General features: G+C 68.0%; 40 protein-coding genes and 1 pseudogene (2 of these 41 cut by a window edge). 9 read left to right on the top strand and 32 right to left on the bottom strand.

What is annotated here, in order from left to right; genetic code table 11:
- Window positions 1–156 carry the 3' portion of a PDR/VanB family oxidoreductase gene (locus ACMGG8_RS17305; RefSeq protein ID WP_060843880.1) on the top strand. The gene continues 795 nt to the left of window position 1, outside the view, so the window shows 156 of its 951 coding nt (coding positions 796–951); its start codon lies off the left edge, out of view; its stop codon occupies window positions 154–156.
- A 176-nt stretch (window positions 157–332) separates the two neighbouring features.
- On the opposite strand, the gene ACMGG8_RS17300 is transcribed toward ACMGG8_RS17305, so the two are convergent.
- The 6 genes from ACMGG8_RS17300 to mdlC all read right to left on the bottom strand — a co-directional run bounded on the left by ACMGG8_RS17300 (window position 333) and on the right by mdlC (window position 8,306).
- Window positions 333–1,046: a GntR family transcriptional regulator gene (locus tag ACMGG8_RS17300; RefSeq protein WP_060839774.1), complete on the bottom strand. Its 714-nt coding sequence runs from the start codon at window positions 1,044–1,046 to the stop codon at window positions 333–335.
- 232 nt (window positions 1,047–1,278) lie between these two features.
- Window positions 1,279–2,535: an OprD family porin gene (locus ACMGG8_RS17295; RefSeq protein ID WP_060839775.1), complete on the bottom strand. Its 1,257-nt coding sequence runs from the start codon at window positions 2,533–2,535 to the stop codon at window positions 1,279–1,281.
- A 119-nt stretch (window positions 2,536–2,654) separates the two neighbouring features.
- Window positions 2,655–4,130, bottom strand: coding sequence for an aldehyde dehydrogenase family protein (locus ACMGG8_RS17290; RefSeq protein ID WP_414158000.1), 1,476 nt, complete (start codon window positions 4,128–4,130; stop codon window positions 2,655–2,657).
- A 153-nt stretch (window positions 4,131–4,283) separates the two neighbouring features.
- The gene (locus ACMGG8_RS17285) at window positions 4,284–5,207 is read right to left on the bottom strand and encodes a ketopantoate reductase family protein (protein ID WP_414157999.1); all 924 of its coding nucleotides are present in this window, start codon (window positions 5,205–5,207) and stop codon (window positions 4,284–4,286) included.
- A gap of 38 nt (window positions 5,208–5,245) precedes the next feature.
- Window positions 5,246–6,637, bottom strand: a complete 1,392-nt coding sequence (locus ACMGG8_RS17280; protein ID WP_060843884.1) for an MFS transporter — start codon at window positions 6,635–6,637, stop codon at window positions 5,246–5,248.
- An 82-nt stretch (window positions 6,638–6,719) separates the two neighbouring features.
- Window positions 6,720–8,306: a benzoylformate decarboxylase gene (gene mdlC, locus ACMGG8_RS17275; protein ID WP_414157998.1), complete on the bottom strand. Its 1,587-nt coding sequence runs from the start codon at window positions 8,304–8,306 to the stop codon at window positions 6,720–6,722.
- Between the two features lie 116 nt (window positions 8,307–8,422).
- On the opposite strand from mdlC, the gene ACMGG8_RS17270 reads away from it, so the two are divergent.
- A complete protein-coding gene (locus ACMGG8_RS17270) occupies window positions 8,423–9,319 on the top strand; it encodes a LysR family transcriptional regulator (protein ID WP_060839780.1) in 897 nt (298 codons plus the stop codon).
- Window positions 9,320–9,372: 53 nt separating this feature from the next.
- Here ACMGG8_RS17270 and ACMGG8_RS17265 read toward each other — a convergent pair.
- The 6 genes and pseudogenes from ACMGG8_RS17265 to ACMGG8_RS17240 form a co-directional block, all read right to left on the bottom strand.
- Window positions 9,373–10,678: pseudogene (locus tag ACMGG8_RS17265) on the bottom strand (MFS transporter); the annotation flags it as partial.
- A 515-nt stretch (window positions 10,679–11,193) separates the two neighbouring features.
- A complete protein-coding gene (locus ACMGG8_RS17260) occupies window positions 11,194–12,948 on the bottom strand; it encodes an acyl-CoA dehydrogenase (RefSeq protein WP_414157997.1) in 1,755 nt (584 codons plus the stop codon).
- Between the two features lie 59 nt (window positions 12,949–13,007).
- The gene (locus ACMGG8_RS17255; protein WP_414157996.1) at window positions 13,008–14,249 is read right to left on the bottom strand and encodes a thiolase family protein; all 1,242 of its coding nucleotides are present in this window, start codon (window positions 14,247–14,249) and stop codon (window positions 13,008–13,010) included.
- Window positions 14,246–16,129 carry a feruloyl-CoA synthase gene (locus ACMGG8_RS17250; protein WP_414157995.1) on the bottom strand — a complete coding sequence of 628 codons (1,884 nt, stop codon included), beginning with the start codon at window positions 16,127–16,129 and terminating at the stop codon, window positions 14,246–14,248. The genes ACMGG8_RS17255 and ACMGG8_RS17250 overlap by 4 nt, the downstream gene beginning before the upstream one ends.
- Window positions 16,130–16,355: 226 nt before the next feature.
- Window positions 16,356–17,804: an aldehyde dehydrogenase gene (locus ACMGG8_RS17245; RefSeq protein ID WP_414157994.1), complete on the bottom strand. Its 1,449-nt coding sequence runs from the start codon at window positions 17,802–17,804 to the stop codon at window positions 16,356–16,358.
- Between the two features lie 105 nt (window positions 17,805–17,909).
- Window positions 17,910–18,740, bottom strand: a complete 831-nt coding sequence (locus ACMGG8_RS17240; protein ID WP_414157993.1) for a p-hydroxycinnamoyl CoA hydratase/lyase — start codon at window positions 18,738–18,740, stop codon at window positions 17,910–17,912.
- 207 nt (window positions 18,741–18,947) lie between these two features.
- Here ACMGG8_RS17240 and ACMGG8_RS17235 point away from each other — a divergent pair, with 207 nt between their 5' ends.
- Window positions 18,948–19,469 carry a MarR family winged helix-turn-helix transcriptional regulator gene (locus tag ACMGG8_RS17235; protein WP_060839786.1) on the top strand — a complete coding sequence of 174 codons (522 nt, stop codon included), beginning with the start codon at window positions 18,948–18,950 and terminating at the stop codon, window positions 19,467–19,469.
- Between the two features lie 21 nt (window positions 19,470–19,490).
- Here the strand turns inward: ACMGG8_RS17235 and ACMGG8_RS17230 are convergent, their stop codons facing one another.
- Window positions 19,491–20,810 carry an OprD family porin gene (locus ACMGG8_RS17230; protein WP_414157992.1) on the bottom strand — a complete coding sequence of 440 codons (1,320 nt, stop codon included), beginning with the start codon at window positions 20,808–20,810 and terminating at the stop codon, window positions 19,491–19,493.
- A 332-nt stretch (window positions 20,811–21,142) separates the two neighbouring features.
- Here ACMGG8_RS17230 and mhpT point away from each other — a divergent pair, with 332 nt between their 5' ends.
- Complete coding sequence (gene mhpT / locus ACMGG8_RS17225; protein ID WP_060839788.1) at window positions 21,143–22,354, top strand: 3-(3-hydroxy-phenyl)propionate transporter MhpT; 1,212 nt, start codon at window positions 21,143–21,145, stop codon at window positions 22,352–22,354.
- A gap of 82 nt (window positions 22,355–22,436) precedes the next feature.
- On the opposite strand, the gene ACMGG8_RS17220 is transcribed toward mhpT, so the two are convergent.
- The 10 genes from ACMGG8_RS17220 to ACMGG8_RS17175 form a co-directional block, all read right to left on the bottom strand.
- Entirely contained in the window at window positions 22,437–24,836 is a 2,400-nt protein-coding gene (locus ACMGG8_RS17220) for a TonB-dependent siderophore receptor (protein WP_414157991.1), read from the bottom strand.
- A gap of 66 nt (window positions 24,837–24,902) precedes the next feature.
- The gene (locus tag ACMGG8_RS17215) at window positions 24,903–25,850 is read right to left on the bottom strand and encodes a FecR domain-containing protein (protein ID WP_414157990.1); all 948 of its coding nucleotides are present in this window, start codon (window positions 25,848–25,850) and stop codon (window positions 24,903–24,905) included.
- Window positions 25,847–26,356 carry a sigma-70 family RNA polymerase sigma factor gene (locus ACMGG8_RS17210; protein ID WP_060843894.1) on the bottom strand — a complete coding sequence of 170 codons (510 nt, stop codon included), beginning with the start codon at window positions 26,354–26,356 and terminating at the stop codon, window positions 25,847–25,849. Before ACMGG8_RS17210 ends, ACMGG8_RS17215 begins: the two co-directional genes overlap by 4 nt.
- A gap of 186 nt (window positions 26,357–26,542) precedes the next feature.
- Window positions 26,543–28,153, bottom strand: a complete 1,611-nt coding sequence (locus ACMGG8_RS17205; protein ID WP_060839792.1) for a gamma-glutamyltransferase family protein — start codon at window positions 28,151–28,153, stop codon at window positions 26,543–26,545.
- A gap of 36 nt (window positions 28,154–28,189) precedes the next feature.
- A complete protein-coding gene (locus ACMGG8_RS17200; RefSeq protein ID WP_414157989.1) occupies window positions 28,190–28,969 on the bottom strand; it encodes an amino acid ABC transporter ATP-binding protein in 780 nt (259 codons plus the stop codon).
- A gap of 2 nt (window positions 28,970–28,971) precedes the next feature.
- The gene (locus ACMGG8_RS17195; RefSeq protein ID WP_060839794.1) at window positions 28,972–29,745 is read right to left on the bottom strand and encodes an amino acid ABC transporter permease; all 774 of its coding nucleotides are present in this window, start codon (window positions 29,743–29,745) and stop codon (window positions 28,972–28,974) included.
- A 12-nt stretch (window positions 29,746–29,757) separates the two neighbouring features.
- Complete coding sequence (locus ACMGG8_RS17190) at window positions 29,758–30,564, bottom strand: ABC transporter substrate-binding protein (protein WP_414157988.1); 807 nt, start codon at window positions 30,562–30,564, stop codon at window positions 29,758–29,760.
- Window positions 30,565–30,639: 75 nt separating this feature from the next.
- Entirely contained in the window at window positions 30,640–31,308 is a 669-nt protein-coding gene (locus tag ACMGG8_RS17185; protein WP_060839795.1) for a GntR family transcriptional regulator, read from the bottom strand.
- A 270-nt stretch (window positions 31,309–31,578) separates the two neighbouring features.
- A complete protein-coding gene (locus tag ACMGG8_RS17180; protein ID WP_102863114.1) occupies window positions 31,579–32,586 on the bottom strand; it encodes a zinc-dependent alcohol dehydrogenase family protein in 1,008 nt (335 codons plus the stop codon).
- A 203-nt stretch (window positions 32,587–32,789) separates the two neighbouring features.
- Window positions 32,790–33,761, bottom strand: a complete 972-nt coding sequence (locus ACMGG8_RS17175) for a GNAT family N-acetyltransferase (RefSeq protein ID WP_414157987.1) — start codon at window positions 33,759–33,761, stop codon at window positions 32,790–32,792.
- Between the two features lie 168 nt (window positions 33,762–33,929).
- Between ACMGG8_RS17175 and ACMGG8_RS17170 the strand changes: the two genes are divergently transcribed.
- The 4 genes from ACMGG8_RS17170 to ACMGG8_RS17155 all read left to right on the top strand — a co-directional run bounded on the left by ACMGG8_RS17170 (window position 33,930) and on the right by ACMGG8_RS17155 (window position 39,051).
- Entirely contained in the window at window positions 33,930–34,439 is a 510-nt protein-coding gene (locus ACMGG8_RS17170; RefSeq protein WP_414157986.1) for a sigma-70 family RNA polymerase sigma factor, read from the top strand.
- On the top strand, window positions 34,436–35,419 hold the full coding sequence (locus ACMGG8_RS17165; RefSeq protein ID WP_235760059.1) for a DUF4880 domain-containing protein: 984 nt from the start codon (window positions 34,436–34,438) through the stop codon (window positions 35,417–35,419). Before ACMGG8_RS17170 ends, ACMGG8_RS17165 begins: the two co-directional genes overlap by 4 nt.
- Before the next feature lie 116 nt (window positions 35,420–35,535).
- Window positions 35,536–37,941: a TonB-dependent siderophore receptor gene (locus ACMGG8_RS17160; protein WP_414157985.1), complete on the top strand. Its 2,406-nt coding sequence runs from the start codon at window positions 35,536–35,538 to the stop codon at window positions 37,939–37,941.
- A gap of 168 nt (window positions 37,942–38,109) precedes the next feature.
- Window positions 38,110–39,051, top strand: coding sequence for an alpha/beta hydrolase (locus tag ACMGG8_RS17155; protein ID WP_060843901.1), 942 nt, complete (start codon window positions 38,110–38,112; stop codon window positions 39,049–39,051).
- Window positions 39,052–39,243: 192 nt separating this feature from the next.
- Here ACMGG8_RS17155 and ACMGG8_RS17150 read toward each other — a convergent pair whose 3' ends face one another.
- Genes ACMGG8_RS17150 through ACMGG8_RS17110 form a run of 9 tightly spaced genes read right to left on the bottom strand, consistent with a single transcriptional unit; the run spans window position 39,244 to window position 56,953 of the window.
- Window positions 39,244–40,677, bottom strand: a complete 1,434-nt coding sequence (locus tag ACMGG8_RS17150; RefSeq protein ID WP_060839802.1) for an isochorismate synthase — start codon at window positions 40,675–40,677, stop codon at window positions 39,244–39,246.
- On the bottom strand, window positions 40,670–40,993 hold the full coding sequence (locus tag ACMGG8_RS17145) for an isochorismate lyase (RefSeq protein ID WP_181321599.1): 324 nt from the start codon (window positions 40,991–40,993) through the stop codon (window positions 40,670–40,672). Before ACMGG8_RS17145 ends, ACMGG8_RS17150 begins: the two co-directional genes overlap by 8 nt.
- A 23-nt stretch (window positions 40,994–41,016) precedes the next feature.
- Window positions 41,017–41,796: a thioesterase II family protein gene (locus tag ACMGG8_RS17140; RefSeq protein WP_060839804.1), complete on the bottom strand. Its 780-nt coding sequence runs from the start codon at window positions 41,794–41,796 to the stop codon at window positions 41,017–41,019.
- Window positions 41,793–42,908, bottom strand: a complete 1,116-nt coding sequence (locus ACMGG8_RS17135) for a saccharopine dehydrogenase NADP-binding domain-containing protein (RefSeq protein WP_414157984.1) — start codon at window positions 42,906–42,908, stop codon at window positions 41,793–41,795. The genes ACMGG8_RS17140 and ACMGG8_RS17135 overlap by 4 nt, the downstream gene beginning before the upstream one ends.
- Window positions 42,905–48,328: an amino acid adenylation domain-containing protein gene (locus ACMGG8_RS17130; RefSeq protein WP_414157983.1), complete on the bottom strand. Its 5,424-nt coding sequence runs from the start codon at window positions 48,326–48,328 to the stop codon at window positions 42,905–42,907. Before ACMGG8_RS17130 ends, ACMGG8_RS17135 begins: the two co-directional genes overlap by 4 nt.
- Window positions 48,325–51,795, bottom strand: a complete 3,471-nt coding sequence (locus ACMGG8_RS17125; RefSeq protein WP_414157982.1) for an amino acid adenylation domain-containing protein — start codon at window positions 51,793–51,795, stop codon at window positions 48,325–48,327. The genes ACMGG8_RS17130 and ACMGG8_RS17125 overlap by 4 nt, the downstream gene beginning before the upstream one ends.
- A complete protein-coding gene (locus ACMGG8_RS17120) occupies window positions 51,788–53,551 on the bottom strand; it encodes an ABC transporter ATP-binding protein (RefSeq protein WP_414157981.1) in 1,764 nt (587 codons plus the stop codon). Before ACMGG8_RS17120 ends, ACMGG8_RS17125 begins: the two co-directional genes overlap by 8 nt.
- Window positions 53,548–55,299 (bottom strand): ABC transporter ATP-binding protein, encoded by a 1,752-nt coding sequence (locus tag ACMGG8_RS17115; protein WP_414157980.1) that lies wholly within the window; start codon window positions 55,297–55,299, stop codon window positions 53,548–53,550. The genes ACMGG8_RS17120 and ACMGG8_RS17115 overlap by 4 nt, the downstream gene beginning before the upstream one ends.
- Window positions 55,286–56,953 carry a (2,3-dihydroxybenzoyl)adenylate synthase gene (locus ACMGG8_RS17110; protein ID WP_414157979.1) on the bottom strand — a complete coding sequence of 556 codons (1,668 nt, stop codon included), beginning with the start codon at window positions 56,951–56,953 and terminating at the stop codon, window positions 55,286–55,288. Before ACMGG8_RS17110 ends, ACMGG8_RS17115 begins: the two co-directional genes overlap by 14 nt.
- Before the next feature lie 364 nt (window positions 56,954–57,317).
- Here ACMGG8_RS17110 and ACMGG8_RS17105 point away from each other — a divergent pair, with 364 nt between their 5' ends.
- On the top strand, window positions 57,318–57,671 hold the 5' portion of the coding sequence (locus tag ACMGG8_RS17105) for a helix-turn-helix domain-containing protein (protein WP_060841969.1). Its footprint extends 549 nt past the window's final position; the window shows 354 of its 903 coding nt (coding positions 1–354); it begins with the start codon at window positions 57,318–57,320; the stop codon falls past the right edge of the window.

The following is a 57,671-nucleotide window of genomic DNA, read 5'->3' as shown; positions in this document are numbered from 1 at the left end:
GAACAAGGGATCTGCGGCACCTGCCTGACCCGGGTGCTGGAGGGGGTGCCGGAGCACCGCGACCTGTTCCTCACCGAGGAAGAACAGGCGTGCAACGATCAGTTCACGCCCTGTTGTTCCCGCGCCAAGACCCCGTTACTGGTGCTGGATCTCTAGGCTTTGCACGAAAGCCTCGATACTCGGTGATGCTGCGTTGAAAACGGTCTTGTGCGCGAGTCCGATCGGAATGCTCATTGACACCCCGTAACGTCGGACGCGACCCCGGCCGCTCCTCGACCGTTTTCGCCTTGCCTGACCTACGTCTCAAAACTGTTCGGACAGCGCCTTGCGCCTCACGGCGAGGGCAGGATCAGCTTCATGCGCTCGTCGGCCACGGCCGAGCCGAAGATCTCGGCGTAGCGCAAGGTGGCGTTGGCATGCTCGCGCATCAGCGCTTCGGCCCGCGCGCCCTGGCCATTGACCAGGGCGTCGAACACCGAATGATGCTGCATGTGGGCGTAGTTGAAGCGCCGGTACTCCCGGGCCATGTCCTGGCGATCCACCGCCAGGGCGGTGACCGAGGCGAACGGCAGATGGTCGTTGCGCGCCAGGGCATCGGCGATCGCCGGGTTGCCGCTGCCCGCCACGATCACCTGGTGAAACCGCATGTTGAGGTCGTGATAGACCTCCAGGTCTTCCTCGTTGACATAACCCTTATCGAACAGCGCATCGCCCTCGACCAGGCAACGTTCGAGAATCGCCCGGCCCTCGGCCGACAGCCCGCGCTCGGCGGTCTGGCGCGCCGCCAGGCCTTCCAGCACCCCGCGCACCTCCACCGCCCCGGCAATGTCCTCGGCGCTGACCGACCGCACCTGAAAACCGCGACCGCCGAAACGCACCAAGAGGCCTTCCTGCTCCAGGGTGCGAAACGCCATGCGCACCGGCATGCGCGACACCCCGAAGCGCTCGGCGGTAGGCACTTCCATCAAGCGCTCGCCTGCCGCCAGCTCGCCCGAGGCGATCATCTTGCGCAGCGCGACCAGCACCGTTTGACCGGGTTTGCTCATCCGGGCAGCTTCCTTAAAAAAGGTGGGCGGCCATAGTAACGCAAGGCCCGCCACAACACGCCCCCCCGACAATACCTGTAGCCGCTGCTGAGCCCGCGAAGCTGCGCAAAGGTCCGCAGGACCTTGCCTGGCGTTCTCCCGCCGAACCTGCAGCGCCTTCGAAACCGCTGCGCCTCCTGCGACGAAGTGCCGCCCAGAGCGTTCGCAGCCTGCGGCAGCGGCTACAGGGTTTTCAGAGTGACAAGGGGTAGCTGACGATCAGCCGGGTCTGGTCGAAGTCGCTGTTGAAGCTGCGCCGATTGGTGGCGTTGTTCAGCCGCAGGCTGAGGTTCTTCAAGGTGCCGCTCTGCAGGGTGTAGCCGATCTCGGTATCACGCTCCCACTCATGGCCGTCCTTGCCGGCCTTGGTGGTGGCGTTGTCGCCACGCCCGTAACGCACCATGGCCAGCAGCCCGGGAACCCCGGAAGCGGCAAAGTCATAGTCGTAGCGCAGCTGCCAGGAACGCTCGCCGGCGTTGCTGAAATTGCCGTTGAACATGTCGTTGCCCAGGGTCCGGCCGCTGCTGCCATAGACCGACATCCAGGGGCTGTCGCCGCTGACCTTCTGCACCCCCAGGTACAGCGTGTGCCCGGCCCGCGCGGCGGAAAACAGGCCATAGGCGGTGTGGCTGTCGACCCGGCCGATGCGCGCGCTGCCATCGTCGCGGTCGATGAAGTAGCCCAGGTTGCCCCCCAGCACCCAGTCGCCCAGCGGCTGTTTGTGCTGCAGGTTGAAATAGCTCTGGCGGTAGATGTCCTGCAGTTGCGAATGCCAGGCACCGAACAGGGTGCGCTGCTGGTTGAAGCGGTAGTCGGCGCCCACGTAGTTGAAGCCATCGGACTTCACCCCCGGCGCGGCCCAGGCCGACAGGTCCTGCATGTCCGACGAGTTGCGCAGGCTCACCGCCCGGTACTGCCCGGCCTGCAGGCCCAGGCCGTCGATCTCGCGGGACACCAGCATGGCCCCGCGAAAGGTCTGCGGCAGCAGGCGGCCATCGTCATAGCGCAGCAGCGGCACGTCCGGCAGCAGTTCGCCGAGCTTGAACTCGGTGGCGGAAATCCGCGCCTTCAACGCTGCCCCGGCGCGGCCGAAATTGTCCGCCGCGCGGCCGTCGTCGTGCACCGGCAGCAACTCCGAACCGCTGACCCGGCGGCTGCTGTCGAGCTTGAGGCCGAACAGGCCGATGGCATCCAGGCCAACACCCACGGTGCCCGGGGTGTAGCCGGAGCTGAACTTGAGGATGAAGCCCTGGGCCCACTCCTCGATCTGCCCCTTGGGCGCGTCGTGGTCGCGAAAATCCCGGTTGAAGTAGTAGTTGCGCAGCAGCAGGTCGGTCTTGCTCCCCTCGAAGAAACCGCTGTCCTCGCCAGCCCAGGAAGGGGCGCACAGGCCCGCTGACAGACAAGCCCCGACCAGGGAACGGCAAAGCATCGGATGACGGGTGTTCATTATTATTGTTCTCCGTTTTTCATGGACGCAGCCGTGCCCCGACAGGCCCGTGACGGCCCGTCCATTCACGGATGCTCAAAAACCCGGCCAGGGCGGCCGGGGTTGTTCAGGTCAGCCCGTCAGAAGGGATACTGACGCGGCCGGTGTTGCACGCTGATCCAGTGGTCGCGGGTGAACTCGTCGATCGCCCAGTCGCCGTTGAAGCGCCCCAGCCCGGAGTTCTTCTCGCCACCGAACGGCGCGTTGGCCTCATCGTTCACCGGCACATCGTTGATGTGGGTCATGCCCGCGCGCACCTGGCGGGCGAAGTTCACCCCGCGCTCCAGGCTGCGGGTGAACACCGCGCTGGACAGGCCGAACTCGCTGGCATTGGCCAGCTCCAGGGCATGGGCTTCGTCCCGAGCGCGCAGCAGCCCCACCAGCGGGCCGAAGATCTCATTGCGCGCCAGGTCCATGTCGGCCCCCACCTCGCCGTAGACATGGGGCGCCAGCAGATTGCCGTTCACCCCGCCCTCGTACAGCGGCTCGGCTCCCTGCTCCCGGGCCAGGGCGATCTTGTCCTGCAGGCCCTGCAACTGGCGGGCATTGATCACCGGGCCGATCACCGTCTCCAGCGATTGCGGATCCCCCACCTTGAGTTGCTTGACCCGGGCCACGAAACGCTGGGCAAAGGCTTCGTAGAGCCGCTCATCGACGATGATCCGGTTGATCGCCATGCAGATCTGCCCCTGGTGCAGGAACTTGCCGAACACCGCGGCGTTCACCGCCAGCTCCAGGTCGGCATCGTCGAGCACCACGAACGGGCTGTTGCCCCCCAGCTCCAGGGCCACGTGCTTGAGATGCTCGCCCCCACTGGCGATGCGGCCGATACCGCGCCCCACCGGGGTCGAGCCGGTAAAGGTGATCAGCGCCGGCACCGGGTGCTCGACAAAGGCATCGCCAATCTCGCTGCCAGCCCCCACCACCACGCTGAACACCCCGGCGGGCAGCCCCGCCTCCTCGAAGATCCTCGCCAGCAGCAGGCCGCCGCACACCGGGGTATCGCTGGCCGGCTTGACCACCACCGCGTTGCCCAGGGCCAGGGCCGGAGCGATGGAACGCTGGGTCAGGTGCAGCGGAAAGTTCCACGGGCTGATCACCCCCACCACCCCCAGGGCGCTGCGGTACACCCGGCTTTCCTTGCCCGGTACATCGGACTCGACAATCCGCCCATGGACCCGCGCCGGGAACGACGCCGACTCCAGGGTAATGGCCCGCGCCGCGCCCCACTCGGCCAGGGCCTTGATCCGCGTACTGCCGGATTCGCGGATGATCCAGTCGACGATTTCCTCCTGGCGCCGGTCGAAGATCGCCACCGCCCGGTGCAGCACCGCCGCGCGCTGCGACGGGCCCAGGGCCGCCCATTGCGGCTGCACCTGGGCGGCCCTGGCGTAGGCCGCATCCAGGTCGCTGCGGTTGGCCTGGGCCACTTCCAGCAACAGCGCGCCATCGTAGGGGTTGGTCACCGCCAGGGTCTTGCCGGCGGCACCGGCGCGCCACTGCCCGGCGATGGGTTGCAGATGCAGATCGCGATAGACCGCGTTGGATTCACTCATGAACAATCTCCTCAAGAAACAGCATTCATAAACCGATGTGTCACCCAAAAGCTGGCTTGTATGGGGCGGGCTTGTGTAGGAGCTGGCTTGCCAGCGAAGACGCCCGCAACAAGCACACAAGACCCAAGGTCCTCTTCGCCGGCAAGCCGGCGCCTACAAGGCAGCGCGTTGCTCGATCAGCCGCAGCAGGCCGAGCAAGGTTTCGGTGTGGGGCACCGCCACCCCCGCCTGCCGCGCCCGGGCCACTACCTGGCCGTTGATCGCGCCGATCTCCGTGGGCCGTCCGGCCAGCACGTCCTGCAGCATCGAGGGCTTGTGGCTGCGGTGGTTGGCCATGGCAAAGGCCACGCTGTCCAGGCAGCGCTGGGCGTCCAGCACTATGCCCTGGGCGCCGGCCACGGCCACCACCTCCATGACGATGGCCCGGGCCAGCGCCACGCCTTCCGGCGCCGCGTCCAACTGGCCGACGGTGCAGCCGGTGGCCGCGCACAGGCTGTTCAGCGCCGCGTTGAAGGCGACCTTCTCCCAGATCGACGTCCACACCTCGGGGTCCACCGCGCAGCTCAGCCCGGCCGCGTCCAGTACCGCCGCCACTTCAGCGCTGGCCTGGCGCTCACCCTCGTCGAGGGCCAGCACCCGGACCATGCCCTGGCCATGGGAATGCACCTGCCCCGGCCCGAGCAGGTCGGCGGGCCAGTTGGTCATGCCGATCAGCACCTGCTGCGCGGCCACGTGCCGCGACACCGCTTCGGCGTTGCCCAGGCCGTTCTGCAGGGTCAGCACCCGGGTGTGCCGGGTGATATGCCCGGCAACGCTGCGCAAGGCACTGTCGGTGTGCAGGGTCTTGGTGAAGACCAGCAACAGGTCCGGGTGCCCGCTGACCTGTTCCGGGCGGCAGGCGTTCAAGCCCCGGATGCGCCGCTCGCCGTGGTCGGTGGCCAGCAACAGGCCGTCGCGCTGGATGGCCGCCAGATGCGCGTCGTTGATGTCCAGCAGCGTCACCTGCTGCCCGCTTTCGGCCAGCAGGCCGCCAAACAGCGAACCCATGGCGCCCGCGCCGAGAATGGTGATGTTCATCGAACCTCCTGATGGAATGAGCCTTTCAAGGGCCACGTTCATGACTGGCCCGGCAGGCGCCGGGGAATGTGCCGGCGCACGATCAGCAACGCGATCAGCGCCATGAGCATCACCGCGCCCAGCAGTGTCAGGTAGCCCTGGGCGCCGCCCCGGGTGATCACCAGGGCCCCGGCGAAGGCACTGAGGATCGCCCCCAGGCGCCCGAAGGCCAGGGCCGAGGCGGTGCCGGTGGCGCGCACGCCGGTGGGGTAGATAAAGGCACACAGCGCATACATGGTGGACTGCACCGCGTTGACGAACAGGCCGTGCACGCCGAAGCCGAAGATCAGCAAGCCGGTGTGCTGATGGATATCCACCCCCTGCAAGGCAAAGGCGCTGGCCGCGCCGCCGGCACAGCAGATCAGCAACGGCCAGAACGAGCCCCAGCGGGTGATGGCCACCGCACAGACCAGCGCGCCGATGACCCCGCCGAGGTTGTAGGCGGTCAACCCGGAACCGGCCACCGACAGCTCCAGGCCTTCAGCCAGGAGCATGGTCGGCAGCCAGCTGAAGGCGCTGTAGACCGCGGTCAGGCACATGAAGAAGGCCACCCAGAGGGCCAGGGTGTCGCGCCCGTAGCCCCGGTCGAACAGACTGCGGAAACCGCCCTGCTTCTCGCTCTTCTGCTCCAGGGCATCGCTGTAGCTCACCCCGGCGGCCATGGGCCGGCCCATGCGCCCCAGCAACGCGCTCAACTCCCCCCAGCGCTGCGGTCGGCGCGCCAGAAAGCGCGGCGACTCCGGCAGGGTCACCAGCAACAGCAGGGCGAGCACCATGGGCAGGCTGCCACCGATGAAGAACAAGGTGCGCCAGCCATACAGCGGCAATACCCGGGAGGCGAACAGCCCCGCCAGCATCCCGCCCAGGGGCACGCAGACGATGGTCGCGGTCACCGCCAGGGTGCGCCGCCGCGCCGGGGTGAACTCCGCCGTCACCGTGGTCGCGCTGGGCAGCGCGCCTCCGATGCCCAGGCCGGCGATGAAGCGCAAGACCGCCACCGCCAGCGCATTGGGCGCCAGGCCAATGGCGCAGGTGGCCGCGCCAAACACGAACACGCTGGCGATGACCGCCATGCGCCGGCCGAAACGATCGGCGAACAGTCCGGCACAGGCACTGCCGATGCCCATGCCGATCAGCCCGGCGGCCACCGCCGGGGCGAACGCCTCGCGGGTGATGCCCCATTCCTTGATCATCAGCGGAATGGCAAAACCGATCAGTTGACCGTCGAAGCCGTCCATGACGATGGACAGCGCCGCCAACAGCACCACCAGCTTCTGCATGCCGGTGAAGGGGCCCTGGTCGAGCAAGGTGCCGATGTCGGCATGGGAGGGAGCGCAACGCGCCGACTGGGGCGCATCGTCTATCGCTGCTGTGACCGAAGTCGTGTTCATATCCACCTCTTTTTATTCTTCTGGTGAGTCCGCAAGCTGCGGTGGGCAAGGCCGGGCACCGGGCCCGGCGACAAGGCTGTCTTCAGGGTTCGATGGTCAGGGTCGGCACCTCGATCAGTACCGGGCGCTGGCCCGCCAGGGCCGCGGCAAACGCCTCGGCAAACGCTTCGCGGGTGTTGGCCTGCACCGCGTGCACGCCGTAGCCGCGGCCGATGGCGCAGAAGTCCAGGCCCGGCACGTCCAGCCCCGGCGCATCGCTGACCTGCAGCACATCGGCGAACCAGCGCAGGGCGCCGTAGGTGCCGTTCTTGAGAATGATGAACACCACCGGGATCTGGTACTGGACGGCGGTCCACAGCGCGGTGATGCCGTAATTGGCCGAACCGTCGCCGATGATCCCGATCACCCGCCGCTCGGGCCGGGCCAGTTGCACCCCCACCGCCGCCGGCAGGCCGAAGCCCAGGCCGCCAGCCGCCGGAAAGTAGTAACTGCCGGGCTCGCGCATCTCCACCCGCTGCCAGAAGGCACCGACGGTGGAGGTGGATTCCTTGACGTAGATCGCATCCCTGGGCGCCAGCTCGTTGATCACGTCGAACACGGTTTCCGGGCGCAGCAGGCCGCCGGTTTCCTCGACCGGCGCCGGTGCCGGCAAGGCTGGCGGCTGCGGCCGGTCGCACTCCGGCAGCGCCCAGACCAGGGCCTGCAAGGTCTCGGCGATGTCCCCTACCAGCGCATCGCCCATGGGCGAGCGTGCCGCTTCGCCGGGGTCGCAAGTGATGTGCAGCAGCTCGCAACCCTCGGGCAGGTAGTCCCCCGGGGCGAACTGGTGGTAACGGAACACCGGGGCGCCCACCACCAGGATCAGGTCATGCTCCGCCAGGCAGCGGCTGATGCCGGCGATGGCCGCCGGCAGCACCCCGCGAAAGCTCGGGTGGCGGGTCGGGAACGGGCAACGGGACGCGGACGGCGCGACCCAGGCCGGCATGCCGAGTCTTTCCGCCAGTTGCACCGCCAGGTGGTTGCTCTGGCTGCCGTCCACATCCGGCCCCAGCACCAACACCGGGTTGCGCGCTGCCACCAGACGCTGCACCAGCTGGCGCAATTGCGCCGCCGAAGGCAGCCCGGCCGTGGCCACCTGGCGCCGGGCCAGGTGCTCGACCCCGGCCGGGGCGGCGCGGCCCCAGTCGTCGTAGGGAATCGACAGGTACACCGGGCCCTTGGGCGCCTGGCTGGCCATGTGGATGGCCTGGCTCAGGGCCCGGGGCACATCCTCGGCGCAGGCCGGTTCATGGCTCCACTTGACCAGGGGCTTGGGCAACTGCGCGGCATCGACATTGGCCAGCATGGCTTCGACGCCGATCATCGAGCGCACCTGCTGGCCGGCGGTGATCACCAGCGGGCTGTGGGAGTACCAGGCATTGGTCAGCGCGCCCATGCCGTTGCCGGTGCCGGCCGCCGCATGCAGGTTGACGAACGCCGGCTGGCCGCTGGCCAGGGCGAAGCCGTCGGCCATGCCGACCACCGCGCCTTCGTGCAGGCCGAGGATGTAGCGGAAGTCTTCGGGAAAGCCCTTGAGAAAGGGCAACTCGTTGGAACCCGGGTTGCCGAACACCGTGGTCAGGCCGTGTTGCCGGAGGATGTCGTAGGAAGCGCTATGGACGGTTTTCATAGGGACCTTTGCCGCTGCTTTTTTAGAATTTGAGTTACTCTTGCAGCCGCGATGAAATTGATCAAATCGATACTATTTCTATTAAAAATAAGATCTATCTATATCCATGAGACAGCATGAGCCACATCGATCTGAACCTGATCCGCACCTTCGTCACCCTCTACGAAGCCCGCAGCGTGACCCTGGCCGCCGAGCGCCTGTTCGTCACCCAGCCCTCGGTCAGCTACGCCCTGGCGCGGCTGCGGGACCTGTTCGACGACGGCCTGTTCAGCCGCAGCCGCGACGGCATCCAGCCCAGCCAACTGGCCGATGAGCTGTACCCGCCCCTGCGCGAATCCCTGACCCGGATCGAAAACACCGTGCACAGCACCCGGCACTTCGACCCGGCGACCACCGAGCGACGCTTTCGCATCGCCCTCTCCGACCTCGGCGAAATGGGCTTTCTGCCGCTGATCCTGGCGCGCCTGAACCAGCAGGCCCCGGAGGCCGAAGTCGAGGTCCTGCCGCTGCAGGTGGACCAGGCCGGGGAATGGCTCGGCAGCGCCAAGGTCGACGCGCTGATCTGCCGCAAGCCCCTGACCGGCACCCGCAGCCAGGTACTGATCCGCGAGCGCTACGTGTGCCTGCTCAGCGACCGCCACCCGCGCATCGGCGAACACCTGAGCCTGGAACAATTCCTCGCCGAACGGCACATCGCCGTGACCCGCACCACCGGCCACGGCAGCGTCGAGGACGTGCTCAAGCAAATGAACGCCACGCGCCGCATCAGCCTGCAGGTGCCGCACTTCTCGGTGCTGCCCAAGGTCCTGCCCGGCACCGACCTGCTGGCGGTGCTGCCGGCGCAGATCGCCCGCCTGTTCACCCTCGAAGGCGGCCTGCGGCAACTGGAGCTGCCGTTCCCGGTGGGGGAGTTCGACGTGTCCCTGCACTGGCACCCCAACAGCGACAGCTCCGCCGCCCTGACCTGGTTCCGCCAGACCGTGGCCGCGGCGATCATCGACGGCCAGGCGTGAAGCGGTGCCCGCGGGCGCATCCGGTTGCGCAGGCTAGGCCAGGGCCGCTTGCGCCTGCGGCGGCGCCGGGCGCAGCAGCAACAGGCAAGCCGCCGCCAGCACGAAGACCACGGCAAACACCCCGTACAGGTGCAGCGGCTGCCAGCCGGCATCCAGCAGCACCCCGGCCACCGTCGGCGAGACAATCGCGCCGATGCGTCCGATGCCGATCCCCCAGCCCACCCCGGTAGCCCGCACCGAAGCGTCGTAGACCACCGGCGACAAGGCATACAGCCCGGCCACGCAGCCGTTGGCGAACAGCCCGATCAGCAGCCCCAGGCCCAGGGCTGCGGCAATCGACGAGGCGCTGCCGACAAACAGCACCAGGAGCCCGGCGGTCACCAGCATGAACAGCGACAGCACCCGGGTCAGCGGCCAGCGTGAAGACAAGCCGCCGATCAGCGCCGCGCCGAAGATCCCGCCGACACTCAGCAGCACCCCGCCGGTGATCCCCTGCTGCGCCGAGAGCCCGGCGGCCACCAGCAGTTTCGGGGTCCAGCTCATGACGAAGTAGAAGCCGAACATCACCAGGAAAAACAACAGCCAGATCAGCAGCGTGGTGCGCCGCATCGGCCCGGCGAACAGCTGGCCGAAGCCGCTGCCGGCGCCCTCCTCGCGCAGCGCCGCCGCGGGCAGCCGCGCCAGCGTCGGGTGCCCCAGGCGCTGGGCCAGGCGATTGACCCGCGGTAACGCATCGGCCGGGCGCCGGGCCAGGAGAAAGTCCAGGGATTCGGGGAGCCAGAGCAGCACCAGGGGGATCACCAGCAGGGTGACGACGCCGCCAAACACAAACACCGAGCGCCAGCCCCAATGGCTCAGCAGCCACACCGCCAGCAAGCCGCCCAGGGTCGCCCCCAGGGCATAGCCGGTGGATTGCAGGCTCACCGCCAGCCCCCGCCAGCGGCGGCTGGCGTATTCGGCGGCGATCACGTTGCTGCTGGCCAGGATGCCGCCGATGCCCAAGCCGGTCAGGCCGCGCAACAACGCCAGTTGCAACGGACTCTGGCTGGTGGCCGAAAGCAGCATGCCGACACCGGACAGCAACAGGCACCCCAGAATCAGCGGCCGGCGCCCGAAGCGATCGGCCCAGGGCGCGATAAACAGCGAACCGCCGGCCATGCCGAACAACCCGGCACTGAGCAACAGGCCGATCTGCGCGCCGTTGAGTTGCCACTCGGCGGACACCGAGGCGGCGGTGAAGGCCATCACCAGCACATCGAAGCCGTCGATCATGTTGAGGACGATGCAGATACCGATCGCCAGGCACTGGAACGCCCCCATCGGCCCCTGATCGAGCCGTTGCTTGAGATCACCGTTCATGGCCGCACCTGCCGTTCGGCCACGAGCCGAAGCGCAACACCCAGCGAACCTGTGCACACAGACAGCCAGCGCGCGCCAGCCAGGCGGCTGCACGCCGTCGAAAAGACATTCATGACGAAACCCTTTTTGTTGTTTTTATTGCGGACGGTCAGGAGGGCTCCTGCCATCGCCAGGTCGCCAATAAAGCGCTTAATGGATCCATTAGCAAGGGATAAGCGGGCTGAAAAGGCTGCTCAAAAACCCCTTGGCCAGCCATGGACGGGGTCAATTTCCATAAGGATCAAACGCTTAGGTGCCCGACACGGCGCCGGGATTAGCGGGCGATTATCGGCCAACCAAGCGTGTGGCGAGGGAGCTTGCTCCCGTTCGATGGCGCAGCCATCGCACAGCCTGCGGGTGCGGTAGGCCTGGAAACGCTCGCCGGCCAGCGATGGGGGGCGCTGCGCACCCCAGCGGGAGCAAGCTCCCTCGCCACAAGGTTTGCCCCTTGATTGGATCCATTAATCTGCATCACCTCAGATAAACGCCAACCCTGCCCGGGCGCTGCGCACCGCCGTCATCCGCTGTTCGACCCGGGGCAACAGGTAGCTGAAAAAGAACCCCGCCGTCTCCAGCTTGGCCCCACGCAGCGGGTCGCCCTCGGGCAGCCTGCGCGACACCCGTGCCGCCCGGGTCCAGGCCAGTGCCAGCAGGCTCAGGCCACACAACGCCAGAAAATCCCCGGCCGCGCGATACGGGTACTCGGCATCCTCCAGCGCCCACTGCTGCACCTGGGCCACCAGTGCCTGCAACGCCTCGGCCAGATCCGCCAACGACCGGGCGAACCCCGCGCACTCGGGCACCTGGGCGCTGTGCCCGGCCTCATCGCGCAATTGTTCAAGCAACAGCGCGAAGCCCTGTCCGCCATCCCCCAGCACCTTGCGCAACAGCAGGTCGTTGGCCTGAATCTCGTTGCTGCCTTCGTAGATCATGGCGATGCGGCTGTCGCGCAGGGTCTGCTCGATGGCGAACTCGGCGACGTAGCCGTAGCCGCCGAAGACCTGCAAGGCGTTGCTGGCCTGACGAAAGCCCTGCTCGGTAAAGAACGCCTTGATGATCGGCGTCAGCAGTTGCGCCAGCTGATCGGCCTGGCGCCGGACCGGGGGTTCAGGGTGATGCTCGGCCTGATCCAGCAAGTGCGCGGCCCAGTAGCCGATGGCCCGCAGGCCTTCGCTGGTGGCGCGCAATTCCAGCAGCACGCGGCGCATGGCCGGGTGGTAGCGAATCGGGTCGGCGGCCTGGGCAGCAACCCCGGCGGGGCGCAACGGCGCACGCATCTGCTGGCGTTCGCCGGCGTAGTCACGGGCGTTCTGCCACGCCGCTTCGACATGCCCCAGGCCTTGCAGACCCACGTGCAGGCGCGCCGAATTCATCATCACGAACATCGCCGCCAGGCCGCGATGGGCCTCGCCCACCAGCCAGCCCTGGGCCGCCTCGAACACCAGGGAACAGGTGGCGCTGCCCTTGATCCCCATCTTGTGTTCGATGCCGTCGCAGCGCACGCCGTTGCCCTGGCCCCGCTCCAGGCGCTTGGGCACCAGGAACAGCGAGATCCCGCGGCTGCCCTCCGGCGCGCCCGGCAGCCGGGCCAGTACCAAATGCAGGATGTTGTCGGTGAGGTCATGCTCGCCGCCGGAAATGAACAGCTTGCTGCCGCTGAGGCGATAGCTGCCGTCGGCCTGGGGCTCGGCGCGACAGCGCAACAGGCCGACATCACTGCCGGCCTGGGGCTCGGTCAGGCACATGGTGGGCAGGCTTGCGCCGCTGATGATCTCGGGCAGGTAGCGCTCCTGGAGCCAGGGCGCGCCGTGGGTCTTGAGGCACAGGTAGGCGCCGTGGGCGATGCCGGTGTACATGGCCCAGGCGTGGTTGCTGGCATAGAGCATCTCTTGCAGCGCCGCGTCCAGCAGTTGCGGCAGGCCCTGGCCACCCAGGGCTTCGGCGCAGGCCAGGGCCGGCCAGCCGCCCTCGACATAGGCCCGATAGGCCTCGGCAAACCCCTGCGGGGTGCTGACCTGCCCGTCCGCCCACCGGCAGCCCTGGCGATCGCCGCTGGCGTTCAGCGGCGCCAGCACGTCCTGGCTGAAACGCCCGGCCTGCTCCAGCACCTGCAGCGCCAGGGGCAGGTCCAGCGCGTCGAACGCCGGGCTCCGACGCCACGCCTCGGGGGCCTCCAGCCAGTGCTCAAGGACAAATTGCATATCGCGCAGCGGCGCCTGGTAGCTCCACATGGGGACACCTCATCGAGTAGAAATAGAATGACCCGCCAGGGGCGGCGGGCCGGTCGGGCTCAGCCGCGCCAGGCCGGGTTTTCGATCAGCAGCGCCATGCCCTGGCCGCCTCCCACGCAGGCGGCGGCGATTCCGTAGCGCAGGTTGTGTTCGCGCAGTTGCCGGGCCAGGGTCAGCACCAGGCGCAGGCCGCTGGCGGCCAGGGGGTGCCCCAGGGCCAGGGAGCCGCCCCGGGCATTCAGGCGGTCACTGTCCAGCTCCAGCTCCCGGGCCACGGCCAGTACCTGGGCCGCCTGAGCCTCGTTGATTTCAAGGCGACCGATCTGCTCCAGGCCCAGGCCGCTGCGCTGCAGGAGCAGGCGGATCGCCGGGGCCGGACCGATGCCCATGCACTCCGGCGCCACCCCGACCACCGCACTGCCCAGCAACAGCGCCAGGGGCGTCGTGCTGCAGGCCGACGCCCGCCCAACCAGGGCCGCCGCCGCGCCATCGACCACCGCGCAACTGTTGCCGGCGGTCTGCACCCCGCCCTCGTGGATCGTCCGCAAGCGCGCCAGGGCAGACAGCTCACCAGGGCGCGGATGACTGTCCCGGCTGACCGTCTCGACACCCCGTGGCAGGCGAATGCCGCGCGGTCGATAGCCGTCGAGCTCAAAGGCCTGCTGGCTTACGGCGACGATTTCCGGCGCGAACCAGCCCGCCTGCTGCGCCGCCAGGGCCCGCTGATGGCTGGCGCAGGCATAGCCGTCCACAGCTTCGCGGGTCAGGCCATAACGCCGCGCCAGGTTGTCGGCGGTGGCGATCATGTCCAGCCCCGGCGCCGGGTCGTACAGCGCCTCCCATAAGAAATCCTTGAACTGCACCGCCGCCCCCAGGCGAAAGCCGCCGCGATGGGTGTAGGCGGCAATCGGGTTGCGCGACATCGATTCACTGGCCACGCACAACGCCAGTTGCACCTCGCCCCGCAGCTGCTCGGCCGCCTGGCGCAACAGCTCGAAACCGGTGGCGCAGATGCGCTGCACCCCCAGGGCCGGCACCGCTTGCCCGACGCCGCTGTACAGGCCGATGTGCCGGGGCAGCAGGTAGGCGTCGAAACTGGCCTGGGCCATGGAGCCGGCCAGCACGCTGTCCACCGCCCGGGCATCGATGCCGGCGCGCTGCAGTACCTCGCGGCCGACCTTGATCCCCAGATCGATCGGCGAGATCTCCGCCAGGTCCCCGCCAAGGTCGAGCCAGGGCGTGCGCAACGCTTCCAGGATCGCCACATCGGCAAACTCGCTGTACTGCCCGGCGCCGTTCATGGCTTGGGCTCGGCGCGCAGGATCGACGGCTCGCGGCCGCGATACAGGTCCTCGACCTGCTCGGCGCGCCACTGCAACACCGCGCGCTGGTTGATCGAGCCCTTGTCGGTGATTTCCCCGCGGTCGATGGACGCCGGCTCCACCTGCAGGGCGATCCACTCCAGGCGGCTGGCGTTGCCGCTGGCCTCGCGGTTCAGGCGCTGCAACCAGTCGCCGAACCACTGGCGTACCGGCGCGCTGGCCAGCACCTGGGCATCGCTGGCCTCGGCGCCCAGCGCCGCCAGCCGCCGGCATTCATACAGGCGCGGGAACACCAGGGCCCCCAGGCACTCGCGGTCCGGGGCGGCCACCACCAGGTCCTGGACATAGGGCGAGCCTTCGAGCACCGCGCGATTGCGCAGCGGGCCGACGCTGACAAAGACCCCGGACGACAACTTGAAATCCTCGGCAATGCGCCCGTCGAACATCAGCCCCAGCTGCGGGTCCTGGGGATCGGCGAGCTTGAGTGCATCCCCCGAGCAATAGAAGCCCTGGGCGTCGAACACCTCGGCGGTCTGCTGCGCCGCGCGCCAGTAGCCGGGCATGATGTGCGGCCCGCGAAAGCGCCCCTCGAGCTTGCCGTCCACCGGCACCAGGCGCACTTCGCACCCCGGCGCCGGCAGGCCGATGTAGCCGGCCATCGACAGCGGCCCGGTGGTGAAGGTGCAGGACGGCGCGGCCTCGGTCATGCCGAGCCCGGCCATCATGCGGATGCGTTCGCCGCAATGCTGCTCGGCGACCCGGTCGAGACGGTCCCAGACACTTTGCGACAGCCCGGCGGCGGCGAAGAAGAACAGGCTCATGCGCTTGAAAAAACACTCGCGCAGCTCGGCGTCCTGCTCCAGGGCGTTGACCAGCTCCTCCCAGCCCTTGGGCACGGTCAGGTAGGCGGTGGGGGAAATCTCCTTGAGGTTGCGCAAGGTCTCGGCAAAGCCCTGGGCCGTGGGCTTGCCGTCGTCCAGATAAAAACTGCCGCCGTTGTAGAGCACGATGCCGACGTTATGGCTGCCACCGAAGGTGTGGTTCCAGGGCAACCAGTCCACCAGCACCGGCGGCTCTTCGCCGAACACCGGGAAGGTCTGCAACAGCATCTGCTGGTTGGCGCAGAGCATGCGCTGGGTGGTGATCACCGCCTTGGGCAGCTTGGTCGAGCCCGAGGTGAAGAGAAACTTGGCGATGCTGTCCGGCCCGGTGGCGGCAAAGGCCGCATCGGCCTCGGCCCCACCGGGCTCGGCCAGCAGGCTGGCGAAGCTCGCCTGGCGTCGCCCCGGCACCTGACCACGCACGCAGATCAGCGGCGTCTCGGGGGGCAGCACCGCGTCGATGGCCCGCTGGTAGGCGCCAGCATCGCTGACAAACACCAGCCCCGGCTGCAACAGGTCGCAGACATGGCGCAGCTTGGCAAAGTCCTGGGACAGCAGCGAATAGGCCGGCGACACCGGGCAATAGGGAATCCCGGCGTACATCGCGCCCAGGGCCAGTTGCAGGTGTTCGATGTCATTGCCCGAAAGCAGCGCCAGCGGCTTGTCGGCGGACAACCCGTAGCCGAGCAGGCCCTGGGCGATGGCGCGCACGCTGTCGAGCATCTGCCCATAGCTGACCCGGCTCCAGTCGCCGCCGGCCTCGCGGGCGGCAATGAAGGTCTGCTCGGGGCGCACCCGGGCCCAGTGCAGCAGGCGATCGAGCAAGCGCTGCGGCAAGGGCGCCAGGGGTTCCAGGGAGCGCATGTGCAACACGCCCTGCTCTTCACTGACGGCAACCGCCGGCCGGCCGATGGACACCTGGCGGTAACGCGGCGGCTCGGCCGCGGGTGGGGATGGCGCTCTGAATTGGCAACTCACGTACATGTCCTCCATCAAGGCACGCCTGCGCCGCGCACGCAGGGCGACGGCTGGCAAGCGTGGCAGCCGATGGCTGCGGCCTTGTTATTGTTATGCCCTGCCTGCACACGGGCCGCGTGCTCAAGAACCTGCTTGCGATCTGCTGCGCTTGGCTGACGCGGCGTTAAAAAGCGTTGTTCGCCAGATCGAAAGCCGGTTCAGAGGGCACCGCGCCCGTGGCGACGGATCAGATCGGGTAGTGCCGCGGGCCGTTCTGCAAGGTGACCCAGCGCAATTGGGTGAAGTGCTCGATCGAGGCCTTGCCGCCAAAACTGCCGTAGCCGCTGGACTTGACGCCGCCAAACGGCATCTGCGCCTCGTCGTGCACGGTGGGCCCGTTGATGTGGCAGATGCCCGACTCGACCCGTTGCGCCAGGGCCAGGGCCCGCCCGGTGTCGCGGCTGAAAATCGCCGCCGACAGGCCGAACTCGGAGTCGTTGGCCAGACGCAGCAACTCTTCATCGCCGCTGCCGCGCAGCAGCACCGCCACCGGTCCGAAGGACTCCTCGCGGTACAGGCGCATCGATGCGGTGACGCCGTCGAGCAGGTTCGGCTGCAGAATGCTGCCGTCCAGTTGCCCGCCGACCACCAGCCGCGCGCCCTGCTCCAGGGCATCGTCGATCAGTGCCCGGATACGCGTGCCGGCGCTGGCATCCACCAGCGAACCGAGCACCGAATCTGCGGCCGCCGGGTCGCCGGCGCGCAGGCTCTCGACCTTGGCCGCCAGCTTGGCGACGAAGGCATCGGCCACCTTGGCATCGACGATCAGGCGCTCAGTGGACATGCAGATCTGTCCCTGGTTGAAGTAGGCACCAAACGCCGCGGCCGCGACGGCCGCGTCCAGGTCGGCATCGTCCAGCACCAGCAGCGGCGCCTTGCCGCCCAGCTCCAGCAAGGCCGGCTTGAGGTGGCGCGCCGCAAGCTCGCCGACAATCCGCCCGACATGGGTCGAACCGGTGAAGTTGACCCGGCGCACCGCCGGGTTGGCGATCAGCCGCTCGACAATCGCCGCGGCATCGGCCGGGGCATTGCTGATGACGTTGACCACGCCATCGCCCAGGCCGGCGTCCTGCAGCACCTGGCCGATCAGGCGATGCACCGCCGGGCTCAGTTCGGAAGCCTTGAGCACCACGCTGTTGCCACAGGCCAGGGGCATGGCGATGGCCCGGGTGGCGAGAATCACCGGGGCGTTCCACGGGGCGATGCCCAGCACCACGCCACAGGGTTGGCGCAGGGCCATGGCGAAACTGCCGGGAACATCCGAGGGAATGACTTCGCCGTTGATCTGGGTGGTCATCGACGCTGCTTCACGCAGCATGTTGGCCGCCAGGCGGACGTTGAAGCCGTACCAGTTGGCCATGGCCCCGGTCTCGCCGGCGGCGGCAATGAATTCGCCGCTGCGGGCCTGCAATTGCTCGGCGGCCCTGAGCAGACGGCTGCGGCGTTCGTTGGGGGCCAGGGCCGCCCAGGCGGGGAATGCGGCCTGGGCCGCGGCCACGGCGGCGTCGGCATCGTCCAGGGTCGCGGCGGCCACGCGCGATACCACCGCGCCGGTCACCGGGTTGCGGCGTTCGAAGGTTCGACCGTCGCCGGCGGGGCGCGACTGGCCACCGATCAGCAGGGGCACGTCCAGCATGGTGATTCCTCTTGTTGTCTTTGTCGGGAATGCAGCGCAGCGGTGTAACAGTAAGGCCAGGGGCATGGCGAACGGCGGGATGGGCCCGCCGTTCGCCGGCCGGGCTCAGCGTTTATACGCCTGCAGGCCGGGCTTGATGCTCTTCTCGTCAAGAAACTGCTTCATGCCCTGCTCGCGGCCGCCTTCGGTGTCCAAAAGGCGCGACTGATCGAGCTTGGCGTACAGGTAGTCTTCGTTCTGCTCCCAGGTCAGCTCGCGGCAACGCTTGAAGCCGTGCTTGGCGGCACGCAGCACCACCGGGTTCTTCTCCAGCAGATTGCGCGCCAGCTCGATGGTGACATCACGCAGTTGCGCCAGGGGCACGCTTTCATTGACCAGGCCCATCTCGGCGGCTTTCTGCCCGCCAAAAGTCTTGCCGGTCATGATGTAGTACAGCGACTGACGATGACCCACGGTGTCGGCCATGGCCTTGCTCACCAGGTTGCCCGGCGGGATGCCCCAGTTGATTTCCGAGAGGCCGAAGGTCGCCTCATCGGCGCAGATCGCCAGGTCGCAGGCCACCAGCGGGCTGAAGCCGCCACCGAAGCACCAGCCGTTGACCATGGCGATGGTCGGCTTGGCGTACATGCGCAGCAGTTTCCACTGCCACTGGGAGGCTTCGCGACGGATTTTTTCCTGAAGGATCTCCGGCCCGGCATCCACCTCGCGAAAGTACTCCTTGAGGTCCATGCCGGCGGTCCAGGCTTCACCGGCGCCAGTCAGCACCAGCACGCCGGCGGCCGGGTCCTGCTCCAGGGTTTCCAGCACGTCGATCATTTCCCGGTTCAGGGTCGGGCTCATGGCGTTGCGTTTTTCCGGGCGATTGAGGATGACCCAGGCAATGCCCTCTTCGATTTCGACCTTGACCGTTGTCCAGCGACCTTCGTAGTTGCTCATGGCGATGCTCTCTTGTTCTGGCTTGAAGATGGGTCGAAATTAAACCGCAAAATTAGTTATGTCAATTAACTATTAATCTGATTAACCATTTTTCTTCATCGCGGAAAAATCCTTCTGCAACGCCTGCCAACACAGGCAAACGTAGCTATCAGCGGCCGACCCCGGCAAACTGGATAGCCTTGTTAACCGACCCAGGATGTTTTTGTCATGGCCAAGCCCGCTCCCCTCGCCGACCCGCGCGAGGCCCCACCCGCCAACGCCGAGGTCCAGGCGCCGCTGGATTCGGCCCTGGACGAACTGATTGGCTACGCCATGCGTCGCGCCCAGCTCAAGCTGTTCCAGAACCTGATCGGCCGGCTCTCGGTCCACGACCTGCGGCCCGCGCAGTTCTCGGCCCTGGCGATCATCGACAGCAACCCGGGGCTGATGCAGGCCGACCTGGCTCGCGCCCTGGCCATCGAGCCGCCGCAAGTGGTGCCCCTGCTCAACAAACTGGAAAGCCGCGCGCTGGCGGTACGGGTGCGCTGCAAGCCGGACAAGCGCTCCTACGGGATCTTCCTCAGCAAGACCGGCGAAACCCTGCTCAAGGAGCTCAAGCAGATCGCCGCGCAAAGCGACGTCGACGCCACCTCGGCCTTGAGTGGCGAGGAGCGCGAAGAACTGCTGCGCCTGCTGAAGAAGGTTTACCAGGACCAAAGCCAAGGTGCCGGCACAGGGCCGGCACGCTGAGGCGGCAAGGTGCTTGCGGGCCTACCAGATCGGCAAGGTGTAGAGCACCAGGAAGCGGGTCTGGTTTTCATCGCGGAACGCCGCGCCCGCCGGAAAATCATTGCGATAGATCGACTTGCGCGCCACCAGCCCGAGGTTCTTCAACGGACCGCTCTGCAGCACGTACCCCAACTCCATCTGAAACTCGCGCTCCTTGCGGTCGCTGGCATTGAAGGCCGCCAGCTCGATATGGTCGCCGCGCACGTAACGCAGCCGACTCTTGAGCCCGGGCAGGCCGGAGGCGGCAAAGTCATAGTCGTAGATGGCTTGCCAGGTGCGCTCCTTGGCGTTGAGAAAGTCCGAACTCATGGTCAGCTCGCTCATGCCCATCAACTCGGTGCCGGAGATGTAGGGCGTGGCCGTGTCGCCACTGGAATGCATGTAGCCCAGGCTCACCCGGTGCCCGCCGACTTTGTAGCCGAACAGCGCCGAGAGGTTGCGGTTATCGACCCGGCCGGCCTTGGCGCTGCCGTCTTCCCGGCTGAAAAAACTGCGCAGGTCGCTGCTCAGCACGCCATCGCCCAGGGGCAGGTTGTGCAGCAGGGCCAGGGTGTCCTGCTGGTAGAGGTCGGCCACCTGGGCGTGATAGGCGCGCAGGCCGAGGTCCTTGTTGACCTGGTAGTCGCCCCCCAGGTACGCCAGGTGCGAGGTGCTGGCCGTGGCATTGAAACGCCGGTTGGGCGAGGCAATGGTCATGGCCTGGTAGTCGGTGGAGTCGCGCTTGTTGATGCGGTCGATGTAGCCGGTGTTGAGGGTCAGGCCGTCGATGTCCCTGGAGCTCAGGGTGGTGCCGCGAAAGGTCTGCGGCAGCAGGCGCGACGGGCTGGCAAAGGCGAACGGCAGGAAGATCGAGACATCGCCGGTCTTCACCGTGGTCTGGGCAAAGCGCAGTTTGGCGGTGGGCGCCAGCCGCGAGTATTCATCCGCGGCGCGCTTGTCGCTGGCCGACACCGGCAGCAGTTCGGTGCCGCTGCGGTCCGGCGAGGAGTCGAGCTTGACCCCCAGCAGCCCGCGCACATCCAGGCCGAAACCGACGCTGCCCTCGGTGAACCCCGACTCCATGTTCATGATGAAACCCTGCGCCCATTCCCGGGCGGCAGTCTTCGCCCCATCGTCCTTGTAGTCGCGATCCAGGTAGTAATTGCGCAAGGTCAGGGTGCCGTGGCTGTCGTCGATAAAACCCGCCGCCCGGACTGGGCCGGACAACAGGCTCAAGCCCAGCAAGGCCAGAGCCAGCCGCGTGGGGAGACTGGGCACACAGGAAGCTGACGCCGCAACGGCGTTGGTGGGGAGATTTGGCATGTCCGATGTCCATTTTTTGTTGTTGTTTTAGGGGGCGAACGAGGGCCTGGCAGCCGACGTCGCGGACAGAGAATGGAAACAGCCCAAGCCTGACGTCAACCGCAAATGACCGATAATCGAACATTAATAATATTATCTATTTTTACAGGAAATCCTTATTGATAGTTTATCTATCTGATTTAAATGGCTTTATTTGCATTTATTGGCCGAAATCAAGGCGCTGTTCATTTTTTAGTTATCTTTGTTATCTTAATCGCCAGCCACCAGCGCCGGCGCATTCAGGCCCGGCGTCCGACTGGCCACCACAACAAAAACAACAATGAGGTTTGCCCATGGACAGTCCATCGCGTCGTTCGACGCTGACCATCGCTTTGTGCTTTATCGTTGCGCTGATCGAGGGGTTCGATCTGCAGGCGGCCGGCACCGCCGCCGCCGGATTGCGCCAGAGCTTCGCCCTGGATCCGAAGATGATGGGCTGGGTGTTCAGCGCCGGGATCATCGGCCTGCTGCCCGGGGCATTCTTCGGCGGCTGGGTCGCCGACCGTATCGGGCGCAAGAAGATCCTGGTCGGCGCGGTGCTGCTGTTCGGCCTGTTCTCGCTGTGCACGGCCTACGTCGAGAGCTATTCGAGCCTGCTGCTGGTGCGCTTCATGACCGGCCTCGGCCTCGGCGCGGCGCTGCCCAACCTGATCGCCCTGTGCGCCGAAGCGGTCAGCGAACGCCGCCGGGGCACGGCCATCAGCGTCATGTACTGCGGCGTGCCCCTGGGTGGCGCGCTGGCGGCGGTGGTGGCGATGTTCTCCAGCGAACATTGGCAGACCACCTTCATCATCGGCGGCCTGGCGCCGCTGCTGGTGGTGCCGCTGATGGCCGGGTTGCTGCCCGAATCCAGTGCCTTTCGCCAACACACCGCCAGTGCCGGCACCCAGCGCGCCTCCACCGCCCAGGCGCTGTTCGGCGCAGGTCGCGCGCGCACCACGCTGGCCCTGTGGCTGAGCTACTTCTTCACCCTGACCGTGATGTACATGCTGCTCAACTGGCTGCCCTCGCTGCTGCTCGAACAGGGCTTCAGCAAACCCCAGGCGGGCCTGGTGCAGATGCTGTTCAACATCGGCGGCGCCCTCGGCTCGCTGCTCGGCGGCCTGCTGCTGGACCGCTGCAACGGGCTCAAGGTGGTGCTGTTCGTGTACGCCGGGTTGCTGGCGGCGCTGGCCGGGGTCGGGCTGTCGCAGGGCATTGCGCCCATGGCCCTGGCCGGATTTGCCGCGGGGCTGTTCGTGATGGCCGCACAATTGGTGCTCTACGCGCTGGCACCGCCCTCCTACCCGACCGCGGTGCGTGCCACCGGCGTGGGCGCTGCCGTGGCCATCGGCCGCCTGGGCTCGGTGGCCGGGCCCCTGGCCGCCGGGCAGATCCTCGCCGCCGGCGCCGGCACCGCCGGGGTTTTGCTGGCCACCTCGCCAGGGCTGGTCATCGCTGCGCTGTCGATCCTCACGGTCATCGCCCGGGCCAACGCCACGCCCGAGCTCAAGCCTGCGCATTGAACCTTGCACAGGGCGGTTACCGGGCTCCCGGTAACCGCGGCACCAAGCTTGGCCCGCGACTGCGCACTGTTCGAGGACGGCCCTAGAACCCCACCGTCGCCGACACCAGCCAGGTGCGCGGCGTCGACAAGGTCAACCCCGCCGCGCTGTCGGAGGAGCTTGCGGCCGAGGCCCAGTAGGCGGTGTTGAGCACGTTCTCGACACTGGCGCGCAGGGTGATCGGTTTCTTGCCCAGCTCGAAGGCATAGCGCGCCCCCAGATCATAGCGCTCCCAGCCGGGGATTTTCTGCTGGTTGGCCGGATCCAGGTACTGCGAGCTGGAGTGAATCGCCCGCGCGGTCAAGGTCAGGCCGCGCAGGCTGTCGATGTCCCATTCGGCGCCAAGGTTGGCGTTGACCACCGGCGAGCCGGTGCCGCGATTGCCGTCATACAGGCCCTGGCCGGTTTCGGTCTGCACGCTGTCGAGCAGCATCAGCCCGCCCAGCAGGCGCACGCCGTCATGGGGCTCGCCGAAGACATTCAACTCCAGGCCCTGGTTGCGCAACTGACCATCGGGCTTGTAGTTGTTGTTCTCGTCGTAGACATAGGACGGCTGCTGGATGCGAAACAGGCTGGCGCTCATGCCGAAATGGCCCAGGTCGTACTTGGCGCCGACCTCCACCTGTTTGCTGCGATACGGGGCGAACACTTGGTTGGCATTGGTGGCGGTGGTCGGGGCGGTTGCGCCCTGGCTCAGGCCTTCCATGTAGTTGCTGTACAGCGACAGCTGATCGGTGACCTTGACCACCAGGCCCAGGGCCGGGGACAGGGCCTTCTCGTCATTCACCGGTTCTTCGCGCACGCCATCGCTCCAGGTGCTGACCTGGACCCGCTGCAAGCGTGCGCCCAGGGTCAGCAGCACCCGGTCCTCGGCAAGGCTTAAGGTGTCGGCCAGGGCCAGGCTGGTGAAGCGGTTTTCCGTGTGGGTGCTGGTGTCGAGGCGATTGGGACGCCCGGGCAACGGCAGCTCCACCGGGCGGTAGAGGTTGCTGACACCGCGCGAGTAGCGCTCGCCGGCGTTGTCGAAATCCATGTTGAAGCGGTTCAGGCTCAGGTTCACGCTGTGCCCGACCGGCCCGGTCTGAAACCCGCTGCGCAGGCCGATGACGGCGGTCTTGACGTCCTCGTCGCGACGGAAGGTGCGCGGGGTCACGGTGAAGTCGCCGGCGCTGTTGGTCACCTGCACCGCATGGCGCAGAAAGTCGTAGTTGCCTTTGCGCGCCCCCAGGGCGGCGTACACCATCAGTGAATCGCTGAGGTCATACTCGCCGCGCAGCGCGCCGAAGCTGTCCTTGGAATGGGCATAGGTCCAGGACTGGGCGATGTTGTGGCGGATGTCTTCGGCCTTGGGCATTTTCGCCGTGGCCGCCACTTCGACCCGCTCGATCGGCGCGTCGGCGTGACGTTCCTGGTGCCCCAGGTCCAGGGACAGGCGCAGCCGCTCATCGCGCAGGTCGAGGCCGATGACTCCGGTTTCGCGCTGGAGCTGCTGGTGGTCCCACTCGGTGTCGCCGGACTGGCGCACACCATTGAAACGCAGGCCGAAGCGGTTGCCCTCGCCAAAGCGCCGGCCGATGTCCACCGCGCCACCGGTCTGCCCGGCGGACGCATAGAGCGCGGTGAACTCGGTCAGGGGGGTGTCCGCGGCGCGCTTGGGCTCGATGTTGATGCCGCCGCCGACGCTGCCCCGGGGCGCAATCCCGCCCAGCAGCATGCCCGGCCCCTTGAGCACATCCAGGCGCCCGACCATTTCCATGTCGATGGCGTAGGTCGGCAGGATCCCGTACAGGCCGCCGTAGGACACGTCACTGTTGAACAGGCTGAAGCCGCGCACCGAGAACTGCTCGAAACGCCCGCTGGCCGGGTTGGTGGTGCGGACCGAGGGGTCGCTGGCCACGGCGTCGCCCAGGGTTCGCGCCTGCTGGTTCTTCAGCGCCTCGCCGGTGTAGGACGTGAGGTTGAACGGGGTGTCCATGAAATCGCGGTCGCCGAGCAGGCCCTGGCTGCCCTTGCGATCCACCTGGCCCCCGGCATAGGGCTCGCCGCTGACAGGGAGATCGCTGCCGAGAATCGAGGTGGCGGGCAGCGCCAGGCCGCCGGCCTCGGGGACCGGCGCCAGGGTGTAGGCCTGTTCGCCCACCGCGTGCAACTGCAGGCCCGAACCCTGCAGCAGCCGGGCAAAGCCCTCCTGCACCGCGAACTCACCGGAAAGCCCGGGACTGCTGCGCCCTTCGACCAGCCGCGGGTCCACCGCCAGATCGACTCCGGACAGCCCGGCAAAGCGGGTCAGGACAGCGCCCAGGCTGCCGGCCGGCACCTGGTAGCTGCGGCGGCCACCCTCCTCGGCCCAGCTCAAGGGAACCAGCAACGGGCTGGCGCTCAGGCACAGCAGCAGACTCAGACGCAACAAGGGACGCACAGCAGCAGGCATGACGCAGGGCATTGAAGAGGCTCTCTTTTTCGTTCACTTACCTGCAATGACAGGCACCTGGAAAAAAGGGGACAGCCCTCAAGCGAGTTTTTTACGCGAACGCAGCGTGACCCAGAAACGCGTCCGCGCCTGCACCTCCAGCGGCAGGCTGGCGGCCAGCAAGGCCAGCACCCGGTCGGTGTCCTCGACACGGAAACTGCCGGTGACCCGCAGCGCCTCCAACTCCGGGTCCCAACGCAACACGCCGCTGCGGTAACGACTCAACTCGCGCAAAAAATCCCCCAGCGGCTGGTCCTGGGCCAGCAACACCCCTTCGCGCCAACCGGGTATCGCGCTGTCGAAGACCTGCGGCAACCCGGCGCCGGAAGCCTGCAGACTGACCTGCTGCCCGCCGTGCAGGGTCAGGGCCGGCCCCTGCAAGGGCTGCACCTGGACCACGCCGCTGACCACCGAGACCCGACAGCCGAGGCGCTCCTGGCGCACGCAGACTTCGCTCTGGCTGACCCGCACCCGACCGAAGTCGGTGTACAGGGTCAGGGCCGAATGGCCCGGCACCCTGAGCGCGATCTCGCCCTGCACCAGAGTCAGGCGGCGCGCCGCCAGGTCCAGGTCCAGCGCCGTGGCGGTATTGAGTTGCAGGAAACTGCCGTCGGCCAGGGACAGCTGCCTGCGCTCGCCGGTGGCGGTGTGCAGGTCGGCGCGCCACGCCTCCAGGGGCAATTGCCGGCTCAGCCACCAGGCGCTCGGCACCAGCAGCGCCACTCCCAGGCCGCGCTTGAGCAGGGCCCGACGTCCCACTTGCGGGCGGTCGAGGCTGGCCAGGGCCAGGGCCGGGGGCAGTTCGGCGAAACGTTGGCGCAACAGTTGGGCTTTCTGCCAGGCCTGTTCGTGGCTGGCGCAGCGCTCGCGCCATTGTTGCAGGCCCTGCTGGTCGCTCTCGCTGGCGCTGCCGGACTCCAGTAAGGCCAGCCAGCGCGCCGCGGCGCGGGCGACCTGACGCGGATCGCTGCCGGTGGACGAGGTCACAGCTCCACCAGCAGGCAGTGTTCGTAGGCTTGGGCCATGTAGCGCTTGACCGTGCGCTCGCTCACCCGCAGGCGCTCGGCAATCTCGCGGTAACCCAGGCCTTCCAGCTGGCTCCAGAGAAACGCCCGGCGCACCGGATGGGGCAGACCATCGAGCAGCTCGTCCAGGGCCTGCAGCGCTTGCAGGACAATCCAGCGCTGTTCGGGCGAAGGTACGCAGGCCTCGGGCAAGGTCGCCAGGGCGTTGAGGTAGGCCTGTTCGAGGCTGCGCCGCTGATGGAAGTTGATCAGCAAGCGCTTGCCGACGGTCAGCAGGTAGGCCCGCGGCTCCTGCAACTGGGCCAGGGGCTGGGCGCTGCCGAGCACCCGCAGGAAGGTGTCCTGGCTCAGGTCGGCGGCATCCCAGGCGTTGCCCAGGCGTCGCCGCAGCCAGCTTTCAAGCCAACTGCGGTGCTCACGGTACAGGTTGTCGAAGGTGTGCTCCGTTGGCAGTACGGCGTCATTCATGGCAAGGGCACCCGGCGTGGCACGTTAAATCAAATGAGACTCATTCTATTTAATATCGCTCGCCGGCACACCTCCTTTCGTTGCCCTGGTCCTGGCGTGCCCCGCCCCGCTCATGCCCCATCGGCGCACTGGCCAGGTTCAGACCGGCGCCGCGCAGCCGCCTGGCAGTCCCCACGCCACAGCCGGCTACCACAGCGCAATATGGGAGTCCGCCCGGGGCTCGGTGCCGCCACAGAACACGCCGCTGACCGGGTCGCGCAGGATGATCTGGCCGCGTCCGTAGTTGAGCGAGTCGTGGGCGATCTGCACCTGATGGCCGCGCCGGGCCAGGGCGTTGGCCAGATCGCCCGAGGCGCCCTGCTCGATGCCCACGCGCATGTCCCCCAGCCATTGCCAGCGCGGCGCATCCAGTGCGGCCTGCGGGTTGAGGCCGAAATCCACCAGGTTCATGACCATCTGCACATGGCCCTGGGGCTGCATGTAGCCACCCATCACGCCGAACGGCCCGAGGGGCACACCGGCCTGGCTGAGAAAGCCCGGGATGATGGTGTGGAAGGTCTTCTTGCCCGGCGCCAGGGCGTTGGCGTGCGCCGGGTCGAGGCTGAATTCCTGGCCGCGGTTCTGCAGGGCGATGCCGCTGTCCGGTAGCACCACCCCGGAGCCGAAGCCGTGATAGTTGCTCTGGATGAACGACACCATGTTGCCCTCGGCATCCGCCGTGGCCAGGTACACCGTACCGCTGGCATGGGGGTCGCCGGGTTTGGGCGGTTGCGCCTGTTCGGCGATCTGCCCCCGCCGCCGGGCGCTGTAGGCGTCGCTGAGCAGATCGGCCACCGCCACGCGCATGTGCGCCGGGTCGGTGATGTGGTGCAGGCCGTCGCTGTAGGCCAGCTTCATCGCCTCCAGCTGGCGGTGCCAGGTCTGCTGGCTGTCACGCTGGTCGAAGTCGAAGCCTTCGAGGATCTTCAGCGCCATCAGCGCCACCAGCCCCTGGCCGCTGGGAGGGATCTCCCAGACCTGATAGCCGCGGTAATCGACCTTGATCGGTTGCACCCACTGCGCCCTGTAGCCCTCAAGGTCACTGGCCCGCAGGTAGCCGCCGGTGGCCCGGGAATGGGCGTCCAGGCGCTGGGCCAGTTCGCCGCGATAGAAGCTCTCGCACAGGCTGGCCGCCAGTTCCTGCAGGGTCCGCGCCTGGGCCGGGTTGCGAAACACCTCCCCGGCCCGGGGCGCGCGGCCGTCGATCAGGAAGGTGTCGAACCAGGGTTGCAACAGCGGGTCGCGGTGGGGAGCGAACTCCTCCAGGGCGATCTGCCATTGCCGGGCGACCACCGGCGACAGGGGGAAACCGTCCCGGGCCAGTTCAATGGCCGGTTGCAGCAACTGGGCAAAGGGCAGCTTGCCGAAGCGCCGGGACAGTTCGGCCCAGGCCGAGGGGCAGCCCGGCACGGTGACCGGGGTCCAGCCATACAGCGGCATCTGCGCGTGCCCGGCGGCCCGCACCGCCTCGATGCTCAGGGCGGCCGGGGCCTGGCCGTTGGCACTCAGGCCATGCAACTGGCCCTGGGTCCAGACCAGGGCAAAGGCGTCGCCCCCCAAGCCGCAGCCCGTGGGTTCGACCACCGTCAGCACTGCGGCGCTGGCAATCGCGGCGTCGATGGCATTGCCACCGCCACGCATGATCTCGATCCCGGCCTCGGCGGCCAGGGGCTGGGACGCAGCGACCATGCCGCGACGGGCATACACGCTCTGGCGTTGTGAGGCGTAGGGGTACTCATGGGCAGAAAAATTCAGCATGGCAAAGGCTCGTGCAAGGGTTGAGGCCGCAAAAAATCACAGCACGCGGCTGAGAAAGGCTTGGGTCCGCGGGTGGCTGGGGCGGCTGAAGATCTGTTCCGGCGGCCCCTGCTCGATCAGCTCGCCCTGGTCGAGCACCACCACCCGGTCGGCCACCTCCCGGGCAAAGCCCATCTCGTGGGTGACCACCACCATGGTCATGCCCTCTTGTGCCAGCTGCTTCATCACCTGCAGCACCTCGCCCACGGTTTCCGGGTCCAGGGCGCTGGTGGGCTCGTCGAAGAGCATGGCCTGGGGCTTCATCGCCAGGGCCCGGGCGATGGCCACCCGTTGCTGCTGGCCGCCGGACAGCATCGACGGGTAGTGCCCGGCCTTGTCCGCCAGGCCGACCCGGGCGAGCAAGGCCCGGGCCTGCTCCACCGCTTCGGCCCGGGGCACGCCGAGGACCTGGATCGGCGCCTCGATGATGTTTTCCAGGGCCGTCATGTGGGGAAACAGGTTGAAGCGCTGGAACACCATGCCGATGTCCCGGCGCTGGCGGGCGATATTGCGCTCGCTATCGCGCACCAGGCTGCCGTCGACGCGCTCGCGATAGCCCATGGCCCGGCCGTTGACCCGGATCAGCCCGGACTGGATCTGCTCCAGCAGATTGATGCAGCGGATGAAGGTGGTCTTGCCCGAGCCCGAGGCGCCGATCAGCACCACCACTTCACCGCGGCGTACCGACAGGGAAATGCCCTTGAGGATCTGCAGGGCGCCGAACGACTTGTGCAGGTCCCGGGCCTCGATGATCAGGTCTTCACTCTGGTGTGCCATGTTCAACGTCCCCGCAGCAATTTGAAGGTGTGGCGCCCGAACATCCGGTGGCCGGCGGCCGGCGGCGCGGGTCGGTCACTCTGGCCGAAACGCTTTTCCAGCCAGCGCTGGAAGAAGCCCCACAGGGTGGTCAGCAGCAGGAAGTAGAGGGCCACCACCAAGTACAGCTCGAACACCCGGAAGGTCGCCGAAGTGACCATCTGCGTGCTCAGCAGCAGCTCCTGCACGCCGATCACGCTGACCAGGGTGGTGTTCTTGAGCATCACGTTGAACTCGTTGCCCAGGGGCGGAACGATCACCCGGAACGCCTGGGGCAGGACGATGCGCCGCATCAGCTTGGCGAAGGTCATGCCCAGGCAACGCCCGGCCTCATACTGGCCCTTGTCCACGGCGCCGATCCCGGCGCGGATGATCTCCGCCATGTAGGCGCCTTCGTTGAGGCCCAGGGCGATGATCGCCGCCTGGATGTTGCCCGGCACCACCAGGCCGAACAGTTGCAGGTCCTCGAAGCGAAAGATCCCGCCAGCCGCCAGGGCGGTGTAGAGAAAGACGATCTGCACCAGCAACGGCGTGCCGCGCATCAGCCACACGTAAAAACGTACCGGCAGGTGCAGCAAGGGGTTGCGCGACAGGCGCAGCAGCGCCGCCGCCAGCCCCAGGACACAGCCCAGCGCCATGCCCAGGACACTGATCACGCACGTCAGCCAGAGCCCGGTGAGGTACACCCCGCTGGGTTGCAGCAGGTACTGCCAGAACACATCCCAATTGAAATTCATCGCGGCGCTGCCTCAGTTCAGGGTGTCGCTGCTGACCTGCCACTGGCTCAGCAACCGGGCATAGCTGCCGTCGCTGCGCATGTCGTTGATGATCTGCTGCACCGCAGCGCTCAACTGCGCATCGTCCTTGCGGATGCCCAGGCCGGTGAGGATCCGGCTGAAGGCCGGCACCCCTTCCTGAAACAGGTCCGGGGCCATGGCGGCGTAGTAGCCGGCGGTTTCCACGGTGGTGCCGTAGGCGTCCACCTGACGGATACGCAAGGCCTGGAAAGCATCGGTGTCGCTGTTGTAGACCACCAGTGTCATCGGTGCCTTGCCAGCCTGGGCGAGGCTGGCGCTGTGGGCGTCCAGCAGGGTCTTGATGGTCGAGCCATTGAGCACCGCAACCTTGCGCCCGGACAAATCATCCAGGCTCTTGATCGCCTTGGGGTTGCCCTTGGGCACCACCACCGACTGGCTGGAATACATGTAGTTGACGATGTCGATCACTTCGCGCCGTTCGGGCTTGTCGAACAGCTGGTCGACGATCATGTCGCACTGCCGGGCCAGCAGCGCCGGGAGCAACCCGGAGAACGGAATCACCCGCCATTGCACCTCCTTGTTGCCCAGGCGGCGGGCGATTTCCAGGCCCAGGTCGACGCTCAGCCCGCGGGGCTTCTGGGCTTGGTCGAAAGACACCAGGGGCGGTGAATCCATCCCCGAGCAATAGGTGAGCTTGTCGACCTGTTGCAGGCGCTCCGGCACCTGGGGCGCGGCGGCGGCCCACTGTGCACAGAGTCCCAGGGATACGGCCACCAGCAAGGCGCGGCGTTTATGCATGACCAGACACTCCACTTCGTTGAACAACGGGGGCAGGATTCAAAGTCAACACAAGGGGCGGGCTCGGGCCCGCTTCTATTGTTCCGTTTGCAGAAACTGGATCAGCGCCGGCACCGTGCCCTCGATGTGCTCGCGCACCACCGCTTCGGCACGCTCGGCATCGCCGGCGCGAATCGCATCGAGGATCACCGCGTGCTCCTGGCGGGCGCTGAGGGGTTTTTCGCCGTGTTGCAGCCACAGGCGCATGGGCGCCTCCACCAGCGAATAGAGGGCCGAGATCTGCTTCATCAGCCGGGGCCGGCCGCTGAGGCTGCACAGGTATTCATGGAAGGCCCGATGGCGGCTGACCCACTCGGCGCTCTCGTCGCGGTAGTCGTCCATCTCGTCCAGCAGCCGTTCCAGGGCCGCCAGCTGGCGCTCGCCGATACGCCCCACCGCCACCCGCACCGCCAGGCCTTCGAGGGCGCTGCGCATCTCGAACACTTCGTGCAGCTCTTCGATGTCCAGGCCGCTGACCACCGCCCCGCGATTGGGCCGCAGGGTCACCAGGCCCTGGGCATCGAGGCGGCGAAAGGCTTCGCGCACCGGCATGCGGCTCATGCCGATCTCGCTGGCGATGTCCTCGGCGATCAGCCGGTCGCCCTTGCGGTAGCGGCCGCCGCAGATCGCCTCCAGGAGAAAGTTGTAGGCCTCCTCCTCGGCGGTCAGCGGCTGGCGGTCAACGTAGGCGGGAGCGAATTGCATAGAGGCACCTTTTGTATTTTTGTATCCAATTATCCATAGATACAAAAAAGCAGAATGCGTGCCAGCTTGGCGCAAGCGGACTCAAGTCATTGATTTGCCGAACCAGTGCTCGATGAGCAGGAAGGTGCCAGGAGCGCGGCCAAGGCCAGGCTGCTACGAAAACGCGCAGGCCGTGAGTCAAAGTGGGGCATACAGGTTGCGCCCGGTAACAAGCGCCATCGGGGCTGCGGCAACCCCCGGAGCCACCCGGGCGTTGCCGCGATCAACGCCTCAGAACGTCAGGCAGATTTTCCCCAGGTGCGCGCCCGAGGCTTCATGGGCGAAGGCCTTGGCGATCTCTGCCAGGGGGAAGGTGCTGTCGATCACCGGCTTGATGCCGGTGGCTTCCAGGCCACGGACCATCTCGATCTGCTGCTGGCGGCTGCCGACGATCAGGCCCTGCAGGCGTTGTTGCTTGGCCATCAACGCCGCCGTCGGCACCGGGCCGGACCAGCCGGTGAGCACGCCGATCAGGGCGATATGCCCGCCGATGCGGCAGGCCGTGATCGACTGCGGCAAGGTGCCCGGGCCGCCGACTTCCACCACGTGATCGACGCCGCGCCCGCCGGTGAGCCTGAGCACTTCGTTGCCCCACTCAGGCTGGGTGCGGTAGTTGATGGTGTGGTCGGCTCCCAGTTCGCGGACCCTGGCCAGCTTGGCGTCCGAGGACGAGGTGGCAATCACCGTGGCGCCCATGGCCTTGGCCAGTTGCAGGGCGAAGATCGACACCCCGCCGGTGCCCAGCACCAGCACGGTTTCCCCGGCCTTGAGCGCGCCATCCACCACCAGCGCGCGCCAGGCGGTCAGGCCGGCGGTGGTCAGGGTCGCGGCTTCGGCGTGGCTGTAGCCTTGGGGCGCGTGGGTGAACCAGTGGCTGGGCTGGATCACCACTTCACGGGCGTAGCCGTCGACGCCATCGCCCGGGGTGGTGCTGAAATCGGCAATCGCCGGGCCGCCATCGTGCCAATGGGGGAAGAAGCAGGACACCACCGCATCGCCGACCTTGAACTCGCTGACGCCCTCGCCCACCGCTTCCACCACCCCGGCACCGTCGGCCATGGGAATCCGCCCATCAGCAGTCGGCAGCGCGCCGGTGACCACGGCGTAATCGTGGAAATTCAGGGAACAGGCATGCAGGCGCACGCGGATCTGCCCGGCGCCGGGTTGCCCGGGATCGGCCAGCTCCACGGTTTTCAGGTTGTCCAGGGATGCCGGCAGGCTGAGCTTGATGGCTTGCATGGAATGGGTCTCCACAGATCGATAATTGTCCAGGGGGCTAACCCTACCACCAATACCGGCGATCTGTAGCCGCTGCCGCAGGCTGCGAACGGCTCCGCAGGAGACGCAGGTTTTCAGTGCCGCTAGAGGCTCGGCTCGGAACTGCCAAGCAAGGCCCTGCGGGCCTTTGCGCAGCTTCGCAGGCTCGGCAGCGGCGACAACCCTCAGCGAGTTCCGTCGCGTTCCACCCGCCTGGCCCGCACAAAACACTGCTCGGTCACCGTCGCGCCCCACTGGTCGCCCACCTGCTCCTGCGCCAATACGAAGCCGTGTTGCTCATACAGCGTGCGCGCCGCGTCCAGGCCCTTGAAGGTCCACAAGCGGGTGGCGGCAAAGCCCCACTGGTCGCAGAACGCCAGGGCCTCGCCCAGCAGTCGCCGGCCCAGCCCTCGACCGCGGGCAGCATCGTCGAGGATGAAGCAACGCAGGATCGCCTCACCGCCCTCGCCTTCCCCATCGATGGCGATGGACCCGACGATCCGCTCGCCCCGCAGCGCCACCCAGACCTGGTTGCGCGGGTTGTGCAAACGCCCCATCAGCTCGGCCATGTCCGCCGCCACCAGGCTTTCGAAGGGCTGACCGAACCCGGCCCGGGCGGCGTAGTAGCAGGCATGCATTTCGGCAATGCGGCCAATCACCCCCGGCCGGTAGCCAGGGGCTATGGACCAGCACTCGGGCGGCTCGGGCGCCTCGCCCAGACGCACCGCACGCAATGCCCGGGCGTAGTCGGCGATGCCTGTCGAGGCGCAAAGCTGCTGGTCCGCGCTCAGGTGCGCCAGGGCCGCGGCCACCTGGGCCTGGGCAAAACGCTCGATACCGGCCAGGGTCTGGCGTCCCTGGGCGGTGAGGTGCAGCCGCTTCGAGCGGGCATCCTGCGCATCGGCCTGTTCGCCGATCTCGCCCGCCTCCACCAGCTTGCGCACCAACCGGCTGACGCTGGATTTCTCCAGGCCCAGCAGCGTCACCAGGTCACTGGCGGTCAAGGCATTGCCCTGGCCGATTTCCAGCAGCGCGTGCACCGCCGAGGGCGGGTAGTCGGTGGCGGCCAGGGTGCTGTGCATGAAGCCCAGCTCGCGAACCATCTGCCGGGAAGCCTGGCGCAATTGAGGGATGAAACCTGCGGATGGGCTCGACATAAGCGTGACCTCGTTCGTGGACTTTTTAGTTGTAGATTACAACTATATAGCCGACAAGCCCGATGTGCTCGGGCCCTGGTCGGCAGCGATAAAAACTCGAGCGCGCACTAATGAGAAGCATTACCATAAACACCCTTTTCGCCCGCCTCGGTCCCGGAACCTCTATCGATGGTGCCCAATTCTTCGCTACAGCACGCCGTGGGCGAGCTCTACGTCCAGCATCACAACTGGGTGGTGCAGTTGCTGCGGCGCAAGCTCGGCAACCAGGACCAGGCCCTGGACCTGGCGCAGGACACCTTCCTGCGCATTCTGCGCAGCGAGCAACTGCCGCTGTTGCGTGAACCCCGGGCCTACCTCAATACCGTGGCCAGCCGCCTGTGCGGCCAGTATTTCCGCCGTCAGGCCCTGGAGCGCGCCTACCTGGAATCCCTGGCGCAGCTGGAGCCACAGCACCAGCCTTCGCCGGAAACCCGCCTGCTGGTGCTCGAAGCCCTGGACGCCGTGGGCCAGGTACTGGATGGCCTGGGCACCCGGGTGCGCGAAGTGTTCTTGCTGTCCCAGCTCGAAGGCCTGACCTACCCGCAGATTGCCGAGCGCCTGCAGCTCTCGGTCAACGTGGTGCAGAAAGCCATGCTCAAGGCCTACCGCCATTGCTACGCGGCGGTGTACCCGGGATGAACGCCTTCCAGCCGGTGGACGATCAGGGCGCCGTGGAACAGCAGGTCCTGGACCAGGCCCTGGAGTGGCTGGTGTTGCTGCAATCGGGCATCAGCAACCCCGAGCAGCAGGCCGCCTGCCTGGCCTGGCGCCGGGCCGAGCGGCAACACGAACTGGCCTGGCAACGCCTGGTCGGCATCGGCCAGGACCTGCGTGACAGCACCCGCAGCCTGCCCGCGCCCCGTGCCCGGCAGCTGCTGCAGGCCCGCAGCCACCCCGGGCGGCGCACCCTGCTCAAGGGCATCGTCGGCCTCGGCGTGGTGGCCGCCAGCAGCTGGAGCGTGCGTGAACGGCTGCTGTTGCCGCAGTTGTTCAGCGACTACCACACCAGCACCGGCGAGCGCCGCCAACTGCAACTGGCCACGGGCGCCAGCCTGCAACTGGACACCCGCACCAGCCTCGATCAGCAGCACAGCCCCCTGGGCCTGCAACTGCGGCTCAACACTGGCCGCCTGCTGTTGACCCTGGGCAACGCCGCGCCGCTGCGGATCGTCACCGCCGATGCGTGGATACTGCTGGCGCCCCAGTCGCAACTGATCCTCAGCGTCGGCTGGCCGGGCAGCCACGGCACCCGGGCACAGGTGCTCGCCGGCAGCGGCTCGCTCAGTAACGCCCAGCACCCCGCGCTGAGCCTGGGCGCGGGCCAGCAAGTGGAAATCAACCAGCAGCGGATCGGCGCCCTGACCACAGTGCCCGCCACCGCCAGTGCCTGGACCCAGGGCCTGCTGATCGCCGAGCGCCAGCCCCTGGGCGAGGTGATCGCCGAGCTCGACCGCTATCGCCCGGGCCTCTTGCGCTGCGCCGCCGAGGTCGCCGGGTTGCGCGTCTCCGGCTCGTTCTCCCTGGACCAGCCGGACGCCAGCCTCGACCTGTTGGCCAAGACCCTGCCGATTCGCATCCGGCGGGTGATGGGTTACTGGGCCACCGTGGAGGCCAGCTGATTTTTTCCGTTTTTTTTCCGAAGCGGCGGCAGTTTTTTCAATCTCGTGCATCAAGACCAGGGAAGAAGCTGGAAAACAGCTCAGCGCCAACCCTTCTCAACCCACGGATTTCCCTTATGCACATTCGCCTTACGCCCCTTGCCGCGGCCTTGCGCCCGGTGTTCATCGGCCTGTCCATCGCCAGCACCAGCCTGCCGCTGATGGCCGCCGAAGCCGGCGCCGCCGTGACCGACCGCCAGCAGCGCGACTACGCCATCGCCCCGGGCAACCTGGACCAGGTGCTGGGCGCCTTCGGCCAGCAATCGGCAAGCATGATCGCCATCGATGCCAGCCTCAGCGCCGGCAAGCGCAGCACCGGCCTCAATGGCCGTTTCAGCGTGGACGAAGGCCTGCAGCGCCTGCTCAAACCCCTGGGCCTGCAAGCCGTGGCCGAGGGCGCGGGCTATCGGGTGGTCCAGGCCAGCGGCGGTGAACGGGTCGAGCTGGGGGCGACCACGGTCAGCGCCAACCAGTTGGGCAGCGTTACCGAAGGCACCGGTTCCTATACCCCAGGCACCATCGCCACCGCCACCCGGCTGGTGCTGACCCCGCGGCAAACCCCGCAGTCGATCTCGGTGGTGACCCGCCAGGTGATGGATGACTTTGGCCTCACGGCAATAGACGACGTGATGCGCCACACGCCGGGTATCACCGTATCCACCTACGACAGCGAACGCACCAACTACTATTCCCGCGGTTTCTCCATCGTCAATTTCCAGTACGACGGCATCCCGACCCTGCGTGACGCCCAGTACTCGGCCGGCCAGACCATGACCGACATGGCGCTGTACGACCGCGTCGAAGTGCTCAAGGGCGCGACCGGCCTGCTGACCGGCGCCGGCGGTCCTGGCGGCACCATCAACCTGATCCGCAAGAAGCCCACGTCCGAGTTCAAGAGCAGCATCGAGCTCGGCGCCGGCTCCTGGGACAACTATCGCACCCAGATTGATGTCAGCGGGCCGCTGACCGACTCCGGCAACGTCCGCGGCCGGGCGGTGGCCGCCTACCAAGACAAGAAATCGTTTCTTGATCACTACCAGCGCAAGACCAATGTCTACTACGGCATCCTTGAATTCGACCTGTCACCGGACACCCTGCTGACCCTGGGTGCCGACTATCAGGACAGCGACCCGAAGGGCTCGAGCTGGACCGGCACACGTACCGTCTATGACCCGGACGGCAATTATCTGAACCTGCCTCGCTCGTTCAACAATGGTCCGAAGTGGAGCAGTTGGGAACAATACACCCGTACCGTGTTCGCCACCCTGGAGCACAACTTCGACAATGGCTGGGTCGCCAAGACCCAGTACAACCACCAGATCAACGGCTATAACGCGCCCCTGGGCTACGTCTCCCAGGACACCGCTACCACCAGTTCGATCTACGCTCGCAAATACACTGGCGAAACCACCAGTGACAGCCTCGACGTCTATGCATCCGGACCTTTCGAACTCTTCGGTCGAGAACACCAGCTGGTAGTGGGCCAGTCCCTGTCGATCTCGGAATGGAAGGGCAAGGACTATTCCGACGCCACCTATTTCGACAACGCCTATGACTTCTACAACTGGCACGGCGAAGCCATCGAGCCCCTGTGGAACCAGCCGACCAAGATCAACGATGAAACCACGCGCCAGACCGGCACCTACATCACCGGCCGCTTCAGCCTGATGGACGACCTGTCGCTGCTGCTCGGCACCCGCGTCGCCAATTTCCAGGTCACCGGTACCAGCGACACCAAGGAGAGCGGCAAGGTAGTGCCCTATGCCGGCCTGGTCTACGACCTCCACGACAATGTCTCCGCCTACGCCAGCTACACCGAGATTTTCCAACCGCAAACCCAGTACCGTGACCGCACGCGCAAGATGCTCGAACCCAACGAAGGGAAAAACTACGAGATCGGGCTCAAGGGCGAGTTCTTCGACGGTCGCCTGAACTCCAGCCTCGCCTACTTCGAGGTACACGAGGAAAACCGTCCAATCGCCGACACCCTCTACAACTCCAATCCTGGGGTCGACTTCTCCTATATCGCCACCAAGACCAAGACCAAGGGCTACGAAGCGGAGATATCCGGTGAGCTGCGTCCTGGCTGGCAATTGCAGGCCGGCTATACCCACAAGGTCAGCCGTGATGCCGACGGGGTGAAGGTGGCCACCTGGGAACCGCAAGATCAGCTCAGTTTCTATAGCAGCTACAAGCTCGGCGGCAGCCTCGACAAACTGACCCTGGGCGGTGGCGCCCGCTGGCAGGGTGAGGGCTGGCAAACGCTGTACAACCGTGGCAAGGACCGTTACGAAAAGTTCTCCCAGGACCCGTTCTGGCTAGTGGATCTGATGGCGCGCTACCAAGTCACCGACAACCTTTCGGCGACCCTGAACGTCAACAACCTGTTCGACAAGTCGTACTACACCAACATCGGTTTCTATGACTCGGCCTACTACGGTGACCCACGCAATGTGATGGTGACCACTCGCTGGGACTTCTAAGACCTAGTCCCCCAATCGGTGCACCCTGCCCAATCGGGCAGGGTCGGGCCGCTGACAATCACCTGGTATCGGGTAGCCCGATGCGGCGACCACGGCAGCAAAATCACTACAGCCATCCGCACACTTCTGTTAAAACTCCTGGCTGATCGTTCCGTGGTGAAGCCTTCCATGTCCCCAACCCTGTCCCAGCGCCTGCGCCGTCGCTGGTTTTCCCTGCTGTGCCTGGCCGCGCTGGTCGGTGGCCTGCCGGTGAGCTGCGCGGTGCTCGAACACCAGGAGCGCAAGTTGGTGTTTCGCATCGAGCCGGGCACCGCCGGCTGGTATCGCGGCCTGCCGAGCACGGTGCAGGAGCTGGAACTCAAGCCGAAAAGCTTCAAGGCCGGGCAGAACCTCCACGCCTGGTGGTGGCCGGCCACGCGCGCCGACGCCCCGGCGATCCTCTACCTGCACGGGGTGCGCTGGAACCTCACCGGCCAGCTGTTTCGCATCGAGCAACTGCACGCCCTGGGCTACTCGGTGCTGGCCATCGACTACCGCGGCTTCGGCCAGAGCCACGGCGACCTGCCCTCGGAAAGCAGCGTGTATGAAGACGCGCGCATCGCCTGGGAGCGGCTCAAGCTGCTGCAGCCCGACGCCCGCAAGCGCCTGATCTACGGCCATTCCCTGGGCGGCGCGGTGGCCATCGACCTGGCCGCCGAACTGGGGCGCACGGCCGCCGCCGAGAAAACGCCGATTGCCGCCCGCGGGCTGATCGTCGAGTCCACCTTCACCACCCTGGCCGATGCCGCCGCGGCGGTGACCAAGACCTCGCTGCCGGTGCGCTGGGTGCTGTCGCAGAAGTTCGACTCCGTCGACAAGATCCGCGACATCGGCATGCCACTGCTGGTGGTGCACGGCCTGAAAGACGACTACGTACCGCCACGCTTGAGCCAGGAACTGTTCAAGGTTGCGCTGCAACCGAAAACACTGCTGCTGGTGCCCGGCGGCACCCACAACAACAGCATGAGCCTGGCGGGCAAGGACTACGCCCAGGCCATCAACGCCCTGCTGCGGGCCAAGCCGGCGTCCAGCATCGCCGGCCCGGCAGCGCTCACGGTGCCCACTGGCTGAACCTGCAGCCCAGGGCTCCAAGCACTCGGCAGGCAAGGCCCTGTGGGCCTTTTCGCAGCTTCGCAGGCTCAGCAGCGGCTACAGGAAACCCTCTGTGTAGCCGCTGCCGCAGGCTGCGCAAGGCACCGAAGGGGCCTCGGCGCCCTCCGGATCGCTGCGAGCCTGCGGCTCGTTCGCAGCCTTCGGCAGCGGCTACAAGGCGCTTTGTCCGCCGCTCACGGCCACGCTCGGCGAAGCCGCTGGCGGGCGCAACGCCTCGCTAATGGTGCGCAGTTTCAGGCAGGTTTCCTGGTACTCACTCGCTGGGTCCGACTCGCCGACAATCCCGCAGCCAGCAAACAGGTGCGCGCGGTTGCCGCGAATCAGGGCCGAGCGCAGGGCCACGGCAAACTCGCCATCGCCCTCGGCGTTCAGCCAGCCCACCGGCGCTGCGTACCAGCCACGGTCCAGTTGCTCGTGCTCGCGGATGTAGCCCAGCGCCTTGTCCCGCGGCAAACCGCCCACCGCCGGAGTCGGGTGCAGGGCCTGCACCACTTGCAGCAGGTCGACCTGGGGCCGCAAGCGTCCCAGCACCGGGGTCAGCAGGTGCTGGACGTGGGCCAGACGGTGCAGCTGCGGCTGTGGCGGGATTTCCAGCATGGCGCAGTAGGGCTGCAGCGACTCGCGCAGGGTCTGCACCACCAGGGCGTGTTCGTGGCGATCCTTGGCGCTGTCCAGCAGGGCCTGGCCCAGTTCCGCGTCCTGCTGTTCATGCAGGCCTCGGGCGCAGGTGCCGGCCAGGGCCACGGTGCTCAAGGTGCCCCGGGCCACCCGCACCAGGCGCTCGGGGGTGGCGCCCAAAAAGCAGCTGTCGCCACGGCTGAAGGCGAACAGGAAGGCCTGGGGATAGGCCGCCCCGAGGTTTTCCAGCAAGGGGCCGCAGGGGATGTTGCGGCTCGCCTGCAGACAGACTTCCCGGGCCAGCACCACTTTGCCCAACTCGCCGCCCTGGATTCGCCCGATCGCCCGGGCCACGCAGTCCTGCCAGCGTTCGGCGGCCAGGGGCTCTGCCGTGGCCCGGATCCCGTCCGGCAACTGCGCCGCCGGGGCGTGCTGATAGCGCGCCAGCAGCAGGCTCCATTCCGCCTCCAGGGCCGCGGCGCACTGGGCCACATCGGCGCCGGGCTCGACCCACAGGCTGAACAGCCAGTGCTGCTGCTCGCCCTCGCCCAGCAACAGCAGGCGCGGCAGCACCAGGGAGGTGCTGGCAAACGACTGCCACTGGGCGCTGCGCGGCACCTGGGGGTCAAAGGCGAACCCGCCACACAGGTACGCCTGGCGCGGCCCCACTTGATGGGCCCGCTCCAGCAACTGACGCCAGGCCCGGGTGCTGGCGCCGAAGCGTTCCCCCGCCGACGGGCTGATTTCCTCGGTGCAGCCGAAGCCCGCCAGGGCCAGCGCCCCCTGGTCGCTGGACCAGAACAGGCTCTGGCCGAACACCTGGCGGTTGGCGGCGAACAGCCGCAGCGGCTGCAGGCGCTCGGCGGCCTGACTGAACACCACCAGCACCGCCCGGCCCTCACGCCGGGCCCGGGCTTCACCTTGTTGCAGGGCCCGGGTCAATCCGCACAGGCACGACTCACTCATTGCCGGCTCCCTGCTGCAGCCCGTGCTGCAGGCGCCAGTGGCACACCTGCTGGGCGATGTTCCAGTGAATGATCTGGGCGAACAGCGGCACGACGAACATCGGGTCCAGGCCCGCCTGTTCGGCCCATTGCCGGCGTTGCGGGAGCATCGCCGCGACCCGCTCCGGGGCGGCGATGCTGTCCTCGGTCGGCTTGAACTGCGCCGCCGCCTTGACGTAGGCCAGGCGCTGGCCGAGGGCCTGGATGATCTGCCGGTCCATGGCGTCGATACCGCAGCGGACATCGTCCAGGCCGCTGCACTGCTCGGGGGTCTTCATGTGGAGGTCTACCAAAGAAAGATTCATGGGGTCGAAGGCCAGCACTGCCACGGCTGCTCGCCGAGGCCCGCCAGCAGTCGGGTCAGGTGCCGCAGCACTTCGGCCTGCTGCTCGCGCAGGTAGAAGTGCCCGCCGGGAAACGTCTGGAAATCCGTGACCTGGGCACTGACCTCGGCCCAGGCATAGGCTTCGTCCGCATCGACTTCGCTGTCCTGGCCCCCCAGGCACACGCTCAGGGGCAGGTCCAGGGCACGACCGACAGCGCCGCGATAGCACTCGATCAGCCGGTAGTCGTTGCGCAAGGCCGGCAGGTACAGGTCGCGCAGCGTCGGGTCGTCCAGCAGTGATGGCGCACCGTCGGACAGACGCCGCACGTCCGCCAGCAACGCCTCGTCCGAGCCCAGGTGCAGCTCGCTGTGGCGCTGGCGATGGGGCGCCGGATGCGCGGACACGATCAGGCGCTGCGGCGCCGAGCCCTGCTGCTGCAGGCGCGCGGCCACCTCATAGGCCAGGGCCGCGCCCAGGCTGTGGCCGAACAGCACCAGCGGCCGCTCCACCAGGTCCGACAGGGCCCGGGTGATGTTGCCCGCCATCCACTCCAGGCTGCCGGGCCAGGTTTCGCTCAGGCGCTCCTCGCGCCCCGGGTACTGCACGCTGATCAGCTCGATATCCGTCGGCAACAGGTGGCGCCAGTCATTGAAGAAGCTCGCGCTGCCCCCGGCATGGGGCAGGCACACCAGCCGGCAACGCGGCGGTTGTGGCTGCGGGTAACGCCGCAGCCAGGCACTGGGAGCCTTTCTCACAGCACGCCCTCCTCTGCCTCGGCCAGGGCCACGCCGCTGAAGTCGGGCAACTGCACCCGAGTATCCGGCAGCCAGCGCTGCAGCTGTTCCAGGCAGGCGACCGGGTCCAGCACCTGGGCGGCGTAATGCAAGCCTGCAGGCCACTGCGCCCAGTGCAGGGCGCAGAAGGCCGCAACGCTGCCGGTCAGGCGTGAACCGTCCGACGCCCGCAGCCAGGCGCAGGCGTGCTGTTCCCGCCCGTCCCGCAGCCCCTCGATCTCCACCGCCAGCAACTGATAGGGCTGGCGCCCGGCCACATCCAGGGCGCTGGCCTGGACCAGCGCGGCGACGTTCTGCGCCGCGTCGCGCGCCTGCGGCGCCAGGCCCTGGATCCGTTGCAAGGTCGCCGCCAGCTGCCCGCCCTCGAACAGGTTGAAGCCCTGCCCGTGGCCAACCTGCAGGTCGCGAAACAGTCGCAGCTGTTCGCAGCTCAGGTAGGCATAGGCCGGTACGCCGCTCACCGGCAGCCAGGGTCGCTCCAGCGGCTGCGGGGTACTGGCGCTGCTGCGCACCTGCTGCCCTTGGCTGAAGGCGCACTGGGCCTGACCGAAGCCATTGCCCAGGCTCAGCAGAAAGTCCTCGGCGGCGGTGGCCGACAAGCGCCCCAGCCCACCGGCATAGCAGCGCATGGCATCGACCCGCTGGAAGGACTGCGCCAGCAACCGCGGAAACAGCCCCGACAGCCCCGGCAGCATGCCCGCCGACAACAGCACCCGGCGCCCCGCCGGCACCTGCCCCGACAGCCGCTCATGCACGGGATCGTCGCCGCCCACGTCCAGGTAGTCGGCCCCCGCGGCCAGCGCGGCCCGGGCCACCCGATCGAGGATCCGATAGCTGGGCCCGGCGCAGTTGATCACCAGCGCACAACCGGCGCAGAAATCCGCCAGGCTCTGCGAGTCCCACAGGTCGAGGGCGCGCACCTCGGCGCGCGCCCCCAGTTGCCGGTTCAACTGCTCGGCCTGCTGCCGGTCGCGTCCGCCCAGGCGCAGGGCGACCCTGGGTGCCAGCAGTTGCGCCACTTGACGGCCGACGCTGCCATAGGCCCCGACCAGGCCAATCATCGCCTCCTTCATGCCGCCACCTCGGCGACCGCCTCGAAGGCCCGGGCCACGGCTTGCACCTGGGGCTGCTGCATGCAGCTGAAGTGATCCCCGGGTACATCCACCACCCGCAGTTCACCCAGGCACAGGGCCTGCCAATAGGCGCTCATGTCGCGGTGCATGCCGGGCAGCACCTGCACCTCGCCGCTCTGGCGAATGAACAGCAGGTCGCCCTGGTACGGCGTGGCCTCGTGCAGGGCCACCGCCGCCAGGCTGTGGCGCAGCACCTGCAACTGCTCGCCCAGCCAGCGCAGGTCGCTCAGGGGCGAACCGGCGTGGCGCATGGCCTCGGCAATCGCCTGCAGGCGCTGTTCCGGGGTCTTCTCTGCCAGGCGCCGCAGGCAGGCCAGGGCCGGGGCGCACTGGGCGTCCTCGCTCAAGGCCAGCAGCGACCCCAGGGGCACCCGCCCCGGGGTCTGCTCCAGGACCCGGGCGATGCTGCGCTCCATGGCCTGTTCATCCTCGGGGTAACCCAGGGCCAGCGGATCGGCCTGCATCACCCGGGCGAACACGTACTCGGCCAACAGGTCGTCCTCGATCATGAACGGCACCCGGTAGCTGCTGATCACGCTCAGTTGCAGCACCTGGATCGAACGCGCCGCCAGGCACGCCGCCAGTTCCGTGGCCAGCAGCCCGCCCAGGCAATAGCCGACGATGCTCACCTGACGCCGTCCCTCGGCCTGCAGGGTGTCGGCATAACGCTCGGCCAACTGGCGAATCGCCGTGGCCGGCTCCAGGGCCAGATAGCCCGGTACATCGTTGAGCACCAGCCCTTCCAGAGGCACGTCCTCCCCCAGGGCGGCGAACAGGGCGCGGTACGGCGCCAGGGTGCCACTGCCGTCGTGGACGAAGATCCGCGTCGGGCCCTGGGCCTTGTCGCTGATGCACACCAGCGGCGAATCGCCTTCCACGCCCTGGCCGCGCAGGTAGTCGGCCAGGGCCGCCACCGTCGGCTGGTTGATCAACTGGCGCAGCAAATCGCTCCAGGGCAACGGCCGGGCCTGGGGCAGGACTTCCCGCAGACGCCCCACCACCTGTGCCACCAGCAGCGAGTCGCCGCCCAGTTCGAAGAAGCCCTGGTCGCGGCCCACCGCCGGCACCCGCAACAGGGTCTGCCAGACCTCGGCGATGCTGCGCTCCAGCGCGTCCAGTGGCGCCGCCCCGCTGCTGACCTGCTGCTCGGGGCCGGCCACGCCGATCCGCGCCAGGGCCTGGCGATCGACCTTGCCATTGGCGGTCAGGGGCATGTCATCCAGCACCTGCCAGTCCGCCGGGATCATGTAGTCCGGCAGGCGCTGGGCCAGGTGGGCCCGCAGCGCCTCGGGCTCCAGGGTCTGGCGCTGGCTCTTGAAGCGGGTGATGAACAGGTGCTGGCCGATCTGCGACATGGCGTCGCCGGCCTCGGGCAGGCACAGCGGGCTTTCGCCCCCGGCCTCCAGCAGCAACTGCTGCCACTGCTCGCGACGGATGAAAGTGGTGTCCTGCTCGGCGCGAAAATCCTCGAAGGCGGTCAGGCCTTCTTTGAACTCCATGGAGGCCATGATCTGGTAGGTGTCGCGAGTGGCCTCGATGAAGATCAGCCAGCCACCCGGGGCCAGCATCTCCCGCAGCCGCGCCAGCACCCGGCTGGCATGCCGTGAGTTGTGCAGCACGTTGGCGCAGAGGATCACGTCCAGGGAGTTGGCGGCCACGCCCTGGGCCCAGTGGTCCTGGTTGAGGTCGAACAGGCCGTAGCTGACCCAGGGGTAGGCGGCGAAATGCTCCCGCGCCTCGTTGAGGAAGAACTGCGACAGGTCGGTGAACTGGTAATCCACCGGCAGGCCGTCCAGGGCCGGGATCAAATCGGCGCTGGTGCCGCCGACCCCGGCGCCGATTTCCAGCAGGCGCAGGCGCTGGCCGGCCGGACGCTGGCGGATGATCTCCTGCACTGCGGCGCACACCGCCTGGTTCAGGTACTGGCTGATCAGGTTCTTGCGGTAGGCGCCCTCGGCGGTGTCGGTGCGGCCCTGGGGGAACAGCAGGTGCAGCGGGTCGAGCCGGTCGCTCATCAGCGCCGGCAGTTGCTCCTGGCTTTCGCGCAGGTAGCGCAGGACCTCGGCGCCCCAGCCCACGGACGGTTCCAGGGCGTCGATGCGCTGCCAATGCTGACGGTATTCCGCAGCCGACACCTGCAAGCCCGAATAACGCCCGGTGTGCCGGTCCCAGTGCACCAGGCCTTCCCGGGCCAGGGCCTGCAACCAGCGGCGGATCAGGCGCTGATTGCGCGGCGCCACTTCGCAGCGCGCCACGATCTCCTCCAGCGCATGGCTCTGCCCCGCGGCGTCGAACAGCCCCGGACGCTGCAGGGCCAGGCCCATGGACAAAAGCGCGGCGCGCTCGACGCAAGCCGACATCTCGCTGACCAGGGCATCGCTCAAGTCGCCACGCACCGCCTGGGCCGCCGCCCGGGTCCGCGCCAGCAGCGCCTCCGGCCAGGCCAGCGGCGTGTCGCGCAGGCTGGCCGTCAGGCAGGCTTGCAGGCGCCGGTCGAAGGCGCCCTCGCCCGCGGCCACCACCACCGCCGATTCCACATGCGGATGGCTGAGCAAGGCGCTTTCCACTTCCGCCAGTTCGATGCGGTGGCCGCGCACCTTGACCTGGAAATCCTCGCGGCCCAGGAACTCGATCAGGCCGTCCTCCAGGTAGCGCCCCAGGTCACCGGTGCGGTACAGGCGCTCGCCGCTGCGCGGATGATCGACAAAGCGCTCGGCGGTTTTCTCGGCATCCCCCAGGTAGCCCAGGGCCAGGCCGCTGCCGGCGATGTACAGCTCGCCGGCCACCCCTTGCGGGCGGTCGCGGCCCTGCTCGTCGAGGATCATGAAGCGCTGGTTGGCCAGCGGCCGGCCGTAGGGAATGCTGCGCCACTGCGGGTCGACCTGGGTGATCGGGTAGTAGATCGACCAGATCGCCGCTTCGGTGGCGCCCCCCAGGCTGATCAGGCGCAGCCGGGGCAGCAGTTGGGCGGCCTCCGCCGGCAGGTTCAGGGGGATCCAGTCCCCCGACAGCAACGCCAGCCGCAGGGTCGCCGGGGCCATGGACGGCAGCGCCTGCAGGTAGTGGGTGAGCATCTGCAATTGCGCCGGCACCGAGTTCCACAGGGTCACCCCGTGTTCCCGGGCGCACTCGGCCCAGTGCGAAGGGTCGGCGCGGCGCTGCGGGTCCGGCAGCACCAGGGCGCCCCCCACCGCCAGCAGGCCGAAGATGTCGTACACCGACAGGTCGAAGCCCAGGCTGGCCAGGGCCAGCACCCGGTCATCGGCGTCGATGGCAAAGCGCTGGTTGATGTCGACCACGGTATTGAGCGCCGCCTGATGGCTGATCATCACGCCCTTGGGCACCCCGGTGGAGCCGGAGGTGTAGATCACGTAGGCCAGTTGCTGCGGGTCGATGGCCACGCCGGGCACGGGCCGCTGCGGCAGCCGCGGGCCCTGGTCGACCTGGATCACCTGGGTCACCCGCGGCGGCCAGCACAGCTCATCGCCCAGCCAGGACTGACTGAGCACCCGGCCGACCTCGGCGTTGTCCAGGATCAGCTGGCGCCGGGCCTCGGGCTGGTTGGTGTCCAGCGGCAGGTAGGTGGCCCCGGCACGCAGAATGCCGAGCACCGCGATCACCTGTTCCAGGCCCTTGTGCATGCACACCGCGACCCGCTCCCCAGGCTGGCAGCCGGCGTCGAGCAGGGCCTCGGCCACGGCTTCGGCGCGCCCGGCCAGTTCGCCGTAGCTCATCTGCGCGGCGCCCTGAATCAGCGCCACACGCTGCGGCGCCGCGGCCGCCTGACGCCAGAACGGCTCATGCAGCAGCCCCTCGGGCAAGGGCGCAGCGCTCTGGTTCACCAGCTCGCGTTGCAGGCGTTGCGCCGCCGGCAGCTCCAGGCAGTCGTCCAGGGTCCAGGCCGAGGGCTCCCGGGCCAGGCGCTTGAGCAGCCGTTCGAAGGTGTCGAACAGCGCGTCCAACAGGGTTTCGCTGAACACCCCTTCGCGGATGTCCCAGTTGATCGCCAGGCCGTCGTCACGCTCGCTGACCTGGCAATCGATCAGCACCTGGGGCGTCTGGCTGATGCCGAACACCAGCTCGGCACCGGGCATGAAGGACCCGCCGCCGCTCTCGCCGCCAGCCCCCAGGGTGCTGGTGAAGGCATAGGGCATCAACGCCGCCTCCTGGCCCTTGCGCCGCGCCAGCTCGCGCAGCACTTCGATGCCCGAACACAGGCGATGGTCCATGTCCTGCCACAGGCGCTCCTGCAGTTGCTGGCTGCGCTGGCCGAAGCTGCCGCCTTGCAGGGTCTGCACTTCCAGCAGTTCCACCGAGCTGAAGTCGCCCACCAGGCGGTCGACCTGGGGGTGCAGCGACAGGCGATTGAGCAGGGTCAGGCTCAGGCAGAAATGCCCGCGCCGACTCCAGCGCCCGAGGGTTTCGGCATAGGCCGAGAGGATCGCCGCCGACACCCCGACTCCGGCCGCCGCCGCGTTCAGGCGCAGGGCGTTGCAGTCGCGGGCTTGCAGGCTCATGGCCCGGCGCTGGAAGCGCGGCCCGCTGGGTGCCCCCAGCGTGGGCAACTCGGGCGCCCCCGGCAGGCTGTCGACCCGCGCCCACCAGTAGTCGCGGTCACGCTGGTAGCGCGGTTGCTCGCGCAGGCGCCGTTCCCCCAGCACATAGTCGCGAAAGCTGATCTGCGCCGGTGCCGGCAGGGGTTCACCGCGATACAGCTGCTGCAGTTCGGCCAGCAGCATGCGCACGCTCTGGTAGTCGCACACCAGCAGGTCCACCGACAGGTGCAGGCGCGAGGTGTCGCGGCCCTGGCTCACGCACAGCTCGATCAGCGGCCATTGCTGCGGCGTGGCGCGGCGCAGTTCCATGCCCTCACGCAGGGCCTGCAAGGCGCTGCCGTCGTCCTCGCGCAGGTCGTGACAGGCGACGCTGTAGTGCGGCACCTGGGGCAGGATGCGCTGGTAGCCCTCCTCCAGCACCACCGCCCGGAGCATCTCGTGGCGCGCGATCAACTGGTTCCAGGCCTGTTCCAGGCGCAGCGGGTCAAGGTCCTGCTGGGCGAATTCCAGGTAGCCGTGGCAGGCCACCCCGCCATAGCTGAAGGCACTGGTGCGGCCCAGCAGGTAGGCGGCCTGCACGTCGGTCAGCGGGAAGGGTTCTTCGCGGGCCGAATGGTCGGCCTCCAGGGTCGGCAACTGCGCCGCCTGCAGCTGTTGCAGCAACGCCTCCTTGTGCTCGCGCAGCTGGTTCAGGCGCGCCTCGTCCATGACCCCGGCCGGGGCCCGATAGCGCAGGCGGCCCTGTTCTTCCCAGAGCTCCACGCCCAGCTGTTGCAGGTCCTGTTGCAGTTGTTGCAGCGTCATAACACGCCCTCCACCATTGCGTTCTGAGTGACGGGCCGCTGTTCCCGGCGCGAGGCGAGCAACTGCCCCTGCAGGGCCACGGTGGCCGCGTTGAAAAAATCCTTGAGCGACAGTTCCAGCTGGAACTGCCGGGCGATGCGTTCGATCAGCCGGGCCGCCAGCAGGCTGTTGCCACCGAGGGCGAAAAAGCCCTGATGCCGGCCCACCTGGGGCACTTGCAGCAGCTCCTGCCACAGCGCGGCCACGGCTTCCTCCCACGCCCCTTGCGGCGGTTCGGCGCTGTGTGGCTGGACGCCCCGGCGCTGCTCCTGCAGCAACCACGACAGGGCCGCGCGATCGACCTTGCCGTTGGCGCTCAGGGGCAGCGCGGACAGGGTCAGCCAACTGTCCGGAAGCATGTGCTCGGGCAGCCATTGCCCCAGCCACTGGCGCAGGGCCTGGGGTTCGGGCAGCGGCTCCCGGGCCAGCAGCACCGCCGCCAGCTGCGGTTCGCTGCCGGGCAGCACCAGGCTCAGCGCGCGGTCGATGGCCGGATGGCGCTCCAGGGCCAGGTCGATTTCCGCCAGTTCGATGCGAAAGCCGCGGACCTTGACCTGATGGTCCAGGCGCCCGAGAAACTCCAGGCTGCCGTCGGCCCAGTAGCGGCCCTGGTCGCCGGTGCGGTACCAGCGCCCGCCGTCATGCTCGACAAAGCGCTGGGCGCTGAGGGTCGGCAGGCCGCGATAGCCGGCGGCCACCCCGGCGCCGCCGATCCACAGCTCGCCGGGCACCCAGTCCGGGCAGTCCCGGCCCTGGCTGTCCACCACCCGGAAGCGCTGGTTGTCCAGGGGCCGGCCATAAGGAATCGAGCGCCAGTGCGCGGGCACCGCCGCCACCTCCTGGTAGTTGGACCAGATCGCCGCCTCGGTGGCGCCACCTAGGGCCACGAACGACACGGGGCGGCCCGCCGCTTGCTCCAGGCGCCGTGGCAGGTCGAGGCCGACCCAGTCGCCGGACACCATGGCCAGGCGCAAGGCCCCGAGCCCGGCGCCGTCGCGCACTTGCAGGGTCAGCATCTCCAGCAGCGCCGGCACCGAGTTCCACAGGCTCACCTGCTCCTGGCGGATCAGCCGCAGCCATTCCCGGGGCTCCTTGCGCAGGCTGTCCGCCGGCAGTACCAGGGCGCCGCCGACACTCAGCGGACCGAAGAGGTCGTACACCGACAGGTCGAAATCCAGGGCCGAGAGCCCCAGCACCCGGTCCTCGGCGCCAACCTGGTAACGGCGGTTGATCGCCTCGACGGTATTCATCGCCGCCTGATGGCAGAGCTCGACGCCCTTGGGCTCGCCGGTGGTGCCCGAGGTGAAGATCACGTAGGCCAGGGCGTCGGCGGCCAGCGCCAGGGGCTGCTCCAGGGCGCGGGCCGGCGCCGCCTGGGCCAGGGTCACCACCCGCAACTCGGCCAGCCAGATGCCACCCTCGCGGTGGGCCTGATCGGTGAGCACCACATGCGCCCCGGCGCGCTGATAGATCATGTCGCGGCGCGCCGGCGGCTGTTCGATGCCCACCGGCACATAGACCGCCCCGGCGGCGAGAATCCCCAGCACCGCGATCACCTGTTCGCGGCCCTTGGGCAGGGTGATCGCCACCGCATCCCCCGGCTGCACGCCCCACTCCACCAGCGCCCCGGCCAGTTGCAGGGCCTGCCGGGCCAGCTCGGCGTAGCTCAGGTGGCCCTGCTCGTCGATCAGTGCCAGCGCCTCGGGGCGCTGGCGCGCCTGCTGGAAGAAGCCCTGGTGCAGGCACTGCGCGGGGGTGGGGTGTTCGGTGGCATTGACCCGCTGGCGCTGTTGCTGCTGCGCCGCCGGCAATGGCAAGGGCGCCGGCTGTTGCCAGTCGTTGGCGCACAGCCACAGCAGCAAGCCGCGGTAGGCGTCGAACATCTGCTCCAACAGGTCTTCGGGAAACAGCCCCTGCACCGCGTCCCAGTTCAGCAGCAGGCCGTCGGCCAGCGGGTAGCTCTGGTGGTCGAGCCAGACCTGGGGCGTCTGCGACAGCGCCCAGCCGGGCTCACCCAATTGCTCGCGGCAGGTGGCGTCGACAAAGGCCGGGCCCAGGTTGCAGGCGAACACCACCGGCGCGCCCTGGCCGCCGCCCTGGCGCAGCCGCGCACGCTCGCGCAGCACCTCGACCCCGGGCCAGGCGCTGTGGGCGATGTCGCGGTGCAACTGGGCCTGCAGCGCCAACGCCTGCTGGCAGAAGGACGTGGGCTGGCGCAGGTCCACTTCCAGCAGCACCAGGTTGGAGAAATCCGCCAGCAGATGGGGCACGCAGGGGTGCAGTTCCTGGCGGTCGAACAGCGGCACGTTGAGCAGGAAATGCTGGCTGGCGCTCCAGCGCCCCAGCACCTGGGCATAGGCACAGGCGAGCACGCTGGCCAGGGTCAGGCCGTGTTGCCGGGCGCGCTGTTCCAGGGCCTGCAACTGCTCGTGGTTCAGGCGCATCGCCAGCCGGCGAAAACGCGGCGTGCCGAGCTGCTGCGGCTCCTGGGCCAGGGGCAGTTGCGGGCCGTCCGGCAGATCCTCCAGGCGCTCCAGCCAATAGTCCCGGGCCGCTGCCAGCTGCGGCGCGCGCAGTTCCTGCTCGGTCCGCAGGTAGTCGGCGAAGGTCCATTCCAGGGCCGGCAGGCGGTGCTCCTCGCCGGCGTGAATCAGCGCCAGGTCGCGCAGCAGGATGCCGATGCTGAGCACGTCGGCCACCAGCAGATCGATGTTCAGGTGCAGGCGGCTGCGGCCGTCGGGCAGCAGACTCAGTTGCACGTCGAACACCTGCCCGCGGCTGACCTCCAGGCGCCGGTGCGAGAGGTTTTCGCGGATCTGCTCCAGGGCCTCGGCGGCGCCGACGCAGGAAGCCTGACGCAGATCATGGACGGTCAGCCCGGGCCAGGGGCTCTGGGGCAGGATGCGCTGGCAGCTGTCGCTGATGAAACAGGCGCGCAGCATCGGATGGCGCTGGCACAAGCGGCGCAGGGCCTGCTCCAGGCGCTCGGGCTCCAGGCCGTGGCCGTCCAGCTCCTGGTACAGGTGGCAGCCGACCCCGCCCAGGGGCATACCCGGATCGCGGCCGAACCAGTAGGCCTGTTGCAGCGGAGTGAGGGCGAAATCGCTGTTGGCAGGGGCGCTGGCCACGGCCTGCAGGCGCGGCGCCGCGAGGCCACGGCGAGCCTCGATCAGCGCCCACCAGGCGACCAGGGTCGGCTGCTGGATCAGCTCGGCGAAGCTCAGGCTCACGCCTTCGCCGGCCAGCAGCGCCGGCAGGCGCATGATGCTCACCGAGTCGAGGCCCTGCTCGATCAGCGACGCATCCGCCTCAAGGTCCCCGGGCGCGTAGCCGAGCAACCGGGCGATGCCTTCGCAGAGTCCTTGGGGTGAATGACTCAGGCCGGCGGGCGCGGGATGAGCGCATGCCAGTGCTGGGTTATCAGTCATGGTGGACGGTCCTTTGGGGTACGGAAGAAGGTGTGCGCAAGCGCCAGCGATTGATCGCTTCGCGCTCGTGGAACAACTGGCGATAACGGCCCGGGGCCGTCATCAGTTGGCTATGGGTGCCGTGCTGGGCCAGGCGGCCCTGGTCCAGCAGGAGGATCTGCCCGGCGCACGGAGCCAGGGTCGGCTTGTGGGTCGCCAGCAGCACCGTGTGCTTGCGCGCCAGTTGCCGCAGGCTCTGGTTGACCCGGGCCTCGCTGATGGCGTCCAGGGCGGAGGTGGGCTCATCCAGAAGGATCAGCGTGGCGTCCTTGAGCATGACCCGGGCCAGGGCCAGGCACTGGCGTTCGCCGCCGGAAAGGCTCACGCCGCCCTCGCCGACCCAGGTCTGCCAGCCTTGGGGCAGGCGCTGGGCCAGCCGGTCGAGGCCGGTGGCGCGGGCCGCTTCCAGCAATTGCGCTTCGTCGGCCTCGGGGCGGCCCAGGCGCAGGTTGTCCAGCAGGCTGGCGGCCAGCGGCGGGCAGTCCTGGAACATCAGAGCGATGTCCCGATCACGCTGGCTGGCCGACAGCTCACGCAAGTCGACACCGCCCAGCAGGATGGCGCCCTGGCTGACATCGCAAAAGCGCGCCAGCAGCCGCAGCAGGCTCGACTTGCCGGAACCGGATGGCCCCACCAGCAGGTTCAGCGAACCCGGCTCCAGCGTGAAGCTGATGTCCTGCAGGATCACCCGGCCCTGGCGTTCCAGGCCCAGCTGGCGAACCTCCAGGCGCCGGTCGGCCGGCACCTGGGGCCGGGCCGGTTCCGGCAGCGGCGCCAGGTCCAGCAACTGGCGCAGGCTGTCCAGGCCATGGCGGGTCTGGCGCAGGCTGGTGCCCAGGTTGACCAGGGCGCCCATGGGTTCCACCAGGCAGGTGGCAAGCACCGCCAGGGCCAGGTATTGCACGGCGCCGAGGCTGCCGCCGAGCACCGCGTAGAGGCCGCACAACAGCACCGCGGTGTAGCCGGCCTGAAGCGCCAGCACCAGCCCCAGGGCCGCCGGAAAGGTCCGCCAGTGCGCCCGGCGCTGGGCCTGGCGCTGTTGCTGCAGCGCCGCGCCGAGCAGGCTGAAACCTTCACCGTTGCGCCCACTGGCCCGCAGCAGCGGCTGCTGGCGCAGGTATTCCAGGACCCGCGCCGCGGCTTCACCGGCCGCCGCTTCGCTGTGCTGCTCGGCCTGCCCGCCCCAGCGCACGCCCCAGTGATAGAACAGCACCAGCAACGGCAGGCAGGCCAGGGCCGCCAGGGCCATGGACAGGTCGTAGCACAACAGCGCCACGAGCAGGGCCAGGGGCGTCAGCAAGGCATTGGCCATGGGCTGCAGCAAGTGCGCCGGAGCGCTCATGATCTGCGCCACGGTATGGGTCACCAGGCGGTTGAGCTCGGCGCCGCGGCGCTCGACAAACCACTCCAGGGGTAGGCGCGCCAGATGCCGGCCAATGCGCAGGTTCAACGAACGCGCCGCCGCGGCCCCGGCCCGGTAGCCCGCCAGTTGCGCCCGGCGGCGCAGCCACAGGCAGAGCCCGGCGAATCCGCCAAAGGCTGCGGCCCAGAGCCAGGGCGTCCGCGCCGTGGCGGCCTCCAGGGCGCTGGCCAGGGCCATCGGCAGCAACCCCAGGGCCAGGCCCTGGGCCAGGGCACTGGCGGCCATGGCCAGCAAGGCCCGGCACAACAGCGCGGCGTCCCGCGGCTGCAGGCTGCGTAACAGTGCGGCAATCATGGGCGGCTCCCGTTCAGCGCGGCGGCGTCCAACTGCTCCGCGGCCCAGAGCCCGGCATACACCCCCTGCCGCTCCAGCAGGGCCTGATGCCGGCCGCATTCCACCAGGCGTCCGCCCTGCAGCACGGCAATCTGCTCGGCGTCCTGGATGCTGCTCAGGCGATGGGCAACCACCAGCACCGTGCGCCCCTGGGCCAGGCGCGACAGGGCCTGCTGGATCGCCGCCTCCGATTGCGGATCGCTGGCGGCGGTGGCCTCGTCGAGCACCAAAATCGGCGCGCGGCTGAGCATGGCCCGGGCGATGCCCAGGCGCTGGATTTCGCCGCCGGACAGCTGCAGCCCCTCCCCCAGCTGGCTGTGATAGCCCTGGGGCAAGGCGCAGATGCGTTCGTGGATCTGCGCCGCCCGGGCCGCGGTTTCGACCTCGGCCAGACTGGCTCCGGGCCGGCTCAGGCGCAGGTTGTCGAGGACGCTGGCGCGCAGCAGGCGCACCTCCTGAAAGACAAAGGCCACCTGCCGATACAGGGTCGCGCTGTCCATGTCCCGCAGGTCGACACCGCCGATGCGGATCGCCCCGGCGCTGACATCGGCAAAGCGCGCGAGCAAGGTGGCCAGGGTGGATTTGCCGGCCCCGGAATCCCCCACCAGGGCGGTCAGGGTGCCCGGTTGCAGGCACAGATCGATGCCGTGCAACACCTGGCTGCCGTCGGGGTAGCTGAAGTCCACGGCGTCGAAGCTCACCACAGCCCCCTCGGGTTCCCGGGAGCAGGCCGGTTGCGCCAGCACCGGGGTCTTGAGCAGCGCACTGATGCGCTGCGCCGCCGCCCGTCCCTGGACCAGGGAATCGGCGCCATGCCCCAGGGCCGCCACCGGCGCCGCCAGGGCCGGCCCCAGCAAGGCAAACGGCAGCAACTGCAGCGGCTGCAAGACCCCGACGGCGATCAGTGGCACCCCGGCCACCAGCACCAGGGCCAGCACCAGCAGGGGCGAGAGCAGCACCTCGACACTGGCGCCCAGGCCCGCCCAGCGCTCGACCCAACGGGAGAAGAAGCCGGCAAAATCCTCCACCGCCTTGAAGAACTCGTCCTGTACCCGCTGCACCCGGCCAAAGGATTTGACCATGGCAATGCTCTGCACGAAGTTCAGGGTCGCCGTCGACAGCGCGCCCATGGCGCCGCCCAGGCGCTGGCGCTCGTCACGATAGGCCGGGGTGCGCATCACCCGCAGGCGCCACAGGGCGATCATCGGCGGCGCCAGCACCACCAGGGTCATGGGCAGGCTCACGGTCAGCAGGTAGATCAGGCTGGCCAGGGGCACCACCAGGGCCGCCACCAGGTTGTTGGGCAGGTGCGCCACCAACTGATGCAGGGCCCCGACGTCCTCCAGCAGCACCCGCTCGGCGGTCTGTCGCTGGCCGTCCAGCCAGGCCAGGGGCACCCGCGCCAGATGGGCGGCGATGCGCTGGCGCAGATGGCGCTGCAGGTCGCTGTCGGCCAGGTGGGTGATCTGCAAACCCGCCGCCAGCCCCAGCAGGCGCAGGAGCAGCGCCCCGGCCCCGGCCAGCAGCCAGAAACCCGCGCGCTCCAGGTCCAATTCGCCGGCCAGCAGCAGCGGCGCCAGTTCGGCCACGGCGATCAGCGGCAGCAGGCCCACCAGCGCCGCCAGCACTTGCAGCAGCATCGCCGCCAGCAGGCGCCCGCGCACCGGGCGCAACAGTGCGGCCAGTCCTGCCGGTTCAGCCACGGCCATCAGCGGCCTCCAGGGCTTGGGCCCGGTTGCCGAAGTACAGGGCCTGGATCGCCTCGCGCAGGTGCTTGCGGCTGACCTTGCCGACCCCGGTCTGGGGAAACGCCGGGATGAACTCGAAGCGGTCCGGCAGCTTGAACGCCGCCAGCCCCTGGGCCCGCAGATGACGCAGCAGTTGCGGGGCGCGGGGCGCGGCGCCACGGGGGATGACAAAGGCGCAGGTGCGCTCGCCGAGGAAGGCATCGGGCATCGCCACCAGGGCCACGTCGGCCACCGCCGGGTGGCTGAGCAGCAGGTTCTCCACCTCTTCGGCGGCGATCTTTTCGCCGCCGCGGTTGATCAGGTCCTTGTCCCGCCCTTCCACCATCAGGTAGCCGTCGGCGGTCAGCTGCACCCGATCGCCGGTGCGATAGAAGCCGTCGGCGGTGAAGGCCTGGGCGTTGTGCTCGGGGTAACGGTAATAACCGCGGATGGTGTAGGGACCCCGGGTCAGCAACTGCCCGACCTGCCCCACCGGCACCGGTTGCTCGTGCTCGTCCACCACGCGGATTTCGTCCGCCGGCGACAGCGGCCGGCCCTGGGTGTGCAGCACCCGCTGCGGCGGGTCCTCGGGGTCGGTGTAGCAGATCAGCCCTTCGGCCATGCCGAACACCTGCTGCAGGCGACAACCGAGCACCGGCTCGACACGCCGCGCCGCCTCAAAGCTGAGCTTGGCGCCGCCCACTTGCAGCAGTTGCAACGATGCCAGCCCGCGTCCGCGCGCCTGGGCCGCCTCCAGCCAGACCAGGGCCAGGGGCGGCACCAGGGCGGTGTGGGTCACGGCTTCGCGCTCGATCAGCTCGAAGCAGACTTCCGGGCTCGGCGAGGGGCTCAGCACCACCCGCCCGCCCACCGCAAAGGTGCCGATGAACCCCGGGCAACACATGGGAAAGTTGTGCGCCATGGGCAGCGCCACCAGGTACACGCTGGCGTCGGACAAAGCGCAACGCTCGGCGCTGGCCCGCAGGTTGTAGAGGTATTCGTGATGGCGACGCGGAATCAGCTTGGGAATCCCGGTGGAACCGCCGGAGAGCTGGAAACAGGCCACCGCGTCGGCGCTGGGGGCCGGGAAAGTGCAGGATCTGCTGTCGTCATACAGGCTGTGCAGGGCGCTGAACTCCTCGGCTTCGCCGGCCACCAGCACCCATTCCAGTGACGGGTGGCCGGCCTTGAGTTCGCGGGCCATGGCGCGAAAGTCGAAGCCGCCGTCGCAGTCGGCGCAGAAGTAGGCCCGGGCCCGGGCAAACTCGCAGAAGCGGCCGATTTCCAGGTGCCGGTGGGCCGGCAGCGCGAAGATCGGCCGCACACCGAGGCGATACAGGGCGAAGCAGACTTCGACGAAGGCCGCGCCGTTGGGCAGTTGCAGCACCACGTTGTCGCCAGCCCGCAGCCCCAGCCGGTGCAGGCCGGCGGCCAGTTGGTCGACCCGCAGGTCCAGTTGCCGATAGCTCAGGCGCCGCTGGCCATCGCTCAGCGCCTCGCGCTCGCCGAAGGTCCGGGCCGCACCTCGCAGCAGATCGCCAAAGGTTTCATCGCGCCAGTAACCGGCCTCGCGGTAAGCCTGGGCGAAGGCCTCGGGCCAAGCGGGGCAATCCTGCGAATCGTCGAAAGTGGACATGCTGTCTCCTGAGTTTTTTTCGGCAAAAGGCCGCCCCGGACCTGACATGTCAGGCCCCCGGAATGAAGGAAAGATGAGCCGTCAGCGCGGCGAAAAATGCGGGCCTGTCGGCGCTCCTGCGGGGCGGCGGATGGCGGGGTCGTCCATGTTGAGCGGCTGCGCTTGCAAATGAGAGTGATTATTAACCGGTAATTTCCGGGGCCCGGCAATCGGCAGGACATTCGTTTGCGCGGCTTTTTCTTTTGATTGCGCGGCAAGTCCCGGCAGTACGGGGCGCAGAAGCTAAAGGATAATCATTCTTAATTACATGGAAGGATTTTCCTGATAGCGTATGGCCTCTTTTCCGGTCTACAGGGAGTTCGCCATGCTCAGCCCCCACGCTGCGCCGCAGCCTGTCCAAGGGGATTTCACCCTGCACTTTCCCAATCCGCAGCACGCCGGCACGGCGGCCGTGGTGCCGGAAATCACCTTGTCCACCGGGACGGTGCTGATGGACAGCCAGATGTGGATGCAGGAGCCGCTCTGGCAAGGCCTGAAAATCATCCTGGTGCTCAGCGGCCAGCTCAACTGCCGGGTCGAGGGCCAACCGGAGGTGGAGATTCGCGGCCCGACCCTGTGCGCCGTGGCCAACCAGGGCGAGCATTGCGGCGACCATCTGTTCGCCCGCGGCGTGCCGGTGCGCTACACCACGGTGCAACTGGACTTCCCGGCGATCCGC

Source organism: Pseudomonas sp. BNK-45 (genome assembly GCF_047456255.1).
Lineage (GTDB): Bacteria > Pseudomonadota > Gammaproteobacteria > Pseudomonadales > Pseudomonadaceae > Aquipseudomonas.
Note: the sequence above shows the minus strand (reverse complement) of the source record. Positions and strands in the feature narration are given on the sequence as shown.

Bases quoted from the DNA above. Each gene is read 5' to 3' on its own strand.
- ACMGG8_RS17300 (WP_060839774.1), bottom strand. From the start codon at position 1,046: ATGAGCAAACCCGGTCAAACGGTGCTGGTCGCGCTGCGCAAGATGATC.
- ACMGG8_RS17295 (WP_060839775.1), bottom strand. From the start codon at position 2,535: ATGAACACCCGTCATCCGATGCTTTGCCGTTCCCTGGTCGGGGCTTGT.
- ACMGG8_RS17290 (WP_414158000.1), bottom strand. From the start codon at position 4,130: ATGAGTGAATCCAACGCGGTCTATCGCGATCTGCATCTGCAACCCATC.
- ACMGG8_RS17285 (WP_414157999.1), bottom strand. From the start codon at position 5,207: ATGAACATCACCATTCTCGGCGCGGGCGCCATGGGTTCGCTGTTTGGC.
- ACMGG8_RS17280 (WP_060843884.1), bottom strand. From the start codon at position 6,637: ATGAACACGACTTCGGTCACAGCAGCGATAGACGATGCGCCCCAGTCG.
- mdlC (WP_414157998.1), bottom strand. From the start codon at position 8,306: ATGAAAACCGTCCATAGCGCTTCCTACGACATCCTCCGGCAACACGGC.
- ACMGG8_RS17270 (WP_060839780.1), top strand. From the start codon at position 8,423: ATGAGCCACATCGATCTGAACCTGATCCGCACCTTCGTCACCCTCTAC.
- ACMGG8_RS17260 (WP_414157997.1), bottom strand. From the start codon at position 12,948: ATGTGGAGCTACCAGGCGCCGCTGCGCGATATGCAATTTGTCCTTGAG.
- ACMGG8_RS17255 (WP_414157996.1), bottom strand. From the start codon at position 14,249: ATGAACGGCGCCGGGCAGTACAGCGAGTTTGCCGATGTGGCGATCCTG.
- ACMGG8_RS17245 (WP_414157994.1), bottom strand. From the start codon at position 17,804: ATGCTGGACGTGCCCCTGCTGATCGGTGGCCAGTCGCGCCCCGCCGGC.
- ACMGG8_RS17240 (WP_414157993.1), bottom strand. From the start codon at position 18,740: ATGAGCAACTACGAAGGTCGCTGGACAACGGTCAAGGTCGAAATCGAA.
- ACMGG8_RS17235 (WP_060839786.1), top strand. From the start codon at position 18,948: ATGGCCAAGCCCGCTCCCCTCGCCGACCCGCGCGAGGCCCCACCCGCC.
- ACMGG8_RS17230 (WP_414157992.1), bottom strand. From the start codon at position 20,810: ATGCCAAATCTCCCCACCAACGCCGTTGCGGCGTCAGCTTCCTGTGTG.
- mhpT (WP_060839788.1), top strand. From the start codon at position 21,143: ATGGACAGTCCATCGCGTCGTTCGACGCTGACCATCGCTTTGTGCTTT.
- ACMGG8_RS17220 (WP_414157991.1), bottom strand. From the start codon at position 24,836: ATGCCCTGCGTCATGCCTGCTGCTGTGCGTCCCTTGTTGCGTCTGAGT.
- ACMGG8_RS17210 (WP_060843894.1), bottom strand. From the start codon at position 26,356: ATGAATGACGCCGTACTGCCAACGGAGCACACCTTCGACAACCTGTAC.
- ACMGG8_RS17205 (WP_060839792.1), bottom strand. From the start codon at position 28,153: ATGCTGAATTTTTCTGCCCATGAGTACCCCTACGCCTCACAACGCCAG.
- ACMGG8_RS17200 (WP_414157989.1), bottom strand. From the start codon at position 28,969: ATGGCACACCAGAGTGAAGACCTGATCATCGAGGCCCGGGACCTGCAC.
- ACMGG8_RS17195 (WP_060839794.1), bottom strand. From the start codon at position 29,745: ATGAATTTCAATTGGGATGTGTTCTGGCAGTACCTGCTGCAACCCAGC.
- ACMGG8_RS17190 (WP_414157988.1), bottom strand. From the start codon at position 30,564: ATGCATAAACGCCGCGCCTTGCTGGTGGCCGTATCCCTGGGACTCTGT.
- ACMGG8_RS17185 (WP_060839795.1), bottom strand. From the start codon at position 31,308: ATGCAATTCGCTCCCGCCTACGTTGACCGCCAGCCGCTGACCGCCGAG.
- ACMGG8_RS17180 (WP_102863114.1), bottom strand. From the start codon at position 32,586: ATGCAAGCCATCAAGCTCAGCCTGCCGGCATCCCTGGACAACCTGAAA.
- ACMGG8_RS17175 (WP_414157987.1), bottom strand. From the start codon at position 33,761: ATGTCGAGCCCATCCGCAGGTTTCATCCCTCAATTGCGCCAGGCTTCC.
- ACMGG8_RS17170 (WP_414157986.1), top strand. From the start codon at position 33,930: ATGGTGCCCAATTCTTCGCTACAGCACGCCGTGGGCGAGCTCTACGTC.
- ACMGG8_RS17165 (WP_235760059.1), top strand. From the start codon at position 34,436: ATGAACGCCTTCCAGCCGGTGGACGATCAGGGCGCCGTGGAACAGCAG.
- ACMGG8_RS17160 (WP_414157985.1), top strand. From the start codon at position 35,536: ATGCACATTCGCCTTACGCCCCTTGCCGCGGCCTTGCGCCCGGTGTTC.
- ACMGG8_RS17155 (WP_060843901.1), top strand. From the start codon at position 38,110: ATGTCCCCAACCCTGTCCCAGCGCCTGCGCCGTCGCTGGTTTTCCCTG.
- ACMGG8_RS17150 (WP_060839802.1), bottom strand. From the start codon at position 40,677: ATGAGTGAGTCGTGCCTGTGCGGATTGACCCGGGCCCTGCAACAAGGT.
- ACMGG8_RS17145 (WP_181321599.1), bottom strand. From the start codon at position 40,993: ATGAAGACCCCCGAGCAGTGCAGCGGCCTGGACGATGTCCGCTGCGGT.
- ACMGG8_RS17135 (WP_414157984.1), bottom strand. From the start codon at position 42,908: ATGAAGGAGGCGATGATTGGCCTGGTCGGGGCCTATGGCAGCGTCGGC.
- ACMGG8_RS17130 (WP_414157983.1), bottom strand. From the start codon at position 48,328: ATGACGCTGCAACAACTGCAACAGGACCTGCAACAGCTGGGCGTGGAG.
- ACMGG8_RS17125 (WP_414157982.1), bottom strand. From the start codon at position 51,795: ATGACTGATAACCCAGCACTGGCATGCGCTCATCCCGCGCCCGCCGGC.
- ACMGG8_RS17120 (WP_414157981.1), bottom strand. From the start codon at position 53,551: ATGATTGCCGCACTGTTACGCAGCCTGCAGCCGCGGGACGCCGCGCTG.
- ACMGG8_RS17115 (WP_414157980.1), bottom strand. From the start codon at position 55,299: ATGGCCGTGGCTGAACCGGCAGGACTGGCCGCACTGTTGCGCCCGGTG.
- ACMGG8_RS17110 (WP_414157979.1), bottom strand. From the start codon at position 56,953: ATGTCCACTTTCGACGATTCGCAGGATTGCCCCGCTTGGCCCGAGGCC.